The 57,671-nt window shown below is 43.9% G+C and carries 62 protein-coding genes (2 of these 62 running past the window's edge); 45 read left to right on the top strand and 17 right to left on the bottom strand.

The genetic code is table 11. The features are described from left to right. The 12 genes from KCV26_01135 to KCV26_01080 all read right to left on the bottom strand — a co-directional run. Positions 1–766 carry the 5' portion of a TonB-dependent receptor gene (locus KCV26_01135; GenBank protein WZX37024.1) on the bottom strand. Its footprint begins 2,504 nt before the window's first position, so only the first 766 of its 3,270 coding nucleotides appear in the window; it begins with the start codon at positions 764–766; the stop codon falls past the left edge of the window. A gap of 630 nt (positions 767–1,396) precedes the next feature. Next, positions 1,397–2,635 carry a sugar MFS transporter gene (locus KCV26_01130; protein ID WZX37023.1) on the bottom strand — a complete coding sequence of 413 codons (1,239 nt, stop codon included), beginning with the start codon at positions 2,633–2,635 and terminating at the stop codon, positions 1,397–1,399. 190 nt (positions 2,636–2,825) lie between these two features. Continuing rightward, entirely contained in the window at positions 2,826–4,301 is a 1,476-nt protein-coding gene (locus KCV26_01125; GenBank protein WZX37022.1) for a Gfo/Idh/MocA family oxidoreductase, read from the bottom strand. Between the two features lie 211 nt (positions 4,302–4,512). Then, positions 4,513–4,857, bottom strand: coding sequence for a GNAT family N-acetyltransferase (locus KCV26_01120; protein ID WZX38288.1), 345 nt, complete (start codon positions 4,855–4,857; stop codon positions 4,513–4,515). Positions 4,858–4,947: 90 nt separating this feature from the next. Further along, the gene (locus KCV26_01115) at positions 4,948–5,088 is read right to left on the bottom strand and encodes a hypothetical protein (GenBank protein WZX37021.1); all 141 of its coding nucleotides are present in this window, start codon (positions 5,086–5,088) and stop codon (positions 4,948–4,950) included. Between the two features lie 24 nt (positions 5,089–5,112). Then, the gene (locus KCV26_01110; GenBank protein WZX37020.1) at positions 5,113–6,288 is read right to left on the bottom strand and encodes a Gfo/Idh/MocA family oxidoreductase; all 1,176 of its coding nucleotides are present in this window, start codon (positions 6,286–6,288) and stop codon (positions 5,113–5,115) included. A 129-nt stretch (positions 6,289–6,417) separates the two neighbouring features. After that, on the bottom strand, positions 6,418–7,539 hold the full coding sequence (locus tag KCV26_01105; GenBank protein WZX37019.1) for a Tat pathway signal protein: 1,122 nt from the start codon (positions 7,537–7,539) through the stop codon (positions 6,418–6,420). A 55-nt stretch (positions 7,540–7,594) separates the two neighbouring features. Further along, on the bottom strand, positions 7,595–7,945 hold the full coding sequence (locus KCV26_01100) for a 6-phosphogluconolactonase (GenBank protein WZX37018.1): 351 nt from the start codon (positions 7,943–7,945) through the stop codon (positions 7,595–7,597). A 155-nt stretch (positions 7,946–8,100) separates the two neighbouring features. Further along, positions 8,101–8,517 carry a divalent metal cation transporter gene (locus tag KCV26_01095; protein ID WZX37017.1) on the bottom strand — a complete coding sequence of 139 codons (417 nt, stop codon included), beginning with the start codon at positions 8,515–8,517 and terminating at the stop codon, positions 8,101–8,103. Positions 8,518–8,529: 12 nt separating this feature from the next. Further along, positions 8,530–9,834 (bottom strand): prolyl oligopeptidase family serine peptidase, encoded by a 1,305-nt coding sequence (locus tag KCV26_01090; GenBank protein WZX37016.1) that lies wholly within the window; start codon positions 9,832–9,834, stop codon positions 8,530–8,532. A gap of 56 nt (positions 9,835–9,890) precedes the next feature. Further along, positions 9,891–10,208 (bottom strand): hypothetical protein, encoded by a 318-nt coding sequence (locus KCV26_01085; GenBank protein ID WZX37015.1) that lies wholly within the window; start codon positions 10,206–10,208, stop codon positions 9,891–9,893. Positions 10,209–10,396: 188 nt separating this feature from the next. After that, positions 10,397–10,915, bottom strand: a complete 519-nt coding sequence (locus KCV26_01080) for a hypothetical protein (GenBank protein WZX37014.1) — start codon at positions 10,913–10,915, stop codon at positions 10,397–10,399. Between the two features lie 575 nt (positions 10,916–11,490). Here KCV26_01080 and KCV26_01075 point away from each other — a divergent pair. The 8 genes from KCV26_01075 (at position 11,491) to KCV26_01040 (ending at position 26,906) form a co-directional block, all read left to right on the top strand. Further along, the gene (locus tag KCV26_01075; protein ID WZX37013.1) at positions 11,491–12,645 is read left to right on the top strand and encodes a DNA-binding transcriptional regulator; all 1,155 of its coding nucleotides are present in this window, start codon (positions 11,491–11,493) and stop codon (positions 12,643–12,645) included. 192 nt (positions 12,646–12,837) lie between these two features. Further along, positions 12,838–13,683, top strand: a complete 846-nt coding sequence (locus KCV26_01070; GenBank protein WZX37012.1) for a diaminopimelate epimerase — start codon at positions 12,838–12,840, stop codon at positions 13,681–13,683. A gap of 3 nt (positions 13,684–13,686) precedes the next feature. Then, positions 13,687–14,901 carry an LL-diaminopimelate aminotransferase gene (locus KCV26_01065; GenBank protein WZX37011.1) on the top strand — a complete coding sequence of 405 codons (1,215 nt, stop codon included), beginning with the start codon at positions 13,687–13,689 and terminating at the stop codon, positions 14,899–14,901. 283 nt (positions 14,902–15,184) lie between these two features. Then, the gene (locus KCV26_01060) at positions 15,185–17,380 is read left to right on the top strand and encodes a glutamine synthetase III (protein WZX37010.1); all 2,196 of its coding nucleotides are present in this window, start codon (positions 15,185–15,187) and stop codon (positions 17,378–17,380) included. A gap of 69 nt (positions 17,381–17,449) precedes the next feature. Continuing rightward, a complete protein-coding gene (gene gltB, locus KCV26_01055; protein ID WZX37009.1) occupies positions 17,450–21,988 on the top strand; it encodes a glutamate synthase large subunit in 4,539 nt (1,512 codons plus the stop codon). 37 nt (positions 21,989–22,025) lie between these two features. Beyond that, positions 22,026–23,456, top strand: a complete 1,431-nt coding sequence (locus tag KCV26_01050; GenBank protein WZX37008.1) for a glutamate synthase subunit beta — start codon at positions 22,026–22,028, stop codon at positions 23,454–23,456. 127 nt (positions 23,457–23,583) lie between these two features. Then, positions 23,584–25,263 carry an asparagine synthase B gene (gene asnB / locus KCV26_01045; protein ID WZX37007.1) on the top strand — a complete coding sequence of 560 codons (1,680 nt, stop codon included), beginning with the start codon at positions 23,584–23,586 and terminating at the stop codon, positions 25,261–25,263. A 38-nt stretch (positions 25,264–25,301) separates the two neighbouring features. Then, a complete protein-coding gene (locus KCV26_01040) occupies positions 25,302–26,906 on the top strand; it encodes a CTP synthase (protein ID WZX37006.1) in 1,605 nt (534 codons plus the stop codon). 22 nt (positions 26,907–26,928) lie between these two features. Here KCV26_01040 and carB read toward each other — a convergent pair whose 3' ends face one another. From carB to KCV26_01020, 4 genes are all read right to left on the bottom strand, one after another. Continuing rightward, positions 26,929–31,284 (bottom strand): carbamoyl-phosphate synthase (glutamine-hydrolyzing) large subunit, encoded by a 4,356-nt coding sequence (carB, locus tag KCV26_01035; GenBank protein ID WZX37005.1) that lies wholly within the window; start codon positions 31,282–31,284, stop codon positions 26,929–26,931. 215 nt (positions 31,285–31,499) lie between these two features. Further along, positions 31,500–32,027 (bottom strand): DUF4252 domain-containing protein, encoded by a 528-nt coding sequence (locus KCV26_01030; protein ID WZX37004.1) that lies wholly within the window; start codon positions 32,025–32,027, stop codon positions 31,500–31,502. Continuing rightward, positions 32,024–32,587 carry a hypothetical protein gene (locus tag KCV26_01025; protein ID WZX37003.1) on the bottom strand — a complete coding sequence of 188 codons (564 nt, stop codon included), beginning with the start codon at positions 32,585–32,587 and terminating at the stop codon, positions 32,024–32,026. The genes KCV26_01030 and KCV26_01025 overlap by 4 nt, the downstream gene beginning before the upstream one ends. Then, the gene (locus KCV26_01020) at positions 32,584–33,093 is read right to left on the bottom strand and encodes an RNA polymerase sigma factor (GenBank protein WZX37002.1); all 510 of its coding nucleotides are present in this window, start codon (positions 33,091–33,093) and stop codon (positions 32,584–32,586) included. The genes KCV26_01025 and KCV26_01020 overlap by 4 nt, the downstream gene beginning before the upstream one ends. Before the next feature lie 320 nt (positions 33,094–33,413). On the opposite strand from KCV26_01020, the gene rpsL reads away from it, so the two are divergent. From rpsL to KCV26_00835, 37 genes are all read left to right on the top strand, one after another. Then, positions 33,414–33,821 (top strand): 30S ribosomal protein S12, encoded by a 408-nt coding sequence (rpsL, locus tag KCV26_01015; protein WZX37001.1) that lies wholly within the window; start codon positions 33,414–33,416, stop codon positions 33,819–33,821. Between the two features lie 165 nt (positions 33,822–33,986). Then, entirely contained in the window at positions 33,987–34,463 is a 477-nt protein-coding gene (gene rpsG / locus KCV26_01010) for a 30S ribosomal protein S7 (protein WZX37000.1), read from the top strand. 25 nt (positions 34,464–34,488) lie between these two features. Beyond that, positions 34,489–36,618, top strand: coding sequence for an elongation factor G (gene fusA, locus KCV26_01005; GenBank protein WZX36999.1), 2,130 nt, complete (start codon positions 34,489–34,491; stop codon positions 36,616–36,618). A 15-nt stretch (positions 36,619–36,633) separates the two neighbouring features. Next, entirely contained in the window at positions 36,634–36,939 is a 306-nt protein-coding gene (rpsJ, locus tag KCV26_01000; protein ID WZX36998.1) for a 30S ribosomal protein S10, read from the top strand. A gap of 104 nt (positions 36,940–37,043) precedes the next feature. Beyond that, complete coding sequence (rplC, locus tag KCV26_00995; protein WZX36997.1) at positions 37,044–37,661, top strand: 50S ribosomal protein L3; 618 nt, start codon at positions 37,044–37,046, stop codon at positions 37,659–37,661. Between the two features lies 1 nt (position 37,662). Beyond that, complete coding sequence (gene rplD, locus KCV26_00990) at positions 37,663–38,292, top strand: 50S ribosomal protein L4 (GenBank protein ID WZX36996.1); 630 nt, start codon at positions 37,663–37,665, stop codon at positions 38,290–38,292. 12 nt (positions 38,293–38,304) lie between these two features. Continuing rightward, positions 38,305–38,598, top strand: coding sequence for a 50S ribosomal protein L23 (gene rplW, locus KCV26_00985; GenBank protein ID WZX36995.1), 294 nt, complete (start codon positions 38,305–38,307; stop codon positions 38,596–38,598). Between the two features lie 7 nt (positions 38,599–38,605). Continuing rightward, a complete protein-coding gene (rplB, locus tag KCV26_00980) occupies positions 38,606–39,433 on the top strand; it encodes a 50S ribosomal protein L2 (GenBank protein WZX36994.1) in 828 nt (275 codons plus the stop codon). A gap of 21 nt (positions 39,434–39,454) precedes the next feature. Continuing rightward, complete coding sequence (rpsS, locus tag KCV26_00975) at positions 39,455–39,724, top strand: 30S ribosomal protein S19 (GenBank protein WZX36993.1); 270 nt, start codon at positions 39,455–39,457, stop codon at positions 39,722–39,724. 35 nt (positions 39,725–39,759) lie between these two features. Beyond that, positions 39,760–40,170, top strand: coding sequence for a 50S ribosomal protein L22 (gene rplV, locus KCV26_00970; GenBank protein WZX36992.1), 411 nt, complete (start codon positions 39,760–39,762; stop codon positions 40,168–40,170). 9 nt (positions 40,171–40,179) lie between these two features. After that, positions 40,180–40,944 (top strand): 30S ribosomal protein S3, encoded by a 765-nt coding sequence (gene rpsC, locus KCV26_00965; GenBank protein ID WZX36991.1) that lies wholly within the window; start codon positions 40,180–40,182, stop codon positions 40,942–40,944. A gap of 6 nt (positions 40,945–40,950) precedes the next feature. Next, entirely contained in the window at positions 40,951–41,379 is a 429-nt protein-coding gene (gene rplP / locus KCV26_00960; protein WZX36990.1) for a 50S ribosomal protein L16, read from the top strand. A gap of 10 nt (positions 41,380–41,389) precedes the next feature. Beyond that, entirely contained in the window at positions 41,390–41,593 is a 204-nt protein-coding gene (rpmC, locus tag KCV26_00955; protein WZX36989.1) for a 50S ribosomal protein L29, read from the top strand. An 8-nt stretch (positions 41,594–41,601) separates the two neighbouring features. Then, positions 41,602–41,859: a 30S ribosomal protein S17 gene (gene rpsQ / locus KCV26_00950; protein WZX36988.1), complete on the top strand. Its 258-nt coding sequence runs from the start codon at positions 41,602–41,604 to the stop codon at positions 41,857–41,859. Position 41,860: 1 nt separating this feature from the next. Then, positions 41,861–42,226: a 50S ribosomal protein L14 gene (gene rplN, locus KCV26_00945; protein ID WZX36987.1), complete on the top strand. Its 366-nt coding sequence runs from the start codon at positions 41,861–41,863 to the stop codon at positions 42,224–42,226. A gap of 21 nt (positions 42,227–42,247) precedes the next feature. Then, complete coding sequence (gene rplX / locus KCV26_00940; protein ID WZX36986.1) at positions 42,248–42,568, top strand: 50S ribosomal protein L24; 321 nt, start codon at positions 42,248–42,250, stop codon at positions 42,566–42,568. Further along, positions 42,568–43,230: a 50S ribosomal protein L5 gene (gene rplE / locus KCV26_00935; protein ID WZX36985.1), complete on the top strand. Its 663-nt coding sequence runs from the start codon at positions 42,568–42,570 to the stop codon at positions 43,228–43,230. Before rplX ends, rplE begins: the two co-directional genes overlap by 1 nt. Positions 43,231–43,233: 3 nt before the next feature. Beyond that, positions 43,234–43,503: a 30S ribosomal protein S14 gene (rpsN, locus tag KCV26_00930; protein ID WZX36984.1), complete on the top strand. Its 270-nt coding sequence runs from the start codon at positions 43,234–43,236 to the stop codon at positions 43,501–43,503. A gap of 70 nt (positions 43,504–43,573) precedes the next feature. Beyond that, a complete protein-coding gene (gene rpsH / locus KCV26_00925; GenBank protein WZX36983.1) occupies positions 43,574–43,969 on the top strand; it encodes a 30S ribosomal protein S8 in 396 nt (131 codons plus the stop codon). A gap of 18 nt (positions 43,970–43,987) precedes the next feature. Beyond that, positions 43,988–44,542 carry a 50S ribosomal protein L6 gene (gene rplF / locus KCV26_00920; GenBank protein WZX36982.1) on the top strand — a complete coding sequence of 185 codons (555 nt, stop codon included), beginning with the start codon at positions 43,988–43,990 and terminating at the stop codon, positions 44,540–44,542. Between the two features lie 21 nt (positions 44,543–44,563). Then, complete coding sequence (locus tag KCV26_00915) at positions 44,564–44,908, top strand: 50S ribosomal protein L18 (GenBank protein WZX36981.1); 345 nt, start codon at positions 44,564–44,566, stop codon at positions 44,906–44,908. Positions 44,909–44,914: 6 nt separating this feature from the next. Then, positions 44,915–45,433 carry a 30S ribosomal protein S5 gene (gene rpsE, locus KCV26_00910; GenBank protein ID WZX36980.1) on the top strand — a complete coding sequence of 173 codons (519 nt, stop codon included), beginning with the start codon at positions 44,915–44,917 and terminating at the stop codon, positions 45,431–45,433. 18 nt (positions 45,434–45,451) lie between these two features. Further along, entirely contained in the window at positions 45,452–45,628 is a 177-nt protein-coding gene (gene rpmD / locus KCV26_00905; GenBank protein WZX36979.1) for a 50S ribosomal protein L30, read from the top strand. 31 nt (positions 45,629–45,659) lie between these two features. Next, positions 45,660–46,106 (top strand): 50S ribosomal protein L15, encoded by a 447-nt coding sequence (rplO, locus tag KCV26_00900; protein ID WZX36978.1) that lies wholly within the window; start codon positions 45,660–45,662, stop codon positions 46,104–46,106. A 4-nt stretch (positions 46,107–46,110) separates the two neighbouring features. Then, positions 46,111–47,433 carry a preprotein translocase subunit SecY gene (gene secY / locus KCV26_00895; protein ID WZX36977.1) on the top strand — a complete coding sequence of 441 codons (1,323 nt, stop codon included), beginning with the start codon at positions 46,111–46,113 and terminating at the stop codon, positions 47,431–47,433. A 21-nt stretch (positions 47,434–47,454) separates the two neighbouring features. Beyond that, the gene (gene map / locus KCV26_00890; protein ID WZX36976.1) at positions 47,455–48,240 is read left to right on the top strand and encodes a type I methionyl aminopeptidase; all 786 of its coding nucleotides are present in this window, start codon (positions 47,455–47,457) and stop codon (positions 48,238–48,240) included. A gap of 11 nt (positions 48,241–48,251) precedes the next feature. Next, positions 48,252–48,470, top strand: coding sequence for a translation initiation factor IF-1 (infA, locus tag KCV26_00885; GenBank protein WZX36975.1), 219 nt, complete (start codon positions 48,252–48,254; stop codon positions 48,468–48,470). An 89-nt stretch (positions 48,471–48,559) separates the two neighbouring features. Continuing rightward, a complete protein-coding gene (ykgO, locus tag KCV26_00880; protein ID WZX36974.1) occupies positions 48,560–48,676 on the top strand; it encodes a type B 50S ribosomal protein L36 in 117 nt (38 codons plus the stop codon). Between the two features lie 29 nt (positions 48,677–48,705). Beyond that, positions 48,706–49,086, top strand: coding sequence for a 30S ribosomal protein S13 (rpsM, locus tag KCV26_00875; protein WZX36973.1), 381 nt, complete (start codon positions 48,706–48,708; stop codon positions 49,084–49,086). 12 nt (positions 49,087–49,098) lie between these two features. Next, a complete protein-coding gene (rpsK, locus tag KCV26_00870) occupies positions 49,099–49,488 on the top strand; it encodes a 30S ribosomal protein S11 (GenBank protein WZX36972.1) in 390 nt (129 codons plus the stop codon). 153 nt (positions 49,489–49,641) lie between these two features. After that, complete coding sequence (gene rpsD / locus KCV26_00865; GenBank protein ID WZX36971.1) at positions 49,642–50,250, top strand: 30S ribosomal protein S4; 609 nt, start codon at positions 49,642–49,644, stop codon at positions 50,248–50,250. A 4-nt stretch (positions 50,251–50,254) separates the two neighbouring features. Continuing rightward, on the top strand, positions 50,255–51,256 hold the full coding sequence (locus KCV26_00860; protein ID WZX36970.1) for a DNA-directed RNA polymerase subunit alpha: 1,002 nt from the start codon (positions 50,255–50,257) through the stop codon (positions 51,254–51,256). 5 nt (positions 51,257–51,261) lie between these two features. After that, positions 51,262–51,909, top strand: a complete 648-nt coding sequence (gene rplQ / locus KCV26_00855) for a 50S ribosomal protein L17 (protein WZX36969.1) — start codon at positions 51,262–51,264, stop codon at positions 51,907–51,909. 206 nt (positions 51,910–52,115) lie between these two features. Continuing rightward, complete coding sequence (locus KCV26_00850) at positions 52,116–53,354, top strand: NAD(P)/FAD-dependent oxidoreductase (GenBank protein WZX36968.1); 1,239 nt, start codon at positions 52,116–52,118, stop codon at positions 53,352–53,354. A 157-nt stretch (positions 53,355–53,511) separates the two neighbouring features. Continuing rightward, positions 53,512–54,153 carry a hypothetical protein gene (locus tag KCV26_00845; GenBank protein WZX36967.1) on the top strand — a complete coding sequence of 214 codons (642 nt, stop codon included), beginning with the start codon at positions 53,512–53,514 and terminating at the stop codon, positions 54,151–54,153. Between the two features lie 93 nt (positions 54,154–54,246). Next, positions 54,247–56,781, top strand: a complete 2,535-nt coding sequence (locus tag KCV26_00840; GenBank protein WZX36966.1) for a carbohydrate binding family 9 domain-containing protein — start codon at positions 54,247–54,249, stop codon at positions 56,779–56,781. 77 nt (positions 56,782–56,858) lie between these two features. Continuing rightward, the gene (locus KCV26_00835; protein WZX36965.1) at positions 56,859–57,635 is read left to right on the top strand and encodes a DUF5040 domain-containing protein; all 777 of its coding nucleotides are present in this window, start codon (positions 56,859–56,861) and stop codon (positions 57,633–57,635) included. A gap of 1 nt (position 57,636) precedes the next feature. Here the strand turns inward: KCV26_00835 and KCV26_00830 are convergent, their stop codons facing one another. Continuing rightward, a protein-coding gene (locus KCV26_00830) for an N-glycanase (protein WZX36964.1) crosses the window boundary here: on the bottom strand, positions 57,637–57,671 show its 3' end. The gene runs 1,198 nt beyond the window's last position; 35 of the gene's 1,233 nt are visible here — the last part of the coding sequence; its start codon lies off the right edge, out of view; its stop codon occupies positions 57,637–57,639.

Below are 57,671 nucleotides of genomic sequence, written 5' to 3'. Positions count from 1 at the left end.
CGCCATTTGACCCTAAGGCCCCATATATAGCAGTTGATGCAGCATCCTTAAGAACTTGAATAGATTCAATGTCAGATTGATTGATATCATTCATATTATAACGTGTAACCCCATCAATCACATATAAAGGAGTTGCACTGTCAGGACTCTTGATAGAACTTCCACCTCTTATTATTATTCTTGGTGAAGAACCTGGTTGACCTGAAACTGTTTGAACACGCATCCCGGGAATTGTACCTTTCAAAGCGTTAGCTGCATTTGTAAAGGGAATATTCTCAAGCACTTTATTATCAAGTTTAGAGATTGATGTTGTAATAGTTTCTCTTGATTGGGTTCCATAACCTACTACCACAACTTCATCTAAGGTCTTTGTATCTTCTTGCAGGATAACTTCAAAATAGGTCTTTCCTGCCACACTGATCTCTTGCGGTAAATATCCAATATAAGAAACCAGTATTGTTGCATTTTCTTCGATACTCAAAGTAAACCTGCCATCTACATCAGTAACCGTTCCATTACCCGGCACATTCTTTTCAATGATATTCGCACCAATAATAGGCTCATTGTTTACGTCCCTGATTAAACCTGAAATTTGTTTTTTCTGTTGTTGACTTATCTCCATTGAACTCTTAGTATTTCCTGCTTTAACAATAGTTAGAGGCAGAAATACAACCAGAATTACCATCAAGATTTTTTTGATTTTTGATAAGCCACTCCTGAAAGGATATAAAACGAGACAAGCGCTTAATAAATCGTTGTTTTTCATATTACTTTTTTTTAATAAATGTTGCAAATGGTATTTGCGATTTTTCTTTAAAAGTTTAACACATAATAAGAGAGTTTTATTTACTCATTAATTTTTTTTGCTAACTTACATAGCAATAGTCTTCAATACTTCTGCATTCTTTTTACAGAGTACTTATTAAGGATATTTTTTCATGTTTTTTGATTTTAATATTTATTAATTTAATAAGTTATAAAATTAGCTTAATTAATCTGAAGACTAGAGAGTTGATGTAATTTTCTCATTGCCTTCTTCCACACACAAAGCCAAGTAATTCAAAGGGGTAATGGTTGAGCCCTTTTGTCGCACATTTCACATACTGAAAATAAAATAATAGAAATTAAAATATTTTATTGTTCAAAGGAAACGGTTTTCTTGTGTTCAATTTAGATAATTTACGAAACATTTGTGATAAAATGCGAAAAATAGCACGGTTATAATGCTGAAAAAAGAAGATTATGTTTTGATTAATGATTTTCATAGGGTTGCTTAGTACAGCGATATAAGTGGAGTGTCTGATCCGGTATTAGCGAAACGTCCTCTGTGGCATTCGGGTGTATCCTTTCAGAATTTTCTCTTAGAGAAAGATCTTTCCTTAAATTATTGTTCTATTCATTCCCATGGATTTTGTTTATCCCAACTTTTAATTTTGTATCCGAAATAACCATAATATGCAATAAATAAATAACACGGTATAAGTATCCAATAAGCTTTTTGAGTACTGTCAATTGTGTCTGCAATTAATCCATAAAGCAACGGTACAACAGCACCTGCAACTACGCTCATAATAAGCAGGGCTGAGCCTATTTTTACAAAGCGCCCCAAGCCTTCCAAAGCGAGTGGCCATATAGCCGGCCAAAACAGAGCATTCACAAATCCGAGTAGCGATACCATGAAAACAGAAACGGACGAATGACTATATATAACCAGTATTGCCAAAATACTACCTGTAATGGCTCCATATTTTAAAAGTTTCTCTTGTTTTATATATTTGGGTATCAGGATCATTCCCGATAGATAGCCCATTATCATTGCAATTAAAGTAAATGACCCGAAAAGTTTAGCCCGGGTTTCCGGAAAACCTAACGACATCCCGTAATTAATAATGCTGTCAATTGCCATTACTTCTGTAGCTCCGGCACAAAATAAAGCGATTACCCCTAAAACCAGGTTTGGAAATTGAAATACATTTTTTTTGTCGTTGTGTGTTGAAAGAGTTTTGTGCTCCTCCTTTTCCTCTTCGATTTCAGGGAACCAATTGTTTTTTCTCAGAATAAAGGACATCACAACAAACAAGGTCGTAATAATTAAATAGGGAAATATTATTTTATTAAGTTCATCCTGTTGTACGATGTTTGTTGCCCCATGCAGCAAGATGCTACCCAACACCAGTTGCCCGATGATGCCTCCGATTTTATTGGAGAACCCCATAAAACTGATGCGTTTGGCACCGCTTTCATGGGGCCCCATTAAAGTAACATAGGGATTAATAGCCGTTTGGAGAAGCGTTAACCCGATGCCGGTGGTAAACAGTCCAACTAAAAAAATGGGATATGATGCCAATTTGGCTGCCGGGATAAAGAGTCCACATCCTAATGCCATTATCAGTAAGCCCGTCGACATACCGTTTTTGAACCCGATCTTCTTCAAAACCATGGATGAAGGTATCGCCATAAGCGTGTAAGACAGGTAATAGGCAAATGTAACCAAATAAGAGTTGAAATGGTTAAGTTCAAAAGTTTTTTTGAAAAAGGCAATCAACGTACCGTTTACCCAGGTTAGAAATCCGAAAATAAAAAAGAGGAAAGCGGCTAATAGAAGAGCCCTTTGAAATTGTCTTTTTTTTTGCATACTCAACGCTTAAATTTGAAATGGTTTGTGTATTCTTATTGTCATCTTGTTACCCTCTCCACTAATTTTAACTGGATTGCTGACCACAAATGTATAAATTCTTTAGTTGAGACTAAACTGCCTTAAATTGGCTATACTTAAATCTCTTTTACTTGTGAAAGTTTAATGAAGATGATCTGGAGAGCATTTGTTATACGTTTTGCTGTTTCACAGACTCATCTGTTTTTATGCTTTCAAGTCTGACTCCTGTATTGCCGCCTTTTTCCATGCTAATGTCAATGGGTTGATTTGCTTTATAAGCGCCGCACGTAAAATCCGGAACTTCTATCGGCTCAGAATCGTTGGCTACGGACCATTCTGTAAGTGCGACCATTGAACTCCACAAGGCAGCATCGTAAACATTTTGATCCAGGGGTAATCCGTTTCTTAAACAATCGATAAGACGCCAGTCCATCATAAAGTCCATTCCACCGTGTCCACCCACTTTTTTGGCTAAATCACCCACTTTCTTAACAATAGGCGGAGTATATTTTTCTTCCAACTCTTTCATCTCTGCTTCAGACAACCATTCATGGTTTCCCAGACTTATACGTGGTGGAAGCGGCCATTTTTGAGCTACCGCTTTCGTTCCACTAACCATGTAAATCCTTGAATATGGGCGCGGACTTGAAACATCGTGTTGGAGCATAATTGTCCGTCCTTTTTCAGTTTTTATAATGGATGTATTCATGTTGCCCCTGTAAGAATCGGTGTCGAACTCTTTATAAAAATCATCTTGCTGGGCTAATCGATGAGCTTCTGGCCCATACGTGAAATCATTGGACTGCATGGATACCAATTTGGTCATCCTGTCTCCCCTGTTAATATTCATGACCTGACACACAGGCCCTAATCCGTGTGTGGGATAATGGTTGCCATTCCTTGTTTGGCTTTCTTTTAACAACCACATCTCAGGGTAACTTTTCCCGAATGCGATGCCCAACTGATCATGTATGTAAGCCGCCTCTGCATGTATTATTTCTCCGAACACCCCTTGTCTGGCCATGTTTAATACCTGCATTTCAAAAAAATCATAACAACAGTTTTCCAGCATCATACAATGTTTCTTTGTGCGTTCGGAAGTTTCAACCAATTTCCAACAATCTTCAATAGTCAGCGCAGCAGGCATTTCAACAGCTGCATGTTTATCGTGCTCCATGGCATATACAGAAACAGGTGTATGCAATCTCCAGGGAGTTACCTGATATATTAAATCAATGTCATTCCTGTCGCACATATTCTTCCAGTCATCCTCTGTTTTACCATATTCATCTGCAGGAGGCAGACCTGTATCAGCGAGAATCTTTCGTCCTTTTGCCAAGCTTTCGGGACGAACATCACAAATTGCTTTTATTTCAACGCCATCAATCAAGCACAGTCTCCGAAGTGATGAAGGCCCCCTGTTCCCTAATCCGATAAAACCAATACGTACAGTTTCCAAAGGTGGAGCCGCATATCCGCACATGTTAAAGTGCTGTTTTCTGGATTTCCTAACCTCATTTAAGGTGTTGAGGAATTTTACATCTTCATTTTTTGATTTATTACATGAAATAATGCTTGGGCTTATTACTACTCCAACAGTAAGTGTCCCGGCTGATTTTAAAAAAGTTCTTCTACTTGTCTTCATAGTTGTTAATAATCAGGATTTGTTTTATTTATTTTGGAATGTCTTCTATTCGTTGAATCAAAGCAGTATTGTGTTTTTTCTCGATTTTTTGAAGCTCGCTCTCGGAAAACCATTCCGCATGATTTGCTCACGGGAAAAGCGTGCGAGGAAGAGTATTCCTGCGCCGTGGCCTTGGGCCCGCAGATTAAATGTAAGCGGGAATATGGCCAGGTTACTCACATCCCGCGTAATGACGAAAACCTAGGCTTTCATACAGCGCGTATGCGCGATGGTTGTCCGGCAACATAGTTAGGTCAATGCCATCTCGGCTTGACCGGCGAGCAGCATCGATCAGGAATTGAATCAGCTTTTTACCAAATCCTTTTCCCTGGTACTCGTCAAGTATTCCAATTCCAAGCAATGGTACGGGATCAGTATAATACCACAGGAAGAAGTAAGCAATCATTTTATCATTTCTGAAAAGTCCAAGAGTGAGGTCTTTTCCTGTCTCAGAACGTTCAAGGAATGCATTTACGGTATTGTCGTCGTAGGGATAAGGTGAATACGAATAATAAATTCATCGCTATCTTTCGAGTTTATCAATACACTATCGTTTAGTTCCATTCATCTTGTACTTCAATTGCCAACGGCTGATTCCATTCACCAATTAGTGCTCCGCCAAGAAACGGGGTGATATTAGCAGTTGCAGCACCTGCCTTAAAACTTTTTGCTCAATTTTTTCTATTGTTCCTTTGTCAGGAATTGCTTCAGCGTGTGCCATACCGAACAAACCAATCATTACCAGCATGACAAAACAAAGCTTTAATATAAATTATGTCGTGAGAATTTTTCTTGTTTCATGGTCATAAATGGTTTTTCGCCCAGTTTCATAAGACTTCATAGCCATTAGAACAGCGACGGCGTGCTGATAACCTGCATCTATAGATGCGATGGGTGTTTTATTGTTACGGATGCACTGCAGCCAATTTAAAAAGTGATCGGGGCATTCTATCGGTTCTACTTTTTGTTCACCTTCATTTGATCCATCACTCCTTGGTGCCCCCTCGTTGCTATAGGTTGGAGTATTCCAATTACTCATTTTGAGCACCCCTTTGTCACCATAAAAATTACGTACACTTCCGGCTCCATTGCCAAGATTGTTTGAACTGCTTACCAGAAATCCTTCGGGATAAATCCATGTGGCTTGTATACAGTCGGGTGTGGTAAACTTGTATTCGTCATGCCATGTAAATGTTCCTCCCAGGCATACACATGATTCTGGAAATCCAGCCCCGGTAATATAATGTACCATATCAATAAAGTGTGCACCCAGGTTTGGAATAGGGCCATGGGAGAAATCGTAATAGCCATACCAGGCTGAATATAATGCAGCATTAAATGGCCTGTAAGGCCTGTCTGCAAGAAACTCTTTCCAGTCAACATCCTCCTTCTTAACCTCCCGTAAATATCCGTACCAATATGGTTTTGGACTATTTCGGCACTCTTCAACCCGGGAAAGCTTGCCTAATTTCCCATTGCGGAATAATTCGCGTGCTCCAACTGCTCCGGGCAGGCTTCGAAGCTGCGTCCCCACTTGTGCAACAATACCGGCTTCCTTGACAGCATCGACAGCATTTGTCAGTTTTGTTATGTCCATGGCCAACGGTTTTTCCACATATACATGTTTCCCGGCGCGAGCAACTGCTTCCAAATGTGTAGTATGCAAATGATCAGGAGAGGCAATCATTATCGCATCAAGATTATCTAATTCCAAAAGATCGCGGTATGAAGTGACTTGTCTGGCTTCACGTCCGTACCACTTTTTAATTTTTATGTTGGCTTGTTCTCTGGCGACGCTCCATGGATCACAGATTGCTGTAATTTCAACATTCATTTCATTTGTATGTTTGTAAATACCATCCATGAATACGTGATTCCCGCGTGAACCACAGCCGATAATACCTATTCGAAGCCGATCGTTAGAGCCTAACGCTCTTCCTTTTTTCAATATTGTCAAAGGATGTGGCATAACACTGAGCCCAGAGGTATATAAAATACTTTTTTTAATAAAATTTCTTCTGGATAAATTTTTCATAACTAAAAAATGATTGTTACCTATTATTGATTCGAGGAATGATTATTTTTTTATTGACCTGTTTATTTGATCGATTGCTTCTATTTGCTTTCCGAGGCAAGTTGATAGTGTTGGCAACCAGGGTGCCGTCATAAAGCCAAGTAATCGGGTAGGATTAATAACTTTTTTACAGTAATCTACCGTGTCTTCCATATTGGTATTGTTGCTCCAGTTACTCCCCGTAGGAATTTGATCGTATCCGTGTGCCTCCAGGTCATCGTAAAACTTCACATAAGTTCTGGTCGGGTCTTTTAGTTGCGCTAAATCAAATCCGGAACCATAATACCAGTTGCTTTGCAATACCGACTTCGGCATTTTTCTGAAGAACATTTCGGGATGCCGCCATCCGTAGTCAGACCATATCCAGGAACGAACTCCTTTTTTTTCTGTTTCATTGACGTAAAGATGAAGATCATCCCACCATAAATCGTTTTGACGCATAACAGCATAATTATAAGTTTGTTGATGTTGTGCTGTCTCTTCGTCCATTCCCAGATGAAAAAAGCGGGGAGTATCAAATATTTCGATTACCTCCCGGATCAGGTCTCGACAAACCGAATAATACTTGCTAGTGGATACCATCTTGGAGTATTCCCCCAGCCAGGCGTCGTGGGAAGTTGCAAAGTTCAACTTTGGGATGGGCTCCATGCCCAGATTACGAATCCTGGTAAGCTCCGACCTTAATTTGTCGACGGACCACGCATTTTTCACGGCAATCTCCGGATGGCTTTCGTATTTCACTCCGTCTCCCAAATCAATGATAACCATATTCATGCGCGCATCTGACATTTTTTGCAGGACCGTACTCCACACCGATTCTTCAAATACTAAAAAAGGCCTGTATCCGCGCATACCCCATGCCAGAGAGTCTTGACATGTTTTGCATTTATAATCATCCCTGTGAATTTCTTCTTCTACGATATCCGACCATATGCTGTTTCGCTTTATATAGGGATGATCTTCCCACATATTGGTGCTTAAGTGCAACAGGTTTGCCCAGATCAGCGGCGATGCACCTGAAGTTTTTACTTCCTTTTGTTTTGATTCTGAAAAAACGACAGCGGGCATACTGGAGGCTAAGCCTGCTACTGCTGATAGTTTTATGAATTTTCTGCGATTTATCATTGTGTTGTAATATTTATTTAAGTTACTTATAATTTATACAAAAAAGATTTCTCTTTCATGACAAGAGAGATGCGGAAAATTTATCAAGATACAACCAGGTGGCTTTATGCTCTTTTAAAATCGAAGAAGGTACCTTATCCGCAAATCTTTCTTTCAGGTACTTCCGAAATGATGCCGGTTGCGTATCGAGAATACCGATATATTCATCCAAATGAAATGCGGTTACTTTAGACCAATCAACATCCTCTTTGACAAGTTCGGTCAACATTTCAAATTGAGAAGCACCCGTTGCTACAATGATGTTTGCTTCTCCGTTTTCCTGAATGGCATTTCGGATTAACAGCGCTCCTTTTTCTGCTGCTTCCCTGCCAAGCTCCTGCTTATTTTCACTAACAATAATTTCCATTTTTATTTAATTTACAGTTGTAAGTTTTTTAGTCGATCAGAAGAATTCGATAATTGCATAATAGGTAGTTATCAAAGAGAATACGATTGCTGCGATAACCCCTATATTTTCTCCCGGTTTAGCTTTATACTGGTTCATCAAGTTGGTTCTATTCATCAAGAAATAAACAGGAATTGCCACTGCCGGGAGAATACAAGCCTGGAATGCTTGCGAAAAAAAACCCACCCTTTTTCCGCCACTACCGTACTTCGCATAATAAAAACTGCTGCGGAACAAGTAGTGCCGGCAATGGCCGCAACCAATTCATATGCGCCCGGTATATCCGGAATTCCGGGTATCAACCCTTTTGCGATAGCGCTCAAGTCTGGCTTCATCATGAAAAAACACACAATAAAGGAAAGCCCCATAAGAATAACAAAGAAAGTGTGCACCTTCTCAAATGCCTGATAATTCCCGTACCAAAGGAGGATGATCAACAGGACCACGTAAAATAAGATGATACAAAAGGCGTTGACGGTAACTCCGCCTGCAGCCAGGGCAACGGTAATTTTATTCTTAAATTTGCTAGACATTATATTTTGCTGTTATTTAAGCCATTTATCAAACCAGGCATAGGCCTCCTTTTGCATCTCTCTGCCAAATTTATGCCCGCCCGGGTAAAATGATGCTCTATACCTTTCAGAAGCATTCGCTTTTTCATATACCGCCTTGAGAATCTCGTCAGCATGTCTCATGCCGGGGAGGGTGAATAGATCGTCTTCATTGGCGTTTAATACCAGTGTTGGTAAAGGTACCCTCAAACCAAGTATTTCAGGGAAATCCAATTCTTTGGGTAAAACGGGTGCAAAAGTCATCCAGGTGTGGGTATGTGACTTGTTTAACATGAAATCTTCCCAGGTAGTCATCAAGCCAACACAAACAGCACATTTCACTCTCGGATCCAAACCTGCTATAAAAACTGTCCGCATTCCTCCACCCGACAAGCCGCCGCAGCCAACTTTATCCGCATCGACATCTTGCCTGGCGCATAAAATATCGAGTGCCACCAAATCTTCAGCGACCCAAACACCCGGCCAGGAGGTGCCGGCACAGAATAATGATTTAGCCATGATGTCCTCATGTTCAGATGCCCATCGGTTGTATTTATTTACGTTTTCTAATTTCTCGGATTCATTGTCGGTTAAATCTCCCCTAAGAAATTCAGGAACTTCCTTTAAGAGTACTCGCCTGCTTTCAAAAGGGAAGGCATCGTGCACAAGAACCACATAGCCTCTTTTAGCTATTTCATTTGCCCATGCAATGCCGTCATAGTATTGCTGTTGCGAGTCAACAGTGTGTGGATGCGGCGAATTATTGGTTCTTACTATTTTGCGTTTTCCAAAATATTTATCGGCACCGTGATGGTGGAAAGCCAATACTCCGGGCAAGCGCTCTTTCGAGTTGGCCGGTTTAAGCACTATTGCTTCCGTAGGCATTCCATAGGGTAACTGCCAGGTAATTTCTTCAACCTGTAACCCATCGTAGATATATTGCTTGTTTACTTTTACCTCAGGGATTTCACCCAGATCCGGCGAGGCAATACTTTCCAATACCTTATTTTTAGCAGCTATCCGCCACGCTTCGATATTGTTCCACTCTTTTCTCCTGAAAGAATAAGCAGGCAACGAGTCTCTCATTTTCTCCGATGCCCATTGTCCATAGGATCCTATGAGATTTACATTTTCATTAATGGTCTTTTTCATTGCTTCGTAATCTGGAAAAACGGATTTATCGACCGGTATGTTGTTTCCCAGAGCACTTTCTGCCACCATGCCTAAAACCCCGGCAGTAGAGATACCCAGGAAATCTCTTCTGGAATAGTTGGTGCTTTGTTTTTTTGATTCGTTCATGTGAATGCTGTTTATTTAGATGCCCGTCATATATTCATGTGTGGATAATTATATCATTACTCCTGCTCTGGTAACCACTTTTCACTATTTATGGCTATTCTATCAGGCTCAGCCCTGTAAATTCCCTTATTTCCAGAGATTAAATCGAATCTGTGCTGCGGACCTGGCGTACTGATATCATGCTGAAGCATGATAGTCCTGCCCTTATGGGTACGGATTATTGTTGTATTTAGGTTTCCCCTGAATTTTAATCCAGTGTAAGGTTCATAATAGCGGTCTATTGCTGACATCTCCTGCATCTTGTTTGCCATCGTAAAATCATTACTGGAAATTGATACAAGATAATCCATTTTATCGCCATAGTTAATGTCCATTATTTGAGATACAGGTCCTAATCCGTGGGATGGATAAAGATTTCCATTTCTGTTTATGTTTCCCTGCAAACGCCATGTTCAATACTATTGCGGCAATACCATCATGTGCGGACCCGCAACCCATGTAACAATGTTTCCTGGTTTTCTCGGATCTTGCAACAACATCCCAGCACTCTTCAACCGTAACGTCAACCGGTAGCTCCGTATCTGTTAAATCCATTCCACAATATAACTGAAAACGTCCGGGATGGGCTTTTGCAAATGATTCGACAAGTTTTTTTAAAATCATCTCCACTTGCTCCCGTTAAAATAAGTGACGTTTCAATTCCAACTTTATCCATGGTTCTTACCCACTGATCAATTTCCTGTGGTGTTTTTGCTTCGATATGTACATGGCTATCGAAACACGGAAATTTTGCTTTTTCTACAAAAGTCTCTTGGATGGTTACCGAAGATCTTGGGGCATAATCCTTCAATAAAATTTCATCCATGGGTCCAGGTGTAGAAGATACTCCAGGGCCTGCCCAATCTCCGTATTTCATTTTTTTCCATTCGGGATCTTCCTGCCAATTTTTTTTCAATTGGCGTTGAGTTTCAAATCTTGGAGCAGGTTTGCAACACTTAACAGCAATTCCAAAACTACCTGCTGTTGTTGTTGCAGCTAATCCCAGTACCGAATTTTTAATAAATTCCCGTCGTTTTGTCATTGTTATCTTGTATTGATTCAACTTTCACAATATCTATCAGTATGCCATTGGCTTTTTAATAATTAATTGGATTATAACACCCACATTTTCAGAGAATAATATTTACACCCGGATTCAGTGTTTGGGTCTGTATTTCCGGATAAGCCGGAAACTATCTCTTTGATTATCAGTATTTTTTGTTGAGTCATGGCGAGTATGAGAGGATCTATATTACGTCCAGGTAGTTGAGTTTGAGTATTTAGAGCACTCAATATAATCAAAAATTTGTTTAAAGAGGCAAAAACAATATTAATTCTGGTAATTTTAGGAAATATTAAATAAACGCTCCTACAAAGTAATGTGTTTTCTTTTACATAGCTCTTTAAACGTTGACGCAAATTATTAAAATCAAATTAAATCACTTTTCTGAACGTATAAATGTCTTATTGTGAAAAAATACTGACAAATAGCGCAATTATATGATGATATTATGTTAAATATAGAACTTTAATGCTGGAGTATGTATTATTGCTGTACTTTTGTTGCATAATTAACACTAGCTGATGCATTTTTTTAACAGATAGAATTGGGAATAAATGATAAAAGTTTTGGTGCTTATAGATTCTACTACCGAGTTTAGTCGACGTTTCCTGACGGGTTTAATTCAATACGCCAATGAAAATGGCCCTTGGATATTTTATCGTCTACCATCCTATTATAAGGCATTGTACGGTGAAGCCGGTATTGTGGAGCGAATTAAAGAGTGGGAGATAGATGCCGTTATAGCACAATGGGAGTATGAGGGGGTGGATTTTCTCGACCAACTTGATATTCCTGTTTTTTTACAAAGTTACAAAAATATTAGTGGGCGATTTTCGAGAATTTCCGGGGATTATATCGGTGCAGGTGTGATGGCTGCTCAGTTTTTTGCTAAAAGGTACTTTAAAAACTTTGCTTTTTACGGGAATAGAAATTTCTTCTGGTCAAGAGCCCGAGCAGAAGGCTATCGTCGTGAAGTTGAGAGGATAAAAGGGAGTTATTATTATTTTGAGTCTGAATTATTGGATAGTATGCAGTGGAGTCGGGAACATGTTGAGTTGGATAACTGGCTGCAGGGTTTGCCCAAGCCGGTGGCTCTGTTTGCATGCGATGATAACTTCGCTTTGCAGGTATCGGAAATGTGCAAGGTAAATAATATCAATATACCGGACGAATTATCTTTGCTGGGTGTGGATAACGATGAGCTGATATGCAACTTGTCGCATCCTTCCATTTCATCGATTATAACGGATGATGAAAACGGAGGATACCAAACAGGAAAAATGTTACAGAATTTGATCTTAAATAAAAACAACGTTCCTTTTAATATTAATATTGATCCCGTTCGGATTGAATTACGCCAATCTACAGAGAAGTACAATATTTCTGACAACTATATAAAAACGGTGATTGATTATATCAATGAGAATATCAGGCTTAATATCTCCATTGACAAGTTGGCTGAAATAGTCCCGCTTTCGCGCAGAAATCTCGAGATGAAATTCAAGGAGGCAACTGGTACTTCAGTCTATCAGTTTATATTGGATAAAAAGGTGGACTTAATATCTACTGAGCTGCTGACAACGGATAAGGATTTGTTGGATATTGCCATTGAAATGGGGTTTAATGATGTTAGAAATGTTTACCGGATATTTAAAAAAAACACAGGTTATACTCCAGTTGGTTACCGGAAAAAATATTTACAAAAATAATCACTCTCGAAAGTGATTAGTCCATCAATATCTTTTGATGATAGTCGGATGCCGGTGGATGCGCCTTTCGCTGAAAAAGTTTTTCCGGATTGAAAAGAAAAAAGATTGTAAAATTGCTTAATCTAATCTTTATGATTAATTTTGTATAATAAATGAGAAAAATGAAATTATAAGTGCGTAAAGTTAATCATTATGAAATTTACAAAAATGCACGGGACCGGTAACGATTATATCTATATAAACGGTTTTGTGGAAAATATTGAAAATCTATCGGAGCTGTCCTTGAGATTAAGCGACCGGCACAAGGGTATTGGTTCCGATGGGTTGGTTGTGATACTGCCTTCCGAAGATTGTGATTTTAAAATGCGCATGTTTAACTCCGACGGATCGGAGTCGGAGATGTGTGGTAATGCTTCCCGGTGTATAGGAAAGTATGTTTACGAAAAGGGCCTGACCGATAAGACCGAGATTACGCTGGAAACGCTTGCCGGTGTTAAGGTGTTGAAGCTTTGGTTGAACGAAGAAAAACGGGTCGAAAAAGTAACTGTGGATATGGGCGCGCCTGTTCTGGATGCTTCGTCCATCCCTACTGCTTTCAGTCAATCGCCTGTAGTTAAAAGTCCCTTGCCGGTAAGCGACGATGCAACTTACGAGGTTACCTGTCTCTCCATGGGTAATCCGCATGCCGTGCTCTTTATGGATAAGATCGATGAGCTTGATCTGTCTGAAATCGGGCCGGTAATCGAACATGCACCCTGTTTCCCCAATCGTACCAATACCGAATTTGTAGAGGTAGTTTCGGATCGTTGGTTGATAATGCGTGTTTGGGAGCGCGGTGCCGGTGAGACGCTGGCTTGCGGTACCGGAGCTTGTGCTGCGGTGGTTGCGGGCGTCCTTAATGGTTTGGTGGGCCGGTCTGCAACCGTACAATTGCGGGGCGGTGATCTGGAGATCGAGTGGAGTGAGGACGACAACCGCGTTTACCTTACGGGTGATGCTGTGACTGTGTTTGAAGGAGAAATAAAATTAGATGAGTGACCTATGCCCTATATCAATGAGAACTTTATTAAGATTCCGGCAGCCTATCTTTTTTCAGAGATTACCAGGCGTGTGTCTCAATATGCGTCAGAAAACCCGGGTGTTGACATCATACGTATGGGTATCGGGGATGTGACGCTGCCCTTGCCGGATGTTTGCGTGGATGCGATGATAAAAGCTGCTGATGAGCAGCGAGAAGTTGAAACGTTCCGGGGCTATGGGCCCGAGCAGGGGTATGACTTTCTTCGAAAAGCGATTGTGGAAAATGATTTTGCGTCGCTAGGTATAGAACCCGACGAGATTTTTGTAAGCGACGGGGCCAAAAGCGATACGGGGAATATCGGCGATATTTTCAGTGGGGACAACAAGGTGGCCATCACCGATCCGAGCTATCCGGTTTATGTGGATACCAATGCCATGGGAGGGCGAGCGGGAGAGTTTGTAAATGGGTGTTGGACTGACCTGGTTTACTTAACATGCAACGAGTCGAGCCAATTTATCCCCGAACTGCCGGCGGAAAAAGTGGATATTGTCTATCTCTGTTACCCTAACAATCCTACAGGCACGACACTTACAAAAGACCAGCTGGCTGCATGGGTGAATTATGCACTGGAAAACAGGGCGATTATTCTTTTCGATGCAGCTTATGAAGCGTTTATTACGGAAAAAGATGTGCCGCACAGCATCTATGAGATCGCCGGTGCAAAAGAGGTGGCCATCGAGTTCAGGAGTTACTCCAAGACGGCTGGATTTACCGGGACAAGGTGCGGCTATACAGTTGTTCCCAAATCGGTAAGGGCATCCTCGGAAAACGGGGGGCGTGTCAGTCTCAACAAGCTTTGGCTCCGGAGGCAGACGACAAAGTTTAACGGGGTTTCCTATGTTGTACAGCGGGCGGCAGAAGCTACTTACAGCCCGGAAGGCAGAAAGCAGGTTGATGAGCTTATCCGATACTATATGGAGAATGCCCGGGTAATTCGTGAAGCGCTTCAGGCCATTGGCTTGAGTGTTGTTGGCGGTGTGAATGCCCCGTATGTTTGGGCAAAAACACCGGATGGGATGAGCAGTTGGGATTATTTTGATTTCCTGCTGAAAAAAAAGCATATCGTTTGTACCCCCGGAGTTGGATTTGGCGCTTCGGGGGAAGGGTTTGTGCGTTTCTCGTCATTTGGAGATAAGGACAGAATCGCTGAGGCTGTTCGGAGAATGGTGCGCTAATTAATTTTTTTTTTTGGACGAAAGAAGGTGTGTCGGAGAAATCCAGATACGCCTTTTTTGTGATTTATGGTTGACAATGACAATTCAAATCTATGCGAAGGAAGTGAAAGATGGCGGCATGGTTGTCAAAATGATATGTTTTAAATAAAATAAAAGAAATTTGCTGTTTTTCTTGTGTGTAAAAATCAAAGTGTTTATCTTTGCGTCGATAAAAAATCAAAAAGATATAGTATATTGATTATTTGTGGATATTTGAAGCTAAACATTTAAAATAAAATTCATTATGTCAACATTGAGATTCAGTGCAATTGTGGAAGCATCAAAGCGCCTTCCCGTGATGGAGGAAGCTCCCAAGGGGCAACCGTCGGATTATTATGGCAAGTACGTTTTTAATCGGAAGCAGATGGCTAAATACTTATCCAGGGATACAATAAAAGTAATCGTGGATGCCATAGATGAGGGTATAACGTTGCCGCGTGAAATTGCAGAACACGTTGCAGCAGGAATGAAAATGTGGGCAATGGAAATGGGGGCCTCTCACTACACGCATTGGTTCCAGCCGCTTACGGACGGAACGGCGGAGAAGCACGACAGCTTTATTGACTATGTTGATGCGCCGGGAGGCGATATTATAGAAAAATTTTCCGGCAAGTTACTGGCACAGCAGGAACCGGATGCCTCAAGTTTCCCCAGCGGCGGTATCCGGAACACTTTTGAAGCCCGTGGGTATACCGCATGGGATCCATCATCGCCCGCCTTTATTGTTGACGATACCCTTTGCATCCCAACGGTTTTTATTTCCTATACGGGTGAAGCGCTCGACTATAAGACTCCTTTGCTAAAGGCCTTATCCGCTGTTGACAAAGCAGCGGTAGAGGTGTGCCGGCTGTTTGACCCCAAAGTAAATAAAGTTTATTCCTACCTCGGCTGGGAACAGGAATACTTCCTTGTCGACCAGGCTTTGTACGATGCCCGTCCCGATTTAAACCTCACCGGAAGAACGCTGATGGGGCACGAGAGCGCTAAGAACCAACAGCTCGAAGACCACTATTTTGGTTCTATACCCCCCCGGGTTGCAGCATTTATGCGGGAAGTGGAGTTTGAAGCGTACAAGTACGGTATTCCGTTAAAAACACGGCACAATGAAGTTGCCCCCAACCAGTTTGAACTGGCCCCTGTTTTTGGGGAAACCAACCTTTCCATAGATCAAAACCTGCTGGTTATGTCGTTGATGCACAGGTTAGCCGCCAAGCATCACTTCAGGCTTGTTCTTCACGAAAAACCTTTTGCCGGCGTAAACGGATCAGGCAAACACAACAACTGGTCGCTGGGAACGGATACGGGAGTGGGATTGTTCACGCCCGGAAAGACCGCTCGTGAGAACTTGCAGTTTATCGTGTTTATTGTCAATACGTTGATGGCAGTTTACAAGAACAACGGATTGCTCAAGGCATCCATTATGTCGGCTCAGAATGCACACCGTCTGGGAGCCAACGAAGCGCCTCCGGCAATTATTTCTGTTTTTCTCGGAACACAGATTTCCGCTGTTCTCGATAAAATTGAAGAAAGCTCCGAAGACGACGATATTGCGGTAGATGAATTTCAGAAGATGAGGCTGGGCGTAGCCCACATTCCCGAAGTGCTGATCGACAATACGGACCGCAACCGCACATCACCGTTTGCCTTCACGGGAAACCGTTTTGAATTTCGTGCCGTTGGATCATCGGCTAACTGTTCTTCAGCAATGACTGCTCTTAATGCTTCGGTAGCCATGCAGTTGATTGAGTTCAAAAAAGAGATCGAGGTTAAAATGAAAACCGGGATGAAGAAAGAGCAAGCGATTTACGATACGCTCCGCCTTTATATCAAGGCATGTAAAAACATCCGTTTCGACGGGAACGGGTATTCCGACGAGTGGAAAGAAGAAGCCCAAAAACGGGGATTGAATTGCGAAACAAGTGTTCCGCTGATTTATGACACCTATATCAGCCGGGAATCGGTGGAATTGTTTGAAACCGTCGGAGTGCTGAACGAAAGGGAGCTTCATGCGCGAAACGAAGTAAAATGGGAAACCTACACCAAAAAAATTCAGATTGAAGCCCGCGTACTCGGTGATCTATCCATCAATCACATCATTCCGGTGGCCACGCAATACCAAACGATGCTGCTGGATAATGTGTACAAACTTCGCGGCGTGTTTGACGAAAAACAGGCGAACGAACTGAATAAGGACGATCTCGCCTTAATCGTGGACATTGCCAGGCACATCTCCGGAATCAAAACCAATGTGGATGCGATGGTAGAAGCCCGGAAAGTAGCCAATAAGATTGATAACGAACGAGAAAAAGCCGTTGAATATCACGATAAGGTATTGCCGTTTTTCGACGTTATCCGTTATCACATCGATAAGCTGGAACTGATCGTGGATAACCAGATGTGGCCCCTGCCCAAATACCGCGAATTGTTATTTATCAGTTGAAGCTGCCTTCCATGCTGTTTCAACCTGTTTTTCTTTTTGGACAAACGGATTTAAAAAAATACGAATACAATGTTTATCGACAATCCTTTACAGTATATAGCTGATTACGAGCGTAAAACCCTTTATTCTTTTCAAAATGAGCACGATGCCTGTGGCGTTGGGTTGGTAGTCTCGTTGAACGGAGACAAATCGCACGAAACGGTAGAAAACGGACTTCAGGTGCTCGAAAATATGGTGCACCGGGGGGCGGAAAGTGCAGACAACAAAACCGGAGACGGAGCAGGTATTCTCGTTCATATCCCCCACGAGTTTATTTTGCTTCAAGGAATTGAGGTTCCCTCTAAAGGCAAATATGGGACAGGCCTGGTTTTCCTTCCGAAAAATAAGCAAAAAGCCGGTGAATGCATTGATCTTATTCAAAAACTCACCGTGAAAGAGGATTTGCATCTGCTTGCCGTAAGGGACGTGCCTGTAAATTCTACCTGTTTGGGGGAGATTTCCCGCTCCAACGAGCCCGATATCAAGCAGGTTTTTATTACCGGAAGTTATCCGCAGGATGAATTGGAACGTAAACTTTATATCCTGCGCAAAAAAATTGAGAAAACTATTTTGCAGTCCGGTACAGCGGCCGACCGCAGTTTTTACATCGTCAGCCTCTCTTCCAGGCAGATGATTTACAAGGGAATGCTGACCTCCCTGCAACTGCGGGAGTATTTCCCCGATCTTTCAAATCTGAACTTTACAAGCCGGGTGGCCTTGGTCCACTCCCGTTTCAGCACCAATACTTTCCCTACCTGGGACTTGGCGCAGCCTTTCCGCATGCTTGGACACAACGGTGAGATCAACACTATCCGGGGCAACCGGCAATGGATGGAAAGCCGGGAAAGTGTTTTGAAATCCGGTGTCCTGGGGGATATACAGGACTTGTTCCCCATTGTTCAGCCTGCTATGAGCGACAGCGCATCGCTGGATAACGTGTTGGAGTTTCTCGTGATGTCCGGCAAAAGCCTTCCCCATGCCTTGGCCATGCTTGTGCCGGAGAGCTTCAACGACAAAAATCCGATTTCCGGAGATCTGAAAGCGTTTTACGAATACCACAGTATGTTGATGGAACCGTGGGACGGACCGGCTGCGTTGCTTTTCAGCGACGGGCAGTTTGCTGGCGGAATGTTGGACAGGAACGGACTTAGGCCGGCACGGTATACTGTTACGCATGACGATCAACTGATTATTGCTTCCGAGACCGGCGTACTCGAAATTGCTCCCGATAAAATAAAAGCACGGGGCCGTCTTCGTCCCGGGAAAATGTTGATGGTGGATACTAAAACAGGCCGCATTTTCTCCGACGATGAATTGAAAAAAACGCTTGCCGAAGCCTTTCCATACAGGAATTGGCTCAATAAAAACTGCAGCAACCTCGAAGAGATTTCCTCGGGACGGAGCGTGAACAATGAAATTCCTAACTTGAATACTTTACTGACCGCCTTTGGCTATTCGGAAGAAGATATTGAGAACCTGATTGTCCCGATGGCCAACGAAGGCAAGGAGCCTGTTTCGTCCATGGGCAACGACGCCTCGCTGGCGCTGTTTTCCCGGAAACCGCAACGCCTGTTCAACTATTTCCGGCAACAATTCGCACAGGTTACCAATCCCCCAATCGATCCGATCCGGGAGGAATTGGTGATGTCGCTCACCGGGTATCTGGGGGCAATTCATCAAAACTTGCTGGATGAGATTCCCCGCTTATCCAAAATCGTGAAAGTGAAAAGTCCGATCCTGACCAATACGCAGTTCGATATCCTGTTGAATCTGAGGTATAAAGGATTTTCAACCGCTGTCTTGCCGATGCTTTTCAACCCTGAGGAAGGTGCTGACGGATTAAAAAAAGCCATCGGCGAGCTGTGCCTTTTGGTAGAAAGAGCCGTAGATGAAGGGAAAAATTACATTGTCTTAAGCGACCGGGGAGTTGACAAGAATCACGCTCCAATTCCTTCCCTGCTGGCGGTTTCTGCCGTGCATCATTATTTGGTGGAAAAAAGGAAGAGGATTCAGATTGATATCGTCGTGGAAAGTGCCGAACCCCGGGAAGTGATGCATTTTGCCTTGTTGTTCGGCTTCGGAGCTAACGCTATAAATCCCTACCTCGCGTTTGGCGTGCTGGCGAAAAAAGTGAAAACAGGCGATATCCAGCTTGATTTCGAAACGGCAAAGAAAAACTACATCAAGTCGGTCAACAAAGGACTGCTTAAAGTTTTGTCAAAAATGGGAAACTCGACGCTGAGGAGTTACCGTGGAGCACATATTTTTGAAGCCATCGGCATCTCTTCGGGCGTACTGAATACTTATTTCAAGGGAATTTCGTCAAAGATAGAAGGCATCGATATGGACGACATTGCCCACGAGGTGCTGCTGCCATTTTTCGAATCATTCAACGAGGCCGATAACGGGGCGTCTCGCCTGGAGAACCTGGGTATTTACGCTTACCGCAACAACGGGGAATACCATGCCTGGAACCCCGAAACTGTTTCCCGTTTGCAGATTGCAACCAAAACCAACAACTACGGCCTGTTTAAAGAATATACCCGAACGGTGGACGATAAACCCAATCCGGCTTTCATAAGGGATATGCTCGATTACAAACGGAATCCGATTGACATTTCGGAGGTGGAGCCGGCCGCAAACATCATGAAGCGGTTTTGTACAGGTGCCATGTCGTACGGCTCCATCAGCCGGGAGGCACACGAAGCGATGGCCATTGCCATGAACATCATCGGAGGAAGAAGCAATACGGGCGAGGGCGGTGAAGATCCCGAAAGATACAAGAAGCGGGACGACGGATTAAGTACCCGTTCGGCCATTAAGCAGGTTGCTTCCGGGCGTTTTGGCGTTACCGCCGAATACCTGGTGAATGCTGATGAGCTTCAGATAAAAATTGCACAGGGAGCCAAGCCGGGTGAAGGAGGCCAGCTCCCCGGCTATAAGGTGGATAAAATCATAGCCAGGACAAGGCATTCCATTCCCGGAATTTCACTGATTTCACCGCCACCTCACCATGATATTTACTCTATCGAAGACCTGGCGCAGCTTATTTTCGATTTGAAGAACATCAATCCTTCGGCCGTCGTGAGCGTCAAGCTGGTTGCGGAGAGTGGGGTAGGTACCATCGCGGCTGGTGTTGCCAAAGCCAAAGCCGATTTGATCCTGATAAGCGGTAGCGAAGGCGGAACGGGGGCAAGCCCTGCCAGTTCCATCAAGCATGCGGGGTTACCGTTGGAAATTGGGCTGGCCGAAATACAGCAAACGCTCGTGATGAATAATTTGCGGGGAGTTGTCCGTCTGCAGGCTGACGGACAGGTAAAGACTGGTCGCGACATCATTCTATCCGCGCTGCTGGGAGCCGAGGAGTTCGGATTTGCCACCAGTGCCCTGATTGTATTGGGTTGCGTGATGATGCGAAAATGCCACCTGAACACATGTCCGGTAGGGGTAGCCACACAAAATGCTGAACTTCGCAAACGATTTGTAGGGAGATACGAATATTTGGTGAACTTCTTTACGTTTCTTGCCGAGGAAACCCGTGAGCACCTTGCTCAACTGGGTTGCAGAACACTGGAAGAAGCTGTCGGACGGGCCGATCTATTGGAGAGGAAGCAGTTTCCCGATTTTCCAAAAACAGGTAAGATCGATCTTTCAAAAATTATATTTTTCCCTGGAGACGTTACCCCTAATGCGTTACATAAAATTTCGGATCAAGAACATAAGATCTGCGACGTCCTTGACAGGGAGTTGATTCGCAGATCGTCACCCGCGCTGGATTTACTTATGCCTGTTGAAATAAAGCTGAAGATAAGGAATACCGACCGTGCTGCCGGTGCCATGCTTTCTGGCGAAATAGCCAGGCGATACGGGCAGGCCGGATTGCCCGGTGATACGATAAAAGCTACGTTCGAAGGTTCAGCCGGGCAGAGTTTCGGGGCATTTCTGGCAAAAGGAGTTACCTTTCGCATCGAAGGCGATGCCAACGATTACCTGGGAAAAGGCCTTTCGGGCGGGAGAATCATTGTCGTCCCACCCCCGGGAAGCACGTTTAAGCCCGAAGAGAACATACTTTGCGGAAATACCTTGCTCTACGGCGCTACCTCGGGTGAGGTTTACATCAACGGAGTGGCCGGTGAGCGCTTCTGCGTGCGCAATTCTGGCGCTATAGCCGTTGTGGAAGGGGCCGGGGATCATTGTTGCGAATACATGACCGGTGGCCGTACGGTTGTCCTTGGGCCTACCGGACGAAATTTCGCTGCGGGCATGAGTGGAGGTGTTGCTTATGTCTACGATGAAAAGGGCAATTTCGACTATTTCTGTAACATGGAAATGGCTGAACTTTCACTCATTGAGGAAGCGGACGACCAAAAGGAACTTTATGGCCTTATTTCAGCGCACTACAAATATACCTACAGTCCGCTGGCAAAAAGAATCCTGAAAAATTGGGCAGCAAACGTGGAACGATTCATCAAAGTGGTCCCGATCGAGTATAAGAAAGTATTGCAGGAGGAGAAGCTGGTGGAGTTGGACAAGAAAAATAAAATAACCTCTATAACAGAAGCCCGGTGATCATTGCAAGGTGTAAACCGGTATAAATCAAGATAAAATGGGCAATCCAAAAGCATTTATAACCATTCCCCGCAAGGAAGCGGGATACAGGCCTGTCCTGGAGAGAGTTACAGACTTTGAAGAAGTGGAGCAGGCCTTGAGCCAGGAAGAGCGGAAAGTGCAGGCTTCCCGTTGCATGGACTGTGGAATACCTTTCTGTCATTGGGCTTGTCCGTTGGGCAACCGTATGCCTGAATGGCAGGATATGATTTACAAGGGAAAATGGAAAGAAGGAGTGGAGATTCTTCACGAAACCAATAACTTCCCCGATTTTACCGGGCGGGTTTGTCCTGCTCCCTGCGAAAAATCGTGTGTGCTTGCCTTGCACGAAGCGCCCGTAACCATTCGCGAAAACGAAGCATCGGTTACGGAGATCGCTTTTTTGGAAGGAATGATAAAAGCCCGTCCTCCCCGGCATCGGACAGGGAAAAAAGTAGCCGTCGTCGGTTCGGGTCCGGCAGGACTGGCTATTGCGCAACAACTCAACAGAAAAGGCCATGCGGTAACGGTTTTTGAAAAAGACAAAAGCCCGGGCGGATTGCTCCGGTATGGTATTCCGAATTTCAAGCTGGATAAAAAAGTGATTGACAGACGGTTGAGGCAGCTTGAAGAGGAGGGGATTGTTTTCAGGACAAGTACCGAAATAGGGAAGGATATTTCCGGTGCGGAGGTTATGAGTCGGTTCGATGCGGTATGCCTGGCGGTTGGCGCAGGGAAGCCGCGGGATATCAGCCCGACGGGAAGGGAGCTGGAAGGGATTTATTTTGCGATGGATTTCCTTTCCCAGCAAAACCAGCTCATTCTGGGTGAGCCGCTGACCCATACGGGTAAAATCTCGGCCAGAGACAAACACGTCCTCGTAATCGGCGGGGGGGATACCGGGTCGGATTGTGTGGGAACTTCCATCAGGCAGGGAGCAGCAAAGGTCACGCAAATAGAGATATTGCCCAAACCACCCGTTGGTAAAAACTCTTCTACGCCATGGCCTCACAGTTATCCAAATGTTTTGAAAACTTCCAGTTCGCATGATGAAGGGTGTGAGCGCCGTTGGTTGCTGAACACCATTGAGTTCAAGGGGGAAAATGGCACCGTAAAAGAAGCAGTGGTCGAGGAAATTAACTGGCAGAAAGCAGAGAATGGACGGTTGACCATGGTGGGCACGGGCAAAACTGAGACCATCAGGGCTGATATTGTCTTTTTAGCATTGGGGTTTGTCCACCCGATACACGAGGGGTTGCTTGACGAACTTGGTGTGGTTTATGATGTCCGGGGGAATGTTGCTGTAGACAGAGAAAGCCGGAGCTCGGTCGCAAACGTTTTTGCCACAGGCGATGCGGTGATGGGGGCCAGCTTGGTCGTAAAAGCCATTGCGTCGGGACGAAAAGTGGCGGAATGTGTCCATCAAATGTTGACCGAGGAAAAGGATTGAGGGCAAAGAGTCAGGAACAAAGAACCAAGAACCAAAAGCAAAGAGTCAAGAATAAAACTAATAGACTTGAAAATAGTCTGAATGCCTTATTCTAGGATGATTTCCAACTTAAAAAAATCAACTTGAAATGTGTGGAATTGTATGTACGTTTAATATAAAAAGACCGGCGGAAAGCTTGCGTCAGCAAATCCTGAATATGTCGAAAACCGTTCGTCATCGGGGGCCGGACTGGTCGGGAATTTTTGTTTCTGAAAAAGCTATCTTGGCGCACGAGCGATTGGCCATAGTGGATCCGAAATCCGGAAGACAGCCACTTTTCAGCAAAGACGGAAAGCTGGTATTGGCCGTTAACGGTGAAATTTATAATCACAGGGATATCCGGAAACAGGTTGAGGACAAATACGAATTTACGACCCAATCCGATTGTGAAGTGATTCTGGCGCTCTATCGGGAAAAAGGAGCGGGTTTTCTGGAAGATCTGAACGGGATTTTTGCTTTTGCGCTATACGATATGGAAAACGATCGCTTCCTGATCGGTCGCGACCACATCGGAATCGTTCCGCTCTATCAGGGGTGGGACAGGGATGGCGCTTATTATGTGGCTTCGGAACTCAAAGCGCTGGAAGGCCACTGCAACAGGATCGAAGAGTTCTTGCCTGGACAATACTATTACAGTCCGGACAAGGAGCCGTGCAGGTGGTATGTTCGTGACTGGATGGAGTACGGAAACGTGAAGGACAATCCGTCGGATGTTCAGGAACTTCGTCGGGCACTGGAGAATGCGGTTGAACGTCAGTTGATGTCGGATGTGCCTTATGGGGTCTTGCTTTCCGGCGGCTTGGACAGCTCCATAATTTCGGCCATAGCCAGGAAGTTTGCTGCCAAGCGCATCGAAACGGGCAACCGGGAAGAGGCGTGGTGGCCCCGGCTTCACTCGTTTGCCATCGGACTGGAAGGTTCGCCGGACTTGGCTGCCGCGAGAAAGGTTGCCAGCTATATTGGCTCCATTCACCACGAAATATATTTCACCGTCCGGGAAGGGCTGGATGCTTTGCGAGACGTGATTTATCATATTGAGACATATGATGTTACTACTGTCCGGGCAAGTACTCCGATGTACCTGTTGGCCCGCTATATCCGTTCAATGGGGGTGAAGATGGTGCTTTCGGGCGAAGGTGCCGATGAGGTTTTCGGTGGTTATCTCTATTTTCACAAGGCTCCCGATGCGGAAGAGTTCCATAAGGAGACCGTGAGGAAATTAAGTAAATTGCACCAGTACGACTGTTTGCGAGCCAACAAATCGCTGGCTGCATGGGGTGTGGAAGGGCGTGTGCCTTTCTTAGACAAAGAGTTTCTGGATGTAGCCATGCGGCTTAACCCGAAAGATAAAATGGCAGGGAACGGAAAAATTGAAAAACATATTTTGCGTAAGGCTTTTGAAGACTATCTGCCTCCAGAAGTGACTTGGCGGCAAAAGGAGCAGTTCTCCGACGGTGTGGGTTACGGCTGGATTGATTCCTTGAGAACCATTGCAAATGAGACAGTTACTGATGAACAAATGACCAACGTGAGATACCGTTTTCCTATAAATCCGCCACTGACAAAAGAAGAATATGTTTACCGAACCCTGTATTCAGACCTGTTCCCTTCTGATTCGGCTGCGCAGTGCGTTCCGTCTGTTCCTTCGGTAGCCTGCAGCACACCTGTCGCACTTGAATGGGATGAAGCGTTTAAGAAAAATGCCGACCCGTCGGGGCGCGCGGTGGGTTCAGTGCACGAAAGAGGGTACAAATTAATGCAGGAATGAAATAAATTTTTATCGAAATGTGTATCTTTACCGCAAAAATGGAAAAAACTAAATACATATTCGTGACAGGCGGTGTGGTGTCGTCTTTGGGCAAAGGGATTATCGCCGCATCGCTTGGCAAATTGCTGCAGGCACGCGGTTTCAGGGTGACAATCCAGAAACTGGATCCTTATATCAATATTGACCCGGGAACACTGAATCCGTATGAACATGGTGAATGTTATGTTACGGTAGACGGACAGGAAACGGATTTGGATTTGGGGCATTACGAACGTTTCCTCGGAGTGGAAACACACCGGGAAAATAACATTACCACCGGACGAATTTATCAGAACGTAATCAACAAAGAACGAAAAGGAGATTATCTCGGAAAAACGGTACAGATTATACCGCATATTACCGATGAAATAAAGGAAAACATCAAATCGTTCAGTCGGAAGGGGCTTGACTTTGTCATCACAGAAATTGGAGGTACAGTAGGGGATATCGAGAGTTTGCCCTACATCGAAAGTGTGCGTCAGTTAAAGTGGGAGTTGGGCAAAAACTGCCTGATCGTACACCTTACCTACGTTCCGTATATAGCGGCGGCGGGGGAATTAAAGACCAAGCCTACGCAGCATTCCGTGAAGATGCTTCAGGAGCAGGGTGTACAGCCCGATATCCTGATCCTGCGCACGGAGCACCCTATTTCAAAAGAGTTGCGGAAAAAGATTGCTTTATTCTGTAACGTGGAGCCTCAAGCCGTGATGCAATCGATTGATGCTTCAACCATTTATCGTGTTCCGCTGAATATGCAGCAGGAGAAGTTGGATGAGGTGGTACTTACGAAAATGGATGTTGATTTGGAAAAAACTCCCCGGGCCAATATGGAGGAATGGGCCGGTTTTGTGGAAAGGTTTGAAAATGCAACCGAAGAGGTGCATATCGGCCTAGTAGGCAAATACGTTCAGTTACCCGATGCTTATATGTCTATCATTGAGTCGTTGAAGCACGCCAGTGCCTTTCACAACAGAAGGCTCGACCTGAAGCTGATTTTGTCTGATGATATTACGCCGGAAAATGTCGGTGAAAAACTGCAAAACCTGGACGGCGTAGTTGTCGCACCCGGGTTCGGCCAGCGGGGTATGGAAGGCAAGTTTACCGCACTTGAATTTGTCCGTGAAAACAATATCCCCTGCCTCGGTATTTGCATGGGAATGCAGACGATGTCCATCGAATTTGCCCGGAATGTTTTGGGCTATGCCGATGCCAACAGTACCGAGATAGACCCCGGCACTTCGCACAACGTGGTGGATATCATGGAAGAGCAAAAACACATCCTAAACCTGGGTGGCAGTATGCGGTTGGGCGCTTATACCTGCCAGCTTAAAAAAGGGAGCAAAGTGAACGCCATTTACAACAAAACCGAAATCAGTGAACGCCACCGCCACCGTTATGAGTTTAACAACGCCTACAGGGACGAATTTGAAGCTGCTGGAATGATCTGTAGCGGGCAAAACGATACGCTCAACTTGGTGGAAATCATTGAGCTTATCCACCACAAATGGTACATTGGCGTACAGTTCCATCCCGAATATAGCAGCACTGTTATCCATCCGCATCCGTTGTTTGTGAGCTTTGTTGGGGCAGCGAAGGGCCTGTAGGAAGCATCAGCTACCCGGCTTTCTACTTATACTCTCCCCAATGCTTGATCTCAATATCCTCCGCCTTCATGAAGCAGAAGGCTTTGATAAAGGCGCTCGCCAGCCGGGCGTTGGTTATGAGCGGGATGTTGAAATCTATAGCTCCCCGACGGATTTTGTAGCCGTTTGTTAATTCCCTTTCGGTCAGGTTTTTGGGAATATTGATGACCAGGTCCACTTTCTTTTCGGCAATCATGTCCGTAACTTTCGGTTCGCCCTCTTCGTCCGGCCAGGCTACACAGGTACTTTTCACACCGTTTTCCTCGAAAAATTTTTGCGTACCGCCGGTTGCAAACAAGTGGTATCCATTGTCGACCAGAAGCCGACAGGCATCCAGTAGCGCTACTTTCGATTTGGTACTTCCCGAGGAAACGACAATGTTTTTCCCGGGTATCCGGTATCCCACCGAAAGCATGGCGGTAAGCAGTGCGTCGTCGAAGTGGGTTCCGAGGCAGCCCACCTCGCCTGTGGATGCCATATCCACTCCCAGTACGGGGTCTGCCTTTTGCAAACGGGTGAAAGAGAATTGTGATGCCTTAATGCCCACGTAGTCCAGATCGAATGCCGACTTCTCAGGCCTTTGGACTTCTTCTCCAAGCATCACCCGTGTAGCCAGTTCGATAAAGTTGATCTTTATCACTTTGGAAACAAACGGGAACGAACGCGAGGCCCTCAGGTTGCACTCGATCACTTTTATGTCGTTGTCTTTTGCCAGAAACTGGATGTTGAAAGGCCCCGAGATGTGCAGTTCCCTAGCAATCTCCCTGGCAATCTGTTTAATCCGGCGAACGGTTTGCGTATAGATTTTTTGCGGTGGAAACTGGATGGTAGCATCGCCTGAATGGACGCCAGCAAATTCCACGTGTTCAGAAATGGCATAAACCACCAACTCTCCGTTTTGTGCGACGGCATCAATTTCGATTTCCTTTGCTCCTTCGATGAATTCTGAAACGACTACCGGATATTCTTTCGATACTTCCGTGGCCAGCGTCAGGAAGCGTTCCAGCTCGTTCGTGTTGGAACATACGTTCATTGCAGCTCCTGAAAGGACATACGAAGGACGCACCAGCAGGGGAAAGCCCACTTCGTTTACAAATTGGTTGATATCTTCAAGCGTTGTCAGTTCCTTCCACCTCGGCTGATCTATTCCCAGGCGGTCCAGCATGGATGAAAACTTGTGGCGGTCTTCCGCATTATCAATATCCGTAGCTTGCGTGCCTAGAATCTTCACGCCCGACTGGTGCAGCCGCACCGCTAAGTTGTTTGGAATTTGTCCACCGGTGGACACGATCACCCCTTTCGGATTTTCCAGTTCAATGATATCCCTTACCCGTTCATAGCTCAATTCATCAAAGTAAAGGCGGTCGCACATATCGTAATCGGTCGAAACGGTTTCGGGATTATAGTTGATCATCACTGAGCGCAATCCTTTTTTCCGAATGGTATTGAGCGCATTCACCGAGCACCAGTCGAATTCTACCGATGAGCCTATGCGGTAGGCTCCCGAGCCCAACACAATCACAGACCGGTGGTCGCCCAGGTATTTTACATCATTGACTGTTCCGTTGTATGTCAGGTAGAGGTAGTTGGTCTGCGCCGGATATTCAGCCGCCAGGGTGTCTATTTGTTTTACCACAGGCAGGATCCCGCGTTTGATGCGTTCCTCTCGAACCGTATCTTTAGGCATCGGTTTCCTGTATATCAGTTTTTCGATCTGATAATCCGAAAATCCGGCTTTTTTTGCCTTGACAAACAATTCCGTCGCAAGTTGCTCCTTATCACTGCATTTCTCAATGGAACGAGCTGTATCAACAATATTTTTCAGTTTATAAAGGAACCACCGGTCAATTTTTGTCAACTCGTAAATCTTGTCTACCGGATATCCCTGTTCGAATGCTTGGGAGAGGTAGATGACGCGTTTGTCGGTTGGGATGCTTAGATTTTTGTCCAATTCATTGGTAAACAGGTGCTTGTTTCCTGAAAATCCGTGCATGCCCTGTTGGATCATCCGCAATCCCTTTTGGAATGCCTCTTCAAAACTTCGTCCGATGGACATAATTTCACCCACCGATTTCATTGAAGAGCCTATTTCGCGGCTGACGCCGTGAAATTTTGCCAGGTCCCAGCGCGGAATTTTACAAACAATATAGTCCAGTGCGGGTTCAAAGAATGCTGATGTTTCTTTTGTTACCGAATTTTTAAGTTCGGGAAGGCCGTACCCTAGCCCCAGCTTCGCGGCCACGAAGGCCAGGGGGTAACCGGTAGCTTTGGAAGCCAGCGCGGAGGAGCGGCTCAGGCGGGCGTTAACTTCAATCACGCGGTAATCTTCGGAGAATGGGTCAAAAGCATATTGAACGTTGCATTCGCCCACAATGCCGATGTGGCGGATGATGCGGATCGCGAGTTCACGAAGCTTGTAATATTCGCTGTTGGAAAGCGTTTGCGAAGGGGCTACCACGATGCTTTCCCCGGTGTGTATACCCAGCGGATCAAAATTTTCCATGTTACAAACCGTGATGCAGTTGTCGTACCGGTCGCGTACCACTTCATACTCAATCTCCTTCCAGCCTTTTAATGATTTTTCAACCAACACTTGTGGTGAATAATTGAAAGCCTTTGTAACGAGTGATTCCAGTTCGTCTTCGTTGTCACAGAAGCCGCTTCCCAGCCCGCCCAGAGCATAAGCAGCCCGTACGATTACCGGATAGCCGAGTTTGTCGGCTGCCCTGAGAGCGTCCTTAAGCGAGGTTACCGCTTCGCTCTGGATATATTTTACGCCGATTTCGGAAAGTTTTTGATTGAAGATTTCCCGGTCTTCCGTGTCGATAATAGCTTGTACGGGGGTGCCGAGCACGCGCACGTTGTATTTCTCGAGGATCTTATTCTTATATAGCGCTACGCCGCAGTTCAGCGCCGTCTGTCCTCCAAACGAAAGAAAGATGCTGTCGGGACGCTCTTTTTCGATTACCCGCTCCACAAAATCCGGGGTTACGGGCAAAAAGTAAACCTTGTCGGCAATGCCCTCTGAGGTCTGAACAGTAGCAATATTGGGGTTAACCAGTACGGTTTCAATGCCTTCTTCTTTCAGGGCCTTTAAGGCTTGCGAACCGGAATAGTCGAATTCGCCGGCTTCGCCAATTTTCAGTGCGCCAGAACCCAAGAGCAGAACTTTCTTGACAGATCCTTTTTCAATGCCCCGGTAAACTTGTTTTAAAACTGATTTTGCATCGAGTTCATCCTCGATGAGTTTTGGAATCGGAATATTTTTAACTTCGAGCGTCCGGATAAACACATCAAAGAGAAACTCGGTGTCGGTCGGCCCTGCCGATGCCTCGGGGTGGAATTGACAGGAGAACCAGGGATTGGTTTTGTGGCGGATGCCTTCGTTCGTTCCGTCGTTCATGTTGACGAAAAGAGGTTCCCATTCCACGCCCAGCGAGTTGTTATCCACCGCGAAACCGTGGTTTTGAGAAGTTACGAACGCCCGTTGCGTCCCGACGAGTTGAACCGGCTGATTGCAGCTGCGATGCCCGTATTTCAGCTTATAGGTGCTGGCTCCTCCTGCCAGTGAAAGCAATTGGTTTCCCATGCAGATTCCGAAAATTGGTTTGCCGGTTTGCATTGCTTTTCGGATGTTGTTTACGGTTGGCGTACAGAAAGCCGGGTCACCGGGGCCGTTGGAAATGAACAATCCGTCGAACTCCATCTCGTTAAAATCGTAATCCCAGGGTACGCGCACGATTGTCGTATCCCGTTTCAGCAGGCAGCGAATGATGTTGTTTTTCACGCCACAATCGACCAGTACCACTTTGTGTTTTCCGCTGCCGTAGACAATTGTCTTCTTGCAGCTTGCTTTTGCAACTTGATTTTCGTCATCGGGATTTACAAACGGTATGTCGGGTTCACCGGGAAAGACCAGTTTACCAAGCATTGTCCCTTTTTCCCGGACCAGCTTGGTCAGTTCGCGCGTGTCGATGCCGTAGACGGCAGGTACTTTGTTTTCCTTCAGCCAGTCGCTTAAACTTTTTGCAGCGTTCCAGTGGCTGTATTCAAAAGAAAAATCGGAAACAATAAGGCCGCTTGCCTGTATTCTTTCCGATTCGTAAAAGGTAGAAATGCCTTGGTGCGATTCGTCTTTGGGGACGCCGTAGTTTCCGATAAGCGGGTAGGTCAGCGTCAGGATTTGCCCGAGGTAGGAGGGATCTGAAAGGCTTTCGGTGTAGCCGACCATTCCAGTGCTGAAAACAACTTCACCGGCAACCGGTGCTTCGTAACCAAATGATTTTCCCTGAAATACTGTTCCGTCTTCGAGAACAAGATGGAGTGATTTGTTATACATATTGTTTAGGTGTGGATTTGATGTGAGCAGTAATAATAACCTACTGTATCAAAAGTTTCGCAAATTTACAAATTCTCTTGCATTTTAATTCAAAAAAAACGTATTTTTGTGCCATAAAAGCAGCAGGCGGCTAAACTCACGTTCTGCCGCCTGCTCATCGTTTAAATATAAAAAAGAAAAAAGTTATTTGTGCTCGTTCGGTTTGACTGACCGGGTCAGTTGTTTTTTTCGTTTCCTTTCTCTAAAACAGGTTCTTCTGCTTCTCCTTTCCGCAATGAGTCGGAAATTTTCGAGATTGAGTTGAAGTCTATATTCCCCGAAACGGTTATGATGGTCAGTTTACTGTCGTCATCCAATGCCATAAGGATAAGATCCTGCGTTTTCTCGTCGGTTTTTTTCATCAGGATATTTATTTTCGACCTCCTTTCATTCACCGATACTACCTCCTTGTAGTCTGTGAATTCGCTGGATGCCATCTCTTTTGCTTTTTCAAAATAGAATTTTGAGTCTGCTTTGTTTTCTGTTGTAATGATGCGAATGCTGTTTAACTCGCGAAAAGTTGTCTTTAGTTCTTCATCGCTGGTATTCGACGCCATTTTGTTAAGCATCGCTTTCCCTATGTTTACGTTACTTACCGGCCGTTCCGTTTCGACGCACTCCTTCAGGAATCTCGTAATGAAATCGTTTGCAAAGGTTGAAGTTGCCAAAAACAACGTAAACAAGACCAGAAAAATTTTTCTCATAGATTTTCGGGTTTGATATTCTTACTTAAATCGGGGTCATAGAGTGGAATCCTGGTGCTCAACGAATCGATTTCCGACCAATCCAGGTCTAAATCATCCAATTGCTCCAGCGACTTCAAAGATGCTTCTTCGGTGGCCCGTAATGCTTTGGATAGCTTCTCTAGGGCCGAGGTGGCCTGTTGTATGGCTGCACGAGGATCGTTGTATGTTTCGGCAAAGACCCGGTTGTTTTGGCGGGCAACAAAGTAAACGGATACCCCAATCCCGGCAATGAGAATAACCGATGCGGCGATACGCAGGAAAGGCTCGAATATTTTTATGGTGATGTATTGTTTTTGCCGGTCGGTTCTGCGGATCAGTGTATCAAGTTTCTTCTCAAAATCACAGCTCAATTTCATTGCCTGATGGTTTTGTTTATAGGCAAACAAAGGTGTATACGGCAGCAAGTCATCGGGGACGTCACCGAAGTTGAAAAATTCCTGTAGTTCCCTTTCCTCCGAAACCGATGTTTCGCAGTTCCAGTAATTCTCCAGCAATGTATGTATTCTTTCGTTGTTCATTCTTGTTTACCCGATAATAATTCTTTCAATTTATTTCTAGCCCTAAAGAGGTTCACTTTTACCAAATCTTCGCTAATATCCAATACTTGCGCTATTTCCTTGTAACTCATTCCTTCAATCTCACGCAGTTGAAACACCGCTTTCTGGCTTTCCGACAGTTGATTAATGCACCTATATATTAATGTGTTCCTTTCGGTTTCCACCAGTTTGAAAAACGGCGTTACGTGATCGGTAAAAATTCCGTTTTCCAATTCAGGAGCAATATTTTCTGTTCTTCGTATCGATAGAGACTCCACTCTGTCGAGCGCCAGGTTTTTTGTAGCGCGGAAACAATAGGCTTCCAGATTCTCGATGTTTTCCCACTCGTTATTTTTCGACCAAAGCTTCAAAAACACGTCTTGTACAATGTCTTCGGCTTCGGCGGAATCTCTCACGATGCTCCACGCAAGCCGGAAGAGTTTATCCTTTAGCGGTAAAATGATCCGATGGAATTTATCGTGACTCATTAGTTGGATGACGGATAAATGTTGAAAAAGTTACATTGAATTGCGAAAATAGTTGTTTTTTTATAAAAATCGGTGGCGACGTAAGAAATAGTTGTTGTTTTTTCAAAATATCAGTTGTCTGGATTTTGTAAAATAGTTGAAAAAACACCGTCAATAATTTGCATATCATGTTGATTATTTGTAATTTTGTGCCGTTTTTAACCCCAGAGACGGTGGTTTTTGACGTTAATCATTTGATTATATTTAAGTTATAATTGGGTGAGGTTGTGTAAAGAAATTAAATTTATCAGTAAAATAAAAGACAAAAAGAAAGTAGAAAAATGCCTACAATTCAACAATTAGTAAGAAAAGGCCGTACGGTTATAGAAGAGAAAAGTAAATCCCGTGCGCTTGATTCGTGTCCGCAAAGACGCGGTGTCTGCGTGAGGGTTTATACTACTACTCCCAAAAAACCAAACTCAGCAATGAGGAAAGTGGCTCGTGTACGTTTAACTAACACTAAGGAGGTGAACGCTTATATTCCGGGCGAAGGGCACAACTTGCAGGAGCACTCTATTGTATTGGTGCGTGGCGGTCGTGTTAAAGACCTTCCGGGTGTACGTTATCACATTGTTCGCGGAACATTGGATACTGCCGGGGTAAATGGCCGTACTCAACGTCGTTCTAAATATGGAGCTAAGCGTCCTAAACCGGGAGCAGTTGCCAAGCCGGGTGCAAAGAAGAAATAATCCCGCACAATAAAAGTACGCTTTATTTTTTATAAGTTAAAATTCATGTAAAATCGCTGTTGGAATTTTTGGGAAAAGCTACTATAGGTTGAGTAAACGGTTCGGAGGAATTGTTGAAGACAGATAAAAAACGGCAACCAAACACAACACAAATCAATTAAAACAATGAGAAAAACAAAACCTAAAAAAAGACAGGTTCTACCCGATCCTGTATATGGTGATGTAAGGGTGACAAAGTTTGTTAACCACCTTATGTATGACGGAAAGAAGAGTATATCTTACGATATTTTCTATTCTGCATTGGATACAGTGAAGGCTAAATTGCCCAACGAAGAAAAACCGGCTCTCGAGATTTGGAAAGCCGCATTAGACAATATAACACCGCAGGTTGAAGTGAAATCACGCCGTGTTGGCGGAGCAACATTTCAGGTGCCTACAGAAATTCGTCCCGAAAGAAAAGAATCCATTTCAATGAAAAACCTCATTCTTTATGCTCGCAAAAGAGGAGGTAAGACGATGGCAGACAAACTGGCTGCTGAGATCGTTGATGCGTATAACAATCAGGGTGGATCATATAAACGTAAAGAAGATATGCATAGAATGGCAGAAGCGAACAGGGCTTTTGCACATTTCAGATTTTAAATAAACAGACTGTTAGGTAAAAAAGATGGCAAAAGGTTCAAAAGAAGCATTAATTTTCACTCGCAATATAGGTATCATGGCGCACATTGATGCCGGCAAGACGACTACGTCGGAACGTATCTTGTTTTACACGGGATTAACCCATAAAATTGGAGAGGTACACGATGGGGCGGCCACGATGGACTGGATGGAGCAGGAGCAGGAGCGGGGTATAACCATTTCTTCTGCGGCCACAACCGCGAACTGGAAATATAATGACAAAACATACAAAATTAATCTAATTGATACTCCGGGACACGTTGACTTCACCGTAGAAGTTGAGCGTTCATTGCGTATTCTCGACGGAGCCGTGGCGGCATTTTGTGCCGTAGGTGGGGTTGAGCCGCAATCGGAAACTGTGTGGCGTCAGGCAGATAAATACAAAGTGCCGCGAATTGGTTACGTGAATAAGATGGACCGTTCTGGGGCTAACTTTTTTGAGGTAGTTCGTCAGGTAAAAGAAGTACTTGGTGCAACTCCTTGTCCCATCCAAATCCCCATAGGCGCAGAAGAGAACTTCAAGGGCGTGGTGGATTTGATTACAATGAAAGCGTTGTATTGGCACGATGAGACCATGGGTGCTGAGTATCACATAGAGGAGATACCTGTTGATTTATTGGATGAAGCCAACGAGTGGAGAGAAAAGATGCTCGAAACGGTTGCTGAGTTCGATGATGTGTTGATGGAGAAGTTTTTCGACGATCCTTCAACCATCACGGAGGATGAGGTGAGAGCAGCTGTAAGGAAGGGAACACTTTCCATGCAGATAAATCCGATGATCTGTGGCTCTTCATTCAAAAACAAAGGAGTACAAACGTTGCTGGATGCTGTTTGTTCTTACTTGCCCAGCCCGGTCGACACCGATGCTATTGAGGGCGTTGATCCGAGAGATACAGACAAAATAGTCGTCAGACGTCCTGATCCTAACGAGCCGATGTGCGCCCTGGCGTTCAAAATCGCGACTGACCCATATGTGGGACGTCTCTGTTTCTTTCGTGTTTATTCGGGAGAACTGGAAGCAGGTTCTTACGTTTATAATCCCCGATCGGGGAAAAAGGAACGTATCTCACGTTTGTTCCAAATGCACTCTAACAAACAGAATCCGAAAGAATTCATTGGATGTGGAGACATCGGTGCTGGAGTTGGTTTTAAGGATATTCGCACGGGCGACACGCTTTGTGAAGAAAGCAAACCCATTGTTTTGGAATCGATGGATTTCCCTGATCCGGTTATCGGTATTGCTGTAGAGCCTAAGACCCAGAAAGATTTGGATAAACTCTCCGTTGGTTTGGCTAAACTGGCAGAAGAAGACCCTACATTTACGGTTAAGACGGATGAAGAAACCGGTCAGACGGTTATTTCCGGAATGGGAGAACTTCACCTGGAAATCATTATCGACCGGTTGAAACGTGAGTTTAAAGTCGAAGCCAATCAAGGGCGTCCGCAAGTTTCTTATAAAGAGGCTATTACTAAGCCGGTTGAGTTGCGTGAGGTTTACAAGAAGCAGACTGGGGGGCGCGGTAAATTTGCCGACATCATCGTACGGGTAGAACCGGCCGATGCAGATTTCGAAGGGGAACTGCAATTTATCGATGAGGTAAAAGGCGGAAATATCCCCAAAGAGTATATACCGTCTATCCAGAAGGGTTTTGCACGCGCCATGAAGAACGGTGTTCTCGCCGGTTATGCGTTGGACAAGCTGAAAGTTACGGTAATTGATGGTTCTTACCATCCGGTAGACTCCGATCAGTTGTCATTCGAAATATGTGCTATTCAGGCATTCAGAAGTGCCAGCGAAAAAGCCGGTCCTGTTTTAAAAGAGCCGATCATGAAGGTGGAAGTAGTAACTCCAGAGGAAAGTATGGGGGATGTGATTTCCGATCTGAACAAGCGGCGCGGACAAATCGAAGGCATGGAATCGAACCGGTCGGGTGCACGCATTGTAAAGGCAAAAACTCCGCTTTCGGAAATGTTCGGATATGTAACTTCATTGCGGACCATTACTTCGGGAAGAGCAACCTCCACAATGTCTTTCGACCATTTTGAGGAAGTTTCTCCCTCGATTGCAAGACAAGTGCTGACGGAAGTAAAAGGTCGTGTTGATTTGATTAAATAACATTATAAAAATAATATGAGCCAAAAAATCAGAATTAAACTGAAGTCCTACGATTACAGCCTGGTGGATAAATCTGCAGAAAAAATCGTAAAAACCGTAAAAGCTACGGGTGCAGTAGTAAGCGGACCCATTCCGTTGCCCACACACAAACGCATATTTACTGTGAACCGCTCTACATTCGTAAACAAAAAATCGCGCGAGCAATTCGAACTCTCGTCTTTCAAGCGGCTGATCGATATCTACAGCTCAACGGCAAAAACCGTTGACGCGCTGATGAAGCTTGAATTGCCGAGTGGGGTAGAAGTAGAAATCAAAGTGTAATAAATAAGACAAAAGAGCCAGGAGCCAGGACAGAAGAACCAAGATAAAAATCGTTGGCTCTTGGTTCTTGAATCTAAATAATTAATTAATTAAACAACAGAGAAATGCCAGGATTAATTGGAAAAAAAATCGGAATGACATCCGTTTTCAGTGCCGAGGGGAAAAATGTTCCATGCACTGTTATCGAAGTAGGTCCTTGCGTGGTTACTCAGGTAAAGACCGTTGAAAATGACGGTTACGACGCTATTCAACTTGGGTTTGAAGATAAAAAAGACAAACACACACCCAACGGCGAAAAAGGTCATTTTAAAAAAGCCGGAGTTACCCCGAAGAGACACTTGGCCGAGTTCAAAGGATTTGGAAACGACTACAAGTTGGGGTCCGAAATCACTGTTGATCTTTTTAACGATGCCGTTTACGTGGACGTGATCGGGACATCGAAAGGAAAAGGGTTTCAAGGTGTAGTAAAACGCCACGGTTTCGGTGGTGTAGGACAGTCCACACACGGGCAGCATAACCGTTTGCGTGCCCCGGGTTCTATCGGAGCCTGTTCGTATCCCGCGAAAGTATTTAAAGGTACTCGTATGGGCGGCCAGATGGGTAATGAGCGGGTAACCGTTCAAAATCTTCAGGTGATTAAAGTAATTCCCGAACACAATCTTTTATTGTTGAAAGGTTCGATTCCGGGATGTAAAGGTTCAATTGTAGCAATAGAAAAATAAAATGGAATTAAGCATATACAATATCAACGGAGAGGTAACAGATAAAAAGGTGACACTCAATGATTCCATTTTCGGAATTGAACCTAACGATCATGTTATCTGGTTAGACGTAAAACATTATTTGGCTAACCAGCGTCAGGGTACGCACAAATCGAAAGAGAGAAATGAAATAGCTGGAAGCACCCGCAAGCTCATTCGCCAGAAAGGGAGTGGTGGTGCACGCCGTGGCGACATCAAATCGCCGGTTATGGTAGGCGGAGGCCGGGTCTTTGGTCCTAAACCACGTGATTACGGCTTTAAGCTCAACAAAAAGGAAAAAGCATTGGCACGTCGTTCAGCACTTTCATTAAAAGCCAGAAACGAAGCTATTTGGGTAGTGGAAGATTTCAACTTCGACGCACCCAGAACGAAGAACTTTGCTGAGCTAACAAAAAAACTGCAACTGGCTGATAAAAAGCTACTTTTCGTTTTGCCAAGTCAAAATAAAAACGTATATTTGTCGGCTCGAAATTTACCGGGAGTTGAGATTATAACTGCTTCAGACATAAATACATACAAAATTATGAACTGTGGGAATTTAGTGCTCACGGAATCGTCTGTTGCGGTAATTGATGATTTACTTAAAGCATAAGGAGACAAAACAATGGGAGTAATTATAAAACCAATTTTTACAGAAAAACAAACCGCGGTTACCGAGAAGTTCGAAAACCGTTACGGTTTCATTGTAGTTCCCGGAGCTAACAAAGTAGAAATCAAAAATGCAATTGAATCGCTCTACAATGTTCACGTAGAACAGGTGAATACAATGAAATACGATGGCAAGCTGAGAAGCCGCTACACAAAATCCGGTGTTGTTACCGGTAGCACGCCATCTTATAAAAAAGCAATTGTAACCTTGAAAAAAGGTGAAACAATCGATTTATTCAGCAATATCTAATTAAAAAATGGCAATACGTAAACTAAAGCCCACAACACCGGGGCAAAGACACAAGATTATCGGTTCTTTTGAAAATATCACTGCATCAGAACCGGAAAAATCTCTTGTAGTTGGTAAAACAAGTACAGGTGGACGCAACCATCGCGGGAAAATGACGATAGGTTACATTGGTGGCGGACACAAAAAACGTTTTCGTTTTATTGATTTCAAGAGAACAAAAGACGGAGTTCCTGCCGTTGTAAAAAGCATTGAATACGATCCCAATCGTTCTGCACGCATCGCGTTGCTTTATTATGCCGATGGAGAAAAAACGTATATCCTTGCTCCCAACGGATTAGAAGTTGGAACCACAGTGATGTCGGGACCGGAAGCTGCTCCCGAAGTTGGCAATACACTGCCTTTGGCAAACATACCCCTTGGTACGGTGATTCATAACGTTGAGTTGCGCCCGGGACAAGGTGCAAAAATGGTGCGTTCGGCCGGAACATTCGCTCAGTTGGTTTCGCGTGAAGATAAATACGCGATTATCAAAATGCCTTCAGGTGAAGTTCGTAAAATTCTTGCTACATGTAAAGCTACTATAGGAAGTGTTGGTAATTCAGACCATGCTCTGCAACAATCAGGTAAAGCCGGTCGTTCAAGATGGCTTGGACGTCGTCCACACACACGCGGGGTTGTTAAAAACCCGGTTGACCACCCCATGGGTGGTGGTGAGGGCCGCGCGTCGGGAGGTCATCCACGTTCGCCCAAAGGTATTTATTCAAAGGGCTTGAAAACAAGAGCTCCGAAAAAGCATTCTTCTAAATACATCGTAGAAAGAAGAAAGAAAAAATAACCTGATTAACAAGTAAGAATTATGAGCAGATCATTAAAAAAAGGTCCGTATATCAACATAAAATTAGAGAAGAAAGTGAATGACATGAACGAGAGCGGCAAAAAAGCTGTCGTAAAAACATGGGCACGTGCTTCAATGATTTCCCCCGATTTCGTGGGCCACACTATTGCTGTACACAACGGAAATAAATTTATTCCGGTGTATATTACCGAAAACATGGTAGGACATAAGTTAGGTGAATTTGCGGTAACGCGCACATTCCGTGGACATTCCGGCAACAGAAAGAAATAATCGGCGGGCTTAACTGAATAAAAAAAAGAAAAGACATGAGTGCTAGAAAAAGAATATCAGCAGAACAACGCAAAGAAAACCGCAGAGAGGTTGCTTTAGCCGTGTTGAAAAATGCTCCTTCTTCGCCCCGGAAAATGCGATACGTTGCAGATATGGTGCGCGGAATGGAAGTTTTTAAAGCATTGGGCGTTTTGAAGTTTTCCAGCAAGGAGGCATCGAGAAGAGTTGAAAAATTATTACTCTCGGCCATCTCTAACTGGGAACAGAAAAACGAACGCAAAGCCGAAACCGGCGAACTTTATATCAAAATAATTTCTGTAGACGAAGGTGCAACGCTGAAGAGACTTCGTCCTGCCCCGCAAGGCCGCGGCTACAGAATTCGCAAACGTTCAAATCACGTGACAATTGTGGTAGATACTTATAAAAAAGAACAAGAACAAAATTAATACAGGCAGATGGGACAAAAAGTAAATCCGATAGCAAATCGTTTGGGAATCATCAAAGGATGGGACTCTAATTGGTACGGTGGAGATAATTATGGCGAAATGATGCTGGAAGACAGCAAAATTCGCACTTATTTGAATGCTCGTCTGGCCAAAGCAAGTGTTTCTCGCATTGTCATTGAAAGAACGCTGAAATTAGTTACCATCACTATCTGTACCGCCCGCCCGGGAATCATTATCGGTAAAGGTGGCCAGGAAGTGGACAAGCTAAAAGAAGAGTTAAAGAAAATAACCGATAAGGATGTTCAAATCAATATCTTCGAGATAAAGAAACCCGAGCTGGATGCGGTTATCGTGGCCAATAATGTTGCTCGCCAGGTGGAAGGTAAAATTGCTTACCGCAGAGCGGTTAAAATGGCCATCGCATCTACCATGAGGATGGGCGCAGAAGGCATAAAGATTCAAATCTCAGGTCGCTTGAACGGTGCCGAAATGGCCCGGTCGGAAATGTATAAAGAGGGAAGGACTCCGTTGCATACTTTCCGTGCCGACATTGATTATGCTCATGCAGAAGCGTTGACCAAAGTTGGATTGATCGGTATCAAGGTTTGGATCTGCAGAGGTGAGATCTACGGTAAAAAAGACCTGGCACCTTCATTCGCATCTTCCAAGGAAAATCGTTCACAAGGCGGTGGCGGACGCAGCGACAGAGGTAATCGCCCCGAAGGAGGCAGAGGTGCCAGAAGAAACAGAAGAAATAATAACAAAAACGCATAAACCAATATGTTACAACCGAAAAAATCAAAATTTAGAAGACAGCAGAAAGGCCGCATGAAAGGCTTCGCCGGTCGCGGTAATCAGTTGGCATTCGGTTCGTTCGGGATAAAATCGTTACAATCAAAATGGATCACTGGCAATCAGATTGAGGCTGCCCGTGTTGCCGTAACACGCTATATGCAACGCCAAGGACAAGTTTGGGTACGCATCTTCCCCGATAAACCAATTACCAAAAAACCTGCTGAAGTACGTATGGGTAAAGGAAAAGGTAATCCCGAAGGATACGTGGCTCCTGTTACTCCCGGAAGAATTATTTTCGAAATCGAAGGTGTACCGTACGATGTCGCAAAAGAAGCTCTCCGCCTGGCAGCACAGAAATTGCCTGTTACGACAAAATTCGTTGTCAGAAGAGATTATGAACAACCCCAAAATTAATTCGTAAGGCATGAAATCAAAAAAACAAGAATACAAGGAGTTATCGGATAAGGATTTGAAGGAAAGGTTGGATGCTGAACAGGCGGACCTGATTCAGACCAAGATTTATCATACAACTACTCCGCTCGACAATTCAGGTTCGATAAGAGAAAAACGCAGAAACATTGCACGTATTCAGACTGAATTGCGCGCTCGTGAATTGAAAAAAGCTTAATAATTATAATGGAAACGAGAAATTTAAGAAAAGAAAGAATCGGGGTCGTTTTCAGCAACAAGATGGAAAAAACCATCACCGTTACTGTAAAATGGAAAGAAAAACACCCTATATATGGGAAGTTCGTTAGTAAAACGAAAAAATTTCACGCCCATGATGAAAAGAATGACTGTAACATAGGGGATACAGTACGTATAATGGAAACACGTCCTTTGAGCAAAACAAAGAGATGGAGAGTGGTTGAAGTAATAGAAAGGGCTAAGTAAGATGATACAGCAAGAATCAAGACTAAACGTGACCGACAATAGCGGAGCCAAGGAAGCCCTTTGCATCCGTGTATTAGGTGGAACAAGAAGACGCTACGCGTCTGTTGGGGATGTAATTGTTGTGGCTATCAAGAGCGTAATCCCTTCGAGTGACATTAAAAAAGGCGCTGTAACAAAAGCAATCATTGTACGTACGAAAAAAGAAATTCGTCGTGCTGATGGTTCTTATATTCGTTTCGACGACAATGCCTGCGTCCTTCTGAACAACGCCGGTGAGTTGAGAGCCAGCCGTATCTTTGGGCCGGTTGCACGTGAATTACGTGCTACAAACATGAAGATTGTTTCATTAGCGCCCGAAGTACTTTAATCTATTAAACAATCACAGACAATGAGTAAATTACATATTAAAAAAGGAGATACGGTTTACGTGAACTCCGGTGAAGACAAAGGCAAAACAGGACGTGTGCTCGAGGTACTGGTGGCTAAAAACCGCGCCATTGTAGAGGGAGTAAATATCGTGTCGAAGCATGCAAAACCCAATGCACAGAATCCCAATGGAGGTATCGAAAAGAAAGAAGCTTCCATTCATCTCTCGAAACTAAATTTGGTTGATCCGAAAACCGGTAAACCAACGCGCATTGGAAGAAAAGAAGACAGTAAAGGTAAGTTAGTACGTTATGCAAAAAAATCAGGGGAGGTAATTAAGTAATGGCTAAAGAAGTGAAAAAAGAAAAAGCGGCAAAAGCCGCTGAACCCAAAGCTGAAGTTCAGAAAGAAGCTCAGGCTGCTGCTCCCCAAACAGAAGATCAGGGAAACAGAAGTACGGTTACTCTCAAAAAAGAATACGGGGAACGTATTGTGCCTGCCCTAATGAAGGAATTTGGATACAAATCCGTTATGCAGGCTCCCAAACTTGATAAAATTGTTATTAATCAGGGATTGGGTATAGGAGTGGCTGACAAGAAAATTATCGAAACAGCAATCAACGAGTTAACGGCAATTACCGGTCAGAAAGCAGTGGCAACTTACTCGAGAAAGGATATTTCCAACTTTAAGTTGCGTAAGAAAATGGCTATCGGAGCCCGTGTTACGTTGCGTCACGATAAAATGTACGAATTTCTCGAAAGACTTATCCGTGTTGCATTACCGCGTATTCGTGACTTCAGGGGGATTGAGGGTAAACTCGACGGAAGAGGAAACTATACCCTGGGGATCCAGGAACAGATTATCTTCCCTGAAATCAATATCGACAGCATCTCCCGTTTGCTGGGAATGAACATTACGTTCGTTACCTCTGCAGCAACCGATGAAGAAGGCTATGCACTCCTCAAAGAATTTGGATTACCGTTTAGAACAGAAAAAAACAAGTAAGAAATGGCAAAAGAATCAATGAAAGCCCGCGAGGTGAAAAGAGCTAAAATGGTTGCCCGTTATGCCGAAAAAAGAGCAAAATATTTGGCTGAAGGTGATTACGAAGCACTTCAAACCATCCCTAAGAATGCGTCTCCCGTTCGTTTGCACAACCGTTGCAACTTAACCGGACGTCCTAAAGGCTATATGCGCCAGTTTGGATTATCCCGCATTCAGTTCAGGGAAATGGCATCGAAAGGGCTTATCCCCGGAGTGAAAAAAGCAAGCTGGTAATATACAGTAAACTAACGAAGTTTTATTAAATATTGTCCCGACAGTCGGGATCAATTTAAATTTTTTTATAATGACAGATCCAATAGCAGATTATTTGACGCGGTTGAGAAATGCTATCCAGGCGAAACATCGTGTGGTGGAGATTCCCGCATCAAACTTGAAAAGAGACATCACAAAGATTCTCTTTGACAAAGGCTACATCCTTAATTATAAGTTTGTAGAGGATGGACCGCAAGGCTCAATTATGATTGCCTTGAAATACGATCCGGTAAATAAAGTGAATGCGATCAAAAAACTGATTCGCATATCTTCACCCGGGTTACGTCGGTATACCGGTTATAAGAATATGCCCCGGGTACTGAACGGTTTGGGTATTGCCATATTATCTACTTCAAAAGGAGTAATGACGGATAAAGAAGCTGCCGTTCAGAAAATCGGTGGTGAAGTATTGTGTTACGTTTATTAATTTCAGGAGGAGAATAATATGTCAAGAATAGGAAAATTGCCCATTTCATTGCCTTCCGGCGTTGTAGTAACGGTGGGAGAAGATAACGTGATTACGTTGAAAGGCCCTAAGGGAGAACTGAAACAACACGTAAACCCTGATATTAAAGTCGAGGTTGAAAACGGAATTTTAACCGTTATCAGGCCTACCGACGACAGAGAACACAGAGCCATGCACGGGTTATACCGTTCTTTGCTCCACAATATGGTGATTGGCGTTTCGGAAGGATTTCGCAAGGAACTGGAGCTTGTTGGTGTTGGATACCGTGTAACCAATAACGGACAAATTCTGGAATTATCACTTGGTTATACCCACAACATATTCCTGGAATTACCCCAGGAGATTAAAGTGGAAACCAAGATGGAAAGGAACAAGAATCCGCTTATTATTTTGGAGTCTTCCGATAAGCAATTGCTCGGACAGGTTTGTGCAAAAATTCGTTCATTCCGCAAACCCGAACCTTACAAAGGTAAAGGTATTAAATTTGTTGGTGAACAAATCCGTCGCAAATCGGGTAAGACAGCAGGTAAATAATTTACGTAAACAGAAATCGCTATGTTAACAAAAACAGAAAGAAGACTAAAGATTAAGACTCGTGTTCGCGGTAAGATCAGCGGGACCAAGGAGTGTCCGCGTTTGTCCGTGTTCAGGAGTAATAAACAAATATACGCGCAGGTTATCGATGATATTAATGGAGTTACGCTGGCATCGGCTTCATCTTTGAAAGTGGAAGAAAAACTTCCCAAAAAAGAAATAGCTGCAAAAGTTGGCGAGATGATTGCCAGCAACGCTAAAGAAGCCGGGGTTGAGAAGGTAGCATTCGACAGAAACGGTTACTTATATCATGGACGTATAAAAGAATTGGCTGATGCCGCTCGTAAAGGAGGACTTAAATTTTAAACAACTATGACAGGAACAGATAGAAGAGTAAAATCGACAAACGATTTAGAGTTGAAGGACAGGCTAGTGGCTATCAATCGTACTACCAAGGTAACAAAAGGAGGTCGTACATTCACATTTGCTGCTATGGTTGTAGTTGGAAACGAAGACGGTATTATTGGCTGGGGATTGGGTAAAGCCGGTGAGGTGACTACTGCTATTGCTAAAGGTGTTGAAGCAGCCAAAAAGAACTTGATGAAAGTTCCCGTTTACAAAGGGACCATACCTCACGAACAATCTGCCCGTTTCGGCGGAGCCGAAGTTTTTCTGAAACCAGCCTTTACCGGAACAGGAGTAAAAGCAGGAGGTGCCATGCGTGCCGTGTTGGAAAGTGCAGGAATTACCGATATTCTGGCGAAATCGAAAGGATCGTCAAATCCTCACAACCTGGTGAAAGCTACCATTGAAGCCTTGTGCGAACTGAGAGACCCCATTACTGTTTCTCAAAATCGCGGAGTTAGTTTAGAAAAAGTATTTAACGGATAAAAACGGAAGGATTTTGAAATGGCTACTATAAAAGTAAAACAGACTACCAGCAGGATTAACTGCCCTAAAATTCAGAAAAAAACGTTAGATGCGTTAGGATTGACAAAAATGAACAAAGTGGTTGAACATGAAGATAACCCTACTATCAGAGGTCTTATCAGCAAAGTTCATCATTTGGTAACGATTGTAGAATAAATTAGTTTATAACGATAAAAAATAGATAATGATGAATTTATCGAACTTAAAACCCGCTGAAGGCGCAACCAAAACCCGTAAAAGAATCGGACGCGGATCGGGATCGGGCAGAGGAGGTACTTCGACAAGAGGACACAAAGGACAAAAATCAAGATCGGGTTATTCCAGAAAAACCGGATTTGAAGGTGGACAGATGCCTTTACAGCGTCGTGTACCTAAATTCGGATTTAATCCACTGAGCAGAGTTGAATACAAAGCCATCAACATTGAAACACTTCAGGTATTGGCCGACTCTCAGAAAATAGATAAGATAACTCCGGAGGTATTGATCAATGCCGGCCTTATTTCCCGAAAACACTTGGTTAAAATTCTTGGAAGAGGAACACTTTCGGCAAAATTGGAAGTTGAAGCTCATGCTTTCTCCAAGGCAGCCGAGCAAGCTATTTCTTCTGCAGGAGGTACAGCCGTAAAACTCTGAAAAAATGGGATTTGTACAGACAGTAAAAAATATTTGGAAAATTGAAGACCTGCGGATGAGGTTACTCATCACGCTGGGTTTTATTGCCATATACAGGTTTGGTTCGTTTGTCGTACTTCCGGGTGTTAACCCGTTGCAACTCGAGGCCTTACAGGCAAATGCAAGCTCAGGTCTGCTGGGATTGCTCGATATGTTCTCGGGAGGTGCGTTCGCAAACGCTTCTATTTTTGCATTGGGAATCATGCCCTACATCTCTGCTTCCATTGTGATGCAGTTGTTAGGCATTGCCGTTCCGGCTTTCCAGAAAATGCAACGTGAAGGTGAGAGTGGACGTACGAAGATGAACCAGTATACCCGTTATCTAACGGTTGCCATTTTGCTTTTCCAAGGGCCCGCTTATATCTACGGAGCTTTAGGATCGGCAATTCCGGGAGGATTGTTTGATTGGGTAATTCCTTCAACCGTTATTCTCGCCGGTGGGAGTATGTTTGTGTTGTGGTTGGGAGAAAGAATTACCGACAAGGGAATTGGTAACGGTATTTCCTTTATCATCCTGATTGGTATTATTGCCCGTCTGCCGCATGCTTTGGTCGCTGAGTTCGATCGGTTGCTCAATGCCCCCGGGGGATTGGTGCTCTTCCTGCTCGAAATCATTTTCCTGATGGTGGTTATAGCCGGAGCGATTATGTTGGTACAAGGCACGAGAAAAATTCCTGTACAGTATGCTAAACGGATTGTGGGAAACAAGCAATACGGCGGTGTTCGCCAGTATATACCCTTGAAAGTGAATGCAGCTAACGTAATGCCTATTATCTTTGCTCAGGCGATTATGTTTATACCGCTTACTATTGCCCAGTTTTCAGTAGGAGAGGGAGGTGGATTTTGGGCCTCGCTGATGAATTACACCAGTTTTTCGTATAACTTCATCTTTGCGTTGCTGATTATTGCTTTCACCTATTTCTATACGGCAATCACTGTTAATCCTATTCAAATGGCAGAGGATTTGAAAAGAAACAACGGCTTTATTCCTGGTGTAAAACCGGGTAAAAGGACAGCAGAGTATATCGATCTGGTCATGTCCAGGATTACATTTCCTGGTTCAATTTTCTTGGCTTTGGTCGCTATTATGCCTGCTTTTGCCGGAATTACCGGGATAAATTCACAGTTCGCACAATTTTTTGGCGGAACCTCGTTGCTAATTCTTGTTGGAGTAGTGCTTGACACCTTGCAACAGATAGAAAGTCACTTGCTGATGCGTCATTACGATGGCTTCCTTAAATCGGGAGCTAAAATAAAGGGCCGATCCGGTTCAATTGCAGCTTATTAAGTTTCTGGTGAATAAATGGGGATGAATAGTAGAACGATCATACTGAAAACCGACGAAGAAATTGAATTGATGCGTCAAAGCAACCGTTTGGTAGGAATGACTCTGGGAGAGCTTTCCAAACATATCAAACCTGGGGTGACGACACTTCAACTCGACAAAATTGCAGAAGAGTTTATCAGGGATCACGGAGCAATCCCCACTTTTTTAGGATACGGCGGTTTTCCTAATTCCATTTGTGCTTCGGTAAATGAAAAAGTGGTACATGGAATTCCCAACAATCACCCTTTGCAGGAAGGCGACATTATATCTATTGATTGTGGTACAAACAAACAGGGATATTGTGGCGATTCGGCATACACGTTCTGCGTGGGAGAGGTAAAAGAAGAGATTAAACAATTGCTCAAGGTTACCAAAGAAGCGCTTTACAAAGGCATCGAACAGGCCTGTCACGATAAGAGAGTGGGCGATATCGGTTTCACTATCCAATCGTATTGTGAGTCGCACGGTTATTCGGTTGTAAGGGAATTGGTTGGTCACGGAATAGGCAGAGACATGCACGAAGCACCCGAAGTGCCGAACTACGGCAGAAAAGGGACAGGTCCGTTATTGAAAAACGGAATGTGTATTGCTATTGAACCGATGATCAACATGGGAAGTAAAAATGTGGTATTTGAAAACGACGGATGGACGGTGCGAACCAAAGACCGCAAACCTTCAGCACATTTTGAACACACCATAGCTATCCGAAACGGGAAAGCCGATATTTTGTCGACATTTGAGTTTATTCAGGAAACAAGCAACAATTAAAAGGAGCAGAAATGGCTAAACAAACAGCAATTGAACAAGACGGAACAATAGTAGAAGCATTGTCTAATGCCATGTTCCGAGTAGAATTGGAAAACGGGCACGAAATTACCGCACACATCTCGGGGAAAATGCGTATGCATTATATCCGGATTTTACCCGGAGACAGGGTGCGCGTGGAAATGTCGCCTTACGATCTTTCGAAAGGAAGGATTTCATTTAGATACAAATAAAACAAGACAATTAGACATCAGATAGTAGACACCGGACCACAATTGTCTAAAATCTAAAATCTGATATCTGACATCTAAAAAATACAAATATGAAAGTAAGAGCATCTTTAAAAAAACGCACGGCTGACTGTAAAATCGTTCGCAGGAAAGGCCGCTTATACATTATCAACAAAAAGAATCCCAAGTTCAAACAACGTCAGGGGTAAATAAAAAAATAACAATTTAAAAAAATTATATGGCTATAAGAATTGTAGGGGTCGATTTGCCGCAAAATAAGCGAGGCGAGATAGCGTTAACTTATATCTATGGCATCGGACGCAGCTCGGCAAACGGTATTTTAGCTAAAGCCGAAGTGGATAGAGATATCAAAGTGAAAGATTGGACAGACGATCAGGCAGCACGTATTCGTGAGATTATTTCAACCGAATACAAAGTGGAAGGAGATCTTCGCTCTGAAGTACAGTTGAACATTAAACGACTGATGGATATCGGCTGCTACCGTGGTATCCGCCATCGTATCGGGTTACCTGTCCGCGGACAAAGCACCAAGAACAATGCACGTACGCGAAAAGGAAGAAAGAAAACCGTTGCTAATAAGAAAAAAGCTACTAAATAACAGATAAGGAATATGGCAAAAAGAACAGTTGCAGCAAAAAAGAGAAACGTTAAAGTAAGCGCCGAAGGACAGGCACACATCTCTTCATCGTTCAATAACATCATTGTTTCGTTAACCAACGACAACGGAGAGGTGATAAGCTGGTCATCAGCCGGAAAAATGGGCTTCAGAAGTTCCAAAAAGAACACGCCATACGCAGCTCAAATGGTGGCGTCGGACTGTGCTAAAGTGGCTTATGACTTGGGACTCCGCAAAGTGAAAGCTTATGTGAAAGGTCCGGGAAACGGTCGTGAGTCAGCTATCAGAACCATTCACGGTGCAGGAATTGAGGTAACCGAGATTGTAGACGTTACACCCATTCCACACAACGGCTGTCGCCCGCCCAAAGCAAGAAGAGTCTGATCCGGTAGTTATTCGTCTGAAAATCAAAAAAGAGTAAATAATCATAAGTTTCAATCATACAGAAACTTGAGCTGTGATTTGATTACAATACAACTTCTCTGTAATCGCGGCTGCACAGTTTAGGCTTCAGTAGAAAAAGTTTAATTTGTAAAAATGGCAAGATATACTGGTCCAAAAACAAAAATCGCCCGAAAATTCGGTGAACCTATTTTCGGTCCCGACAAGGTTCTTTCTAAAAAGAACTACCCCCCGGGACAGCACGGAAATACACGTAGACGTAAAACGTCGGAATACGGAATTCAGTTGCGTGAAAAGCAACGTGCAAAATACACTTACGGAGTATTGGAAAAACAATTCCGGTTAACTTTCGAAAAAGCTGCTCGTAGCCGCGGTATTACAGGTGAAGTACTGCTTCAGTTATTGGAATCGCGTTTAGACAACGTCGTTTATCGCTTAGGCATAGCACCTACTAGAGCAGCTGCCCGCCAGCTGGTATCGCACCGTCATATCACCGTAAACGGAAAAGTAGTAAACATTCCGTCGTATAGCGTGAGAGCCGGAGAAGTTGTCGGTGTGAGAGAAAAATCGAAATCGTTGGAAGTGATCTCAAATGCACTTACCGGTTTCAATCACAGTAAATATCCTTGGTTAGAGTGGGACAGAGCATCCATGAGCGGTAAGTTTCTGCATTTGCCCGAAAGAGCTGATATCCCCGAAAACATTAAAGAACAGTTGATCGTAGAATTATATTCTAAACAATAATTTCATGGCAATATTAGCATTCCAGAAACCCGATAAAGTAATCATGATCCAGGAGAATGCGTTCTCCGGGAAGTTCGAATTCCGTCCGCTGGAGCCCGGATACGGCATTACCATTGGTAACGCATTGCGCCGTATTTTGCTTTCTTCTCTCGAAGGATATGCAATTACATCGGTAAAGTTTGACGGTGTTGAACATGAATTTGCTTCTATTCCGGGTATAATTGAAGATGTGACGACTATTATCCTGAATCTGAAAAAAATCAGATTTAAAAGGATAGTAGAAGAATTTGATACGGAAAAAGTAAGTCTCAATGTATCGGGCACGAATGTGTTTAAAGCCGGAGATATTGGCAAATTACTGACTGGTTTTGAAGTACTGAATCCGGAACTCGAAATCTGTCATTTAGAGAAGAAAGCTGAATTACGGCTCGAACTGACCATCAACAAGGGACGTGGATATGTCCCTGCTGAGGAAAATCGTGCTATGTTGCCTTCTGAAGACGTGCAAACCATTGCAATCGACTCTATTTTCACGCCTATCAGAAATGTAAAATACGAAATAGAGAATTACCGTATCGAACAAAAGACCGACTACGAAAAATTAATTATCGAAGTTACCACGGATGGTTCCATCCAACCGAAAGATGCGTTGAAGGAGGCTGCTAAAATCCTTATCCAGCATTTTGCGTTATTCTCTGACGAAGCTAAGATGATGGTAGAAACCACCGGTACTGAGAATATCGAGGAGTTCGACGAAGAAGTGTTGCACATGCGCCAATTGCTGAAACGCAAATTGTCTGACCTGAATCTTTCGGTTCGTGCGCTCAACTGCCTGAAAGCGGCTGAAGTGGAAACCCTGGGTCATCTGGTGATGCACAACAAAAACGATTTGTTGAAGTTCAGAAACTTCGGTAAAAAATCGCTTACTGAACTGGAGGAATTGCTTGACAATTTAAGCCTGTCGTTCGGTATGGACATCTCGAAATATAAATTAGATAAAGATTAACGATAATGAGACACAATAAGAAAAATAATCATTTAGGACGTAAAGCTGCACACCGCGATGCCATGTTATCGAACATGGCAACATCGCTCATCATGCACAAACGTATTTTCACTACTGTGCCTAAAGCCAAGGAATTAAGAAAGTTTGTAGAACCCATCATCACCAAATCAAAAGAGGACTCCACCAGTTCGCGAAGAGTAGTTTTCAGTATTTTGCAAAATAAATTTGCAGTTACCGAACTTTTTCAGTATATTTCGCAAAAAGTAGCTGATCGTCCTGGAGGGTATACCCGCATCATCAAAACAGGCTATCGCTTGGGAGATAATGCAGCAATGTGCTTCATCGAGTTGGTTGACTACAACGAAAACATGTTGGGCGACGGCGGAGCTAAGAAAGCAAAAACACGCCGTTCACGTAGAAAAGCTACGGGTGCCGCCGCTCCAGCTACTGCCACCGATTCTAAAGCCAAGGACTCGAAAGTGAAAAAAGAAGAAGCAAAAGCTGAAGAAGTTAAGGCTGAAGAAACCGTTGAACTAAAAGATACAAAAGAAGTGAATGCTTCAGAAGTTCCTGTGACAGAAAAAGTTGATACACAGGACAAAACGCAAATCGCTGAGGGAGCATCTGCCGAAGGTGAAGGACTAAAAGACTGAACCAAGATGTAACCACAGCGAAGCTGTGATTTTTAAAATGTTAAACATTAAGAAAGCGCCGCGAGTGATTCGTAGCGCTTTCTGCTTTTTACATATTTGTCAAGCTGTCCGACCCTTTGAAAACATTCTGCCGTTTCAGACGTTTTATGATTAAAATGAATGCGCATGATCTATTAAAACTTGATTTATCAACTAATTTTTGAACAATGAAAAAGGTCGTAGTTATTGGTTGTGGTTTTGGGGGATTACAGTTTGTACGGCATTTGAAAAAAAACAGATTTGATATTCTTGTCATAGATAAAATAAATCATCACCAATTTCCTCCTCTGTTTTATCAGGTAGCTGCTTCGCAAATAGAACCGTCAACCGTTTCATTCCCCATTCGTAAAATATTTCAGAACAGAAAAGATGTCCGGATCCGCCTTGCAAAAGTATATTCCCTTAACGCCGGAGAGAAAACGATAGACACTTCTATCGGTACATTTTCATACGATTATCTGGTTATTGCCACCGGGTCGCGGACTAACTTCTACGGGAACCGCCAGGTAGAAGAATATGCATTGGGATTAAAATCTACTTACCAGGCCATTAATGTACGAAACTTTATCCTGATGAATTTTGAAAAACTCCTTTACGAAACTGATAAGGAAGGCTTGTACAACATCGTTATTGTGGGTGCAGGCGCCACAGGTGTTGAGATGGCCGGCGCATTTGTCGAGATGAAGCGCGAAGTACTTCCGAAAGACTATCCCCATATCGATTCGTCTAAGGTCAGTGTGTATCTCCTGGAAGGAGGGTCGAACACGCTGTCCACCATGAGTCGATTTGCACAAGACTATTCCGAAAAATACCTGCGTGATATGGGTGTGATTGTAAAAACCAACGTGATTGTAACCAATTACGACGGAAATGAAATCACACTCAACAATGGCGAAACCATTCGTTCCAAAAGCGTTATCTGGTCAGCCGGTATCACCGGTAATGCACTTGATGGTATTCCTCCACAATCCATAGTGAGAGGCGGAAGAATTAAAGTCGACCGGATAAACCGGGTGGAGGGACTCAGCGATGTTTTTGCTATCGGAGACGTGGCTTATATGGAAACCTCCAACTATCCCAAGGGGCATCCCCAGGTGGCAAATGTTGCCATAGGGCACGGCAAAAACTTGGCAAAAAACCTTCAGTACATCCATTTAAGGAAGACTAATCTCCGTCCTTATGAATACCGTAACCTTGGAACTATGGCAACTGTTAGCAGAAACAAGGCTGTAGTAGACCTGCCCTTTGCTAAATTTAAAGGACGGTTCGCGTGGCTTGTCTGGATGTTCCTTCACCTGATGCTTATACTTAGTGTGCGCAACAAACTCATTGTTTTTATCAATTGGGCGTGGAATTATGTTACTCGAAATAACTCGCTTCGGCTTATCCTGAAGGATCAGGATTGATTTGACCGTTTGAAAACGCTTGGTATGATTCAACCGGAAAACCGTTTTTTTGCCGGAAATAGGTCCTAAATTACAAAGTAGGTCGCACAGAGGGAGAGAGATGTATACTTTTGTTTTCAGAAAATTTTATTATTAACTTTTTTAAAATGAATTTAAAATGAAAACAAAAGAATTAAATGTTGAAGTAGTAGATGTGAAAAATGTACCTGCTCGTAGAAACTCTTTCAAAAGTGTGTTGCCTGGGTTGTTTATTTCCGTACTGCTGTTTTTTGCATCAACACCTCTCTTTGCTCATTGTGACTCGTACGACGGCCCTGTGATTAAGGATGCGGTTAAAGCGCTTGAAACAAACAACGTGAATTTGGTCTTCAAATGGATTACCCGGGAACAGGAAGCTGAAATATCCGGTTTGTTCAATAAGGTCTACGGTTTGAAATCGGGTGACCGGGAAATTTACGCCATCCTTGAAAAGCATTTTTTCGAAACGCTTGTGAGGTTGCATCGGGAAACGGAAGGCGCACCCTATACCGGGTTAAAACCGGCAGGGACTACCAAACAAATAATTGTGTTGAGTGATAAAGCCATCGAGAACAACGATATTGACAAATTACTTGTCCAATTGAACAACCATATCGGAAGTGTGATCAGGGAGAAATACCACAAGGTGGAAACACTCAACAAGGGGAAAAACAATTCCGCCGAAGAAGGACGTGCTTACGTGGAGGCTTACGTTGATTATACGCATTCGGTTGAAGCGCTTCACGACATTTTGGAAAACGGCAGCGGCCATAATCATTGAGACGGAGGAGAGAAAGGTTGAAGGGGTAAAAACGTCACAAAATTTGTAACGGAAAAGGCCTTTGTTACGTCTTATGGATATACCCAACAAAATATGATGAAAATTTACTACACACTGTTGTTTTTCTTGTTTTCGTTATTGGCTTTTTCCCAAACAAGAACCTACACTACTTCACGTACGCAGCAAGTACCGGATATAGACGGTCAACTGACAGACGACTGCTGGCTGAATGCCGTCTGGGGAAGTGATTTTGTGCAGTTTGAACCCCATTCCGGTGCCCAACCTTCTCAACAAACTCAATTTGCTATTGTCTACGATGACGATAATTTATACATAGCTATAAAAGCACTCGACGCCGAACCCGGTAAGATTGTCCGCCGCGTTTCTAGACGTGACGATGCTGATGGTGATGCGGTTGCCATTGCCATAGACAGTTACGAAGATAAGATGACGGCTTTTGCGTTTCTGGTTACCGCCGCAGGAAGTAAAACCGACTGGAGGCTAACGGAGGAGAACGACGAGGACTACAGTTGGGACCCGATTTGGGAAGTGAGAACTTCCCTGCAACCCGACGGATGGTATGCCGAAATACGTATACCCTATTCTCAGCTTCGTTTCGGAAAGAACAATCAATACCGTTGGGGCCTGGAGGTGATGCGGCACGTTTATCGCCACCAGGAGCGTTCGTTCTGGCAGCCTATCGACAAAGCTTCGGCCAAATTTATAGGTAATTTCGGCGTTCTGGATGGTATTCGTAACATTAATCCCAAAAAAGACATCGAGATTGTTCCTTTTGCCCTTTCTCAGCTTACCCTTTCGGAAAAGGAAAAAGGAAATCCGTTTGCTACGGGAACCCGTACAAAAGCGTCAGTGGGAGTGGACGGTAAGGTCAGTATTACCCACGACATTACACTGAATTTCACGGTAAATCCCGATTTCGGGCAAGTGGAAGCCGACCCGTCGGTGGTGAACCTAACCAATTTCGAAACGTATTTTAATGAAAAACGGCCTTTCTTTGTGGAAGGGAGTAATATTTACCATTACCCGTTCGATTTGACCAACAACGAACGGAATAAGCTTTTTTATTCTCGTCGGTTGGGAAGAGAGCCACACCTTAGTTACACTAAAAAAGAGGGCGATTATGTGCGTGAACCCGGGCGAACAAACATCCTTGGTGCGGTAAAAGTTTCTGGAAAAACACGTGAAGGAACCTCCATCGGAATACTGAATGCGGTGACGCAGAAAATGTACAGTGAAATAGATCACAGTGGAGAACGGTCGAAATATGCCGTGGAACCGATGTCAAATTATTTCGTGGGCCGGCTGGAACAGGATCTTGATAGCGGAAACCTTATTATAGGTGGGATATTTACAGCCACTAACCGTAAGATAGATGAAGATCAATTCAGAACGCTGCCTGGTTCAGCGTACACCACAGGACTGAATTTAACCAGATATTGGAAAGAGAAATCCTATTTTATAACGGCCAGGGCATTCTTCAGCCACTTGCGTGGATCTCAGGAAGCGATGATTCAATTACAGAAATCGTCGGCAAGGTATTACCAACGGCCCGATGCAAAGCATTTGGAACTTGATGGAGAACGTACATCGCTGAGCGGTTTTGGCGGATCGGTCAGTGGAGGTAAAGCTTCGGGGCACTTTAATCTTTTGGGATTCAGTAGTTGGAGCTCCCCCGGACTGGAATTTAACGATGTTGGTTTTAAACCCAAAGCCGATATGTTTCTGAACGGGATATGGGCAGCATGGAACGAATGGCGCCCGAAAGGCATCGTGAACGAATATCAGTTTAATGGTTCCTGGTATAACGTGAGGGATTTTTCCGGAACTTCGCTGGAGTGGGGAAACGAAGCATTCGGGTACATTCAGTTTACCAATTATTACGACATTGCCGGAGGGTTGAATATTAATTATCCGGGATTATCCAATTCAATGCTGAGGGGCGGACCTGCACTCAAAACGCCCGGAGTAATTAATTCGTGGTTTTCCGTTGAATCGGACAGCCGAAAGAAGTTTAGCCTAGAATACGAAATGAACTTTTCTCATGGCTTCGAGCATTCAAGGCGTTCCATTTCTTATGGATTAGACATTACCTACAAACCCAATAACCGGCTTTCGCTTTCACTTTATCCACAGTACGTCAAAGCTACCGGGCATCAACAGTATGTGCGTACGGTGACGGGAGACAGTCCTGCATATATCCTGTCGTCCATCGACCAAAATATCGCATCTATGTCGGTTCGGGTAAATTACGGCATTACTCCCGATATGTCACTGCAGTGGTATGCGCTTCCCTATCTGTTTTCGGGAGATTATTACGGTTTTAAAACTGTAACTCATCCGCGGGCAGATAGATTTAGCGATCGATTCACAGCTATGGATACCTATCCCTATGATAATCCCGATTTTTATTTTCTTCAATTCCGCTCTAACCTGGTTTACCGGTGGGAGTACAAACCCGGGTCTGTACTCTACCTGGTATGGTCGCAAGGAAGAACGGTGCAGGGGAATGAGGGTGTGTTCCGTTTTAGGGATTACCTGGGCGATTTATTTGAGGCTGCTCCTCAAAACGATTTTCTGGTGAAAGTTTCGTACGCGTGGATTTTTTAACCCGGTAAATGCTGTCTGTACAATTAATGTTTGCGGATTTTTAGTAAGTTTGCACTTCCAACAAAATCAAACTTACAATGAAACGAATCCCTGTTTTTACAGTTTTACTTGCTTTTTGTATTCTTACTCTATCTGCTCAAGATAACGCAAGCAAAAAGAGTTATACTTTTTTATTGACTGGAGCTTCCTTTGCGTCGCCCAACAACGGTTGGTTCGAAATCGGTTGTGAACTGTCGGATGCCAACCCGCTTAACAGAGCCATTGGAGGTGAAGCTATTGCCGATGCTGCCAACCGGATTATTGACGGAACATTATACACCATCGAAGAACTGGAACATATTGATGCTCTTGTGATTATGCAGGTTCACGACAGGGATGTCTTCGACGAATCGCAGCTAAAGCCTAACTACACCGAGTACCCGGTGCCTTTCGACCGGAGCAATTACGCTGCTGCGTTCGACTACGTCATTAAACGGTACCTTGCCGATTGTTATAACCTGAAGTTTGACAGGAAATCGAAATATTTCAACAGCCGGAGTGGAAAACCTGCTGTCGTTGTGCTTTGCACCGATTGGCACGACGGGAGGGTAACCTACAACACTTCCGTGAGAAAACTGGCCGAAAAATGGGGATTTCCGGTAGTGGAGTTCGATAAATTCATCGGGTTCTCCAGGAGTGCTCTTCATCCGGTTACGGGAGAACAAATAAGCCGTTTGTTTACGGGTGATAAACAAGATATTGACGGTGAAACTTTTGGATGGCATCCCGAAAGCGGCAAAGGGCAATACATTCAACAACGGATGGGAGCCGTTTTTGCCGACACCATGCGAAAGATTTTCCCTGTGAAACCATAACCTATTCTTCCCACACCAAATATGCCGAAACAAGCC

This window comes from Petrimonas sulfuriphila (genome assembly GCA_038561985.1).
Taxonomy (GTDB): domain Bacteria; phylum Bacteroidota; class Bacteroidia; order Bacteroidales; family Dysgonomonadaceae; genus Petrimonas; species Petrimonas sulfuriphila.
This window is presented reverse-complemented; position numbering and strand designations above follow the sequence as displayed.

Coding starts and splice junctions, on each gene's coding strand:
- KCV26_01130 (WZX37023.1), bottom strand. CDS start 2,635: ATGCAAAAAAAAAGACAATTTCAAAGGGCTCTTCTATTAGCCGCTTTC.
- KCV26_01125 (WZX37022.1), bottom strand. CDS start 4,301: ATGAAGACAAGTAGAAGAACTTTTTTAAAATCAGCCGGGACACTTACT.
- KCV26_01115 (WZX37021.1), bottom strand. CDS start 5,088: ATGCTGGTAATGATTGGTTTGTTCGGTATGGCACACGCTGAAGCAATT.
- KCV26_01105 (WZX37019.1), bottom strand. CDS start 7,539: ATGATAAATCGCAGAAAATTCATAAAACTATCAGCAGTAGCAGGCTTA.
- KCV26_01100 (WZX37018.1), bottom strand. CDS start 7,945: ATGGAAATTATTGTTAGTGAAAATAAGCAGGAGCTTGGCAGGGAAGCA.
- KCV26_01095 (WZX37017.1), bottom strand. CDS start 8,517: ATGTCTAGCAAATTTAAGAATAAAATTACCGTTGCCCTGGCTGCAGGC.
- KCV26_01090 (WZX37016.1), bottom strand. CDS start 9,834: ATGAACGAATCAAAAAAACAAAGCACCAACTATTCCAGAAGAGATTTC.
- KCV26_01085 (WZX37015.1), bottom strand. CDS start 10,208: ATGGACATTAACTATGGCGATAAAATGGATTATCTTGTATCAATTTCC.
- KCV26_01080 (WZX37014.1), bottom strand. CDS start 10,915: ATGACAAAACGACGGGAATTTATTAAAAATTCGGTACTGGGATTAGCT.
- KCV26_01075 (WZX37013.1), top strand. CDS start 11,491: ATGATAAAAGTTTTGGTGCTTATAGATTCTACTACCGAGTTTAGTCGA.
- KCV26_01070 (WZX37012.1), top strand. CDS start 12,838: ATGAAATTTACAAAAATGCACGGGACCGGTAACGATTATATCTATATA.
- KCV26_01065 (WZX37011.1), top strand. CDS start 13,687: ATGCCCTATATCAATGAGAACTTTATTAAGATTCCGGCAGCCTATCTT.
- KCV26_01060 (WZX37010.1), top strand. CDS start 15,185: ATGTCAACATTGAGATTCAGTGCAATTGTGGAAGCATCAAAGCGCCTT.
- gltB (WZX37009.1), top strand. CDS start 17,450: ATGTTTATCGACAATCCTTTACAGTATATAGCTGATTACGAGCGTAAA.
- KCV26_01050 (WZX37008.1), top strand. CDS start 22,026: ATGGGCAATCCAAAAGCATTTATAACCATTCCCCGCAAGGAAGCGGGA.
- asnB (WZX37007.1), top strand. CDS start 23,584: ATGTGTGGAATTGTATGTACGTTTAATATAAAAAGACCGGCGGAAAGC.
- KCV26_01040 (WZX37006.1), top strand. CDS start 25,302: ATGGAAAAAACTAAATACATATTCGTGACAGGCGGTGTGGTGTCGTCT.
- carB (WZX37005.1), bottom strand. CDS start 31,284: ATGTATAACAAATCACTCCATCTTGTTCTCGAAGACGGAACAGTATTT.
- KCV26_01030 (WZX37004.1), bottom strand. CDS start 32,027: ATGAGAAAAATTTTTCTGGTCTTGTTTACGTTGTTTTTGGCAACTTCA.
- KCV26_01025 (WZX37003.1), bottom strand. CDS start 32,587: ATGAACAACGAAAGAATACATACATTGCTGGAGAATTACTGGAACTGC.
- KCV26_01020 (WZX37002.1), bottom strand. CDS start 33,093: ATGAGTCACGATAAATTCCATCGGATCATTTTACCGCTAAAGGATAAA.
- rpsL (WZX37001.1), top strand. CDS start 33,414: ATGCCTACAATTCAACAATTAGTAAGAAAAGGCCGTACGGTTATAGAA.
- rpsG (WZX37000.1), top strand. CDS start 33,987: ATGAGAAAAACAAAACCTAAAAAAAGACAGGTTCTACCCGATCCTGTA.
- fusA (WZX36999.1), top strand. CDS start 34,489: ATGGCAAAAGGTTCAAAAGAAGCATTAATTTTCACTCGCAATATAGGT.
- rpsJ (WZX36998.1), top strand. CDS start 36,634: ATGAGCCAAAAAATCAGAATTAAACTGAAGTCCTACGATTACAGCCTG.
- rplC (WZX36997.1), top strand. CDS start 37,044: ATGCCAGGATTAATTGGAAAAAAAATCGGAATGACATCCGTTTTCAGT.
- rplD (WZX36996.1), top strand. CDS start 37,663: ATGGAATTAAGCATATACAATATCAACGGAGAGGTAACAGATAAAAAG.
- rplW (WZX36995.1), top strand. CDS start 38,305: ATGGGAGTAATTATAAAACCAATTTTTACAGAAAAACAAACCGCGGTT.
- rplB (WZX36994.1), top strand. CDS start 38,606: ATGGCAATACGTAAACTAAAGCCCACAACACCGGGGCAAAGACACAAG.
- rpsS (WZX36993.1), top strand. CDS start 39,455: ATGAGCAGATCATTAAAAAAAGGTCCGTATATCAACATAAAATTAGAG.
- rplV (WZX36992.1), top strand. CDS start 39,760: ATGAGTGCTAGAAAAAGAATATCAGCAGAACAACGCAAAGAAAACCGC.
- rpsC (WZX36991.1), top strand. CDS start 40,180: ATGGGACAAAAAGTAAATCCGATAGCAAATCGTTTGGGAATCATCAAA.
- rplP (WZX36990.1), top strand. CDS start 40,951: ATGTTACAACCGAAAAAATCAAAATTTAGAAGACAGCAGAAAGGCCGC.
- rpmC (WZX36989.1), top strand. CDS start 41,390: ATGAAATCAAAAAAACAAGAATACAAGGAGTTATCGGATAAGGATTTG.
- rpsQ (WZX36988.1), top strand. CDS start 41,602: ATGGAAACGAGAAATTTAAGAAAAGAAAGAATCGGGGTCGTTTTCAGC.
- rplN (WZX36987.1), top strand. CDS start 41,861: ATGATACAGCAAGAATCAAGACTAAACGTGACCGACAATAGCGGAGCC.
- rplX (WZX36986.1), top strand. CDS start 42,248: ATGAGTAAATTACATATTAAAAAAGGAGATACGGTTTACGTGAACTCC.
- rplE (WZX36985.1), top strand. CDS start 42,568: ATGGCTAAAGAAGTGAAAAAAGAAAAAGCGGCAAAAGCCGCTGAACCC.
- rpsN (WZX36984.1), top strand. CDS start 43,234: ATGGCAAAAGAATCAATGAAAGCCCGCGAGGTGAAAAGAGCTAAAATG.
- rpsH (WZX36983.1), top strand. CDS start 43,574: ATGACAGATCCAATAGCAGATTATTTGACGCGGTTGAGAAATGCTATC.
- rplF (WZX36982.1), top strand. CDS start 43,988: ATGTCAAGAATAGGAAAATTGCCCATTTCATTGCCTTCCGGCGTTGTA.
- KCV26_00915 (WZX36981.1), top strand. CDS start 44,564: ATGTTAACAAAAACAGAAAGAAGACTAAAGATTAAGACTCGTGTTCGC.
- rpsE (WZX36980.1), top strand. CDS start 44,915: ATGACAGGAACAGATAGAAGAGTAAAATCGACAAACGATTTAGAGTTG.
- rpmD (WZX36979.1), top strand. CDS start 45,452: ATGGCTACTATAAAAGTAAAACAGACTACCAGCAGGATTAACTGCCCT.
- rplO (WZX36978.1), top strand. CDS start 45,660: ATGAATTTATCGAACTTAAAACCCGCTGAAGGCGCAACCAAAACCCGT.
- secY (WZX36977.1), top strand. CDS start 46,111: ATGGGATTTGTACAGACAGTAAAAAATATTTGGAAAATTGAAGACCTG.
- map (WZX36976.1), top strand. CDS start 47,455: ATGAATAGTAGAACGATCATACTGAAAACCGACGAAGAAATTGAATTG.
- infA (WZX36975.1), top strand. CDS start 48,252: ATGGCTAAACAAACAGCAATTGAACAAGACGGAACAATAGTAGAAGCA.
- ykgO (WZX36974.1), top strand. CDS start 48,560: ATGAAAGTAAGAGCATCTTTAAAAAAACGCACGGCTGACTGTAAAATC.
- rpsM (WZX36973.1), top strand. CDS start 48,706: ATGGCTATAAGAATTGTAGGGGTCGATTTGCCGCAAAATAAGCGAGGC.
- rpsK (WZX36972.1), top strand. CDS start 49,099: ATGGCAAAAAGAACAGTTGCAGCAAAAAAGAGAAACGTTAAAGTAAGC.
- rpsD (WZX36971.1), top strand. CDS start 49,642: ATGGCAAGATATACTGGTCCAAAAACAAAAATCGCCCGAAAATTCGGT.
- KCV26_00860 (WZX36970.1), top strand. CDS start 50,255: ATGGCAATATTAGCATTCCAGAAACCCGATAAAGTAATCATGATCCAG.
- rplQ (WZX36969.1), top strand. CDS start 51,262: ATGAGACACAATAAGAAAAATAATCATTTAGGACGTAAAGCTGCACAC.
- KCV26_00850 (WZX36968.1), top strand. CDS start 52,116: ATGAAAAAGGTCGTAGTTATTGGTTGTGGTTTTGGGGGATTACAGTTT.
- KCV26_00845 (WZX36967.1), top strand. CDS start 53,512: ATGAAAACAAAAGAATTAAATGTTGAAGTAGTAGATGTGAAAAATGTA.
- KCV26_00840 (WZX36966.1), top strand. CDS start 54,247: ATGATGAAAATTTACTACACACTGTTGTTTTTCTTGTTTTCGTTATTG.
- KCV26_00835 (WZX36965.1), top strand. CDS start 56,859: ATGAAACGAATCCCTGTTTTTACAGTTTTACTTGCTTTTTGTATTCTT.